Origin of the sequence: Streptosporangium sp. NPDC049078 (genome assembly GCF_040648855.1) — a bacterium.
Taxonomy (GTDB): domain Bacteria; phylum Actinomycetota; class Actinomycetes; order Streptosporangiales; family Streptosporangiaceae; genus Streptosporangium.
In genome coordinates this window covers 285871-342036 of the sequence record NZ_JBEZEL010000011.1, presented here as the reverse complement: position 1 = coordinate 342036, position 56166 = coordinate 285871, and the positions used below count along the sequence as shown (strand labels likewise).

At 68.8% G+C, this 56166-nt stretch carries 53 protein-coding genes and 1 pseudogene (1 of these 54 only partly in view); 19 read left to right on the top strand and 35 right to left on the bottom strand.

What is annotated here, in order from left to right; genetic code table 11:
- Window positions 1-161 precede the first annotated feature (161 nt).
- The 3 genes and pseudogenes from AB0B90_RS21190 to AB0B90_RS21180 form a co-directional block, all read left to right on the top strand.
- Window positions 162-311 (top strand): annotated as a pseudogene (locus AB0B90_RS21190) (transposase); the annotation flags it as partial.
- Window positions 312-391: 80 nt separating this feature from the next.
- The gene (locus AB0B90_RS21185) at window positions 392-961 is read left to right on the top strand and encodes a sigma factor-like helix-turn-helix DNA-binding protein (RefSeq protein WP_362924208.1); all 570 of its coding nucleotides are present in this window, start codon (window positions 392-394) and stop codon (window positions 959-961) included.
- Window positions 962-1708: 747 nt separating this feature from the next.
- Window positions 1709-4657, top strand: a complete 2949-nt coding sequence (locus AB0B90_RS21180) for an immunoglobulin-like domain-containing protein (protein ID WP_362924195.1) — start codon at window positions 1709-1711, stop codon at window positions 4655-4657.
- Window positions 4658-5266: 609 nt separating this feature from the next.
- On the opposite strand, the gene AB0B90_RS21175 is transcribed toward AB0B90_RS21180, so the two are convergent.
- Window positions 5267-5983 (bottom strand): GntR family transcriptional regulator, encoded by a 717-nt coding sequence (locus AB0B90_RS21175; RefSeq protein ID WP_362924193.1) that lies wholly within the window; start codon window positions 5981-5983, stop codon window positions 5267-5269.
- A gap of 326 nt (window positions 5984-6309) precedes the next feature.
- On the bottom strand, window positions 6310-7047 hold the full coding sequence (locus AB0B90_RS21170) for a hypothetical protein (RefSeq protein WP_362924191.1): 738 nt from the start codon (window positions 7045-7047) through the stop codon (window positions 6310-6312).
- A gap of 336 nt (window positions 7048-7383) precedes the next feature.
- Between AB0B90_RS21170 and AB0B90_RS21165 the strand changes: the two genes are divergently transcribed.
- On the top strand, window positions 7384-7950 hold the full coding sequence (locus tag AB0B90_RS21165; protein ID WP_362924189.1) for a DUF6461 domain-containing protein: 567 nt from the start codon (window positions 7384-7386) through the stop codon (window positions 7948-7950).
- A gap of 203 nt (window positions 7951-8153) precedes the next feature.
- On the opposite strand, the gene AB0B90_RS21160 is transcribed toward AB0B90_RS21165, so the two are convergent.
- The 7 genes from AB0B90_RS21160 to AB0B90_RS21130 form a co-directional block, all read right to left on the bottom strand.
- Entirely contained in the window at window positions 8154-8729 is a 576-nt protein-coding gene (locus AB0B90_RS21160; protein WP_362924187.1) for a DUF6461 domain-containing protein, read from the bottom strand.
- 188 nt (window positions 8730-8917) lie between these two features.
- The gene (locus AB0B90_RS21155; RefSeq protein ID WP_362924185.1) at window positions 8918-9754 is read right to left on the bottom strand and encodes a hypothetical protein; all 837 of its coding nucleotides are present in this window, start codon (window positions 9752-9754) and stop codon (window positions 8918-8920) included.
- A 179-nt stretch (window positions 9755-9933) separates the two neighbouring features.
- Window positions 9934-10359 (bottom strand): PIN domain-containing protein, encoded by a 426-nt coding sequence (locus AB0B90_RS21150; RefSeq protein WP_362924183.1) that lies wholly within the window; start codon window positions 10357-10359, stop codon window positions 9934-9936.
- Window positions 10356-10601, bottom strand: a complete 246-nt coding sequence (locus AB0B90_RS21145; protein ID WP_089211966.1) for a hypothetical protein — start codon at window positions 10599-10601, stop codon at window positions 10356-10358. Before AB0B90_RS21145 ends, AB0B90_RS21150 begins: the two co-directional genes overlap by 4 nt.
- Before the next feature lie 354 nt (window positions 10602-10955).
- Complete coding sequence (locus tag AB0B90_RS21140) at window positions 10956-11255, bottom strand: helix-turn-helix transcriptional regulator (protein WP_343976147.1); 300 nt, start codon at window positions 11253-11255, stop codon at window positions 10956-10958.
- Between the two features lie 5 nt (window positions 11256-11260).
- The gene (locus AB0B90_RS21135) at window positions 11261-11605 is read right to left on the bottom strand and encodes a type II toxin-antitoxin system RelE/ParE family toxin (protein WP_362924180.1); all 345 of its coding nucleotides are present in this window, start codon (window positions 11603-11605) and stop codon (window positions 11261-11263) included.
- Window positions 11606-11959: 354 nt separating this feature from the next.
- Window positions 11960-12841 carry a haloalkane dehalogenase gene (locus tag AB0B90_RS21130; protein ID WP_362924178.1) on the bottom strand — a complete coding sequence of 294 codons (882 nt, stop codon included), beginning with the start codon at window positions 12839-12841 and terminating at the stop codon, window positions 11960-11962.
- Between the two features lie 257 nt (window positions 12842-13098).
- On the opposite strand from AB0B90_RS21130, the gene AB0B90_RS21125 reads away from it, so the two are divergent.
- The gene (locus tag AB0B90_RS21125; RefSeq protein WP_350943010.1) at window positions 13099-13644 is read left to right on the top strand and encodes a hypothetical protein; all 546 of its coding nucleotides are present in this window, start codon (window positions 13099-13101) and stop codon (window positions 13642-13644) included.
- A gap of 146 nt (window positions 13645-13790) precedes the next feature.
- Here AB0B90_RS21125 and AB0B90_RS21120 read toward each other — a convergent pair whose 3' ends face one another.
- Together AB0B90_RS21120 and AB0B90_RS21115 are read right to left on the bottom strand one after the other, a co-directional pair.
- Window positions 13791-14369, bottom strand: coding sequence for a hypothetical protein (locus AB0B90_RS21120; protein ID WP_362924175.1), 579 nt, complete (start codon window positions 14367-14369; stop codon window positions 13791-13793).
- A gap of 372 nt (window positions 14370-14741) precedes the next feature.
- Window positions 14742-15059 carry a hypothetical protein gene (locus AB0B90_RS21115; protein WP_362924173.1) on the bottom strand — a complete coding sequence of 106 codons (318 nt, stop codon included), beginning with the start codon at window positions 15057-15059 and terminating at the stop codon, window positions 14742-14744.
- Between the two features lie 268 nt (window positions 15060-15327).
- Here AB0B90_RS21115 and AB0B90_RS21110 point away from each other — a divergent pair, with 268 nt between their 5' ends.
- Window positions 15328-15552, top strand: coding sequence for a hypothetical protein (locus tag AB0B90_RS21110; protein ID WP_362924171.1), 225 nt, complete (start codon window positions 15328-15330; stop codon window positions 15550-15552).
- Window positions 15553-15697: 145 nt separating this feature from the next.
- Here the strand turns inward: AB0B90_RS21110 and AB0B90_RS21105 are convergent, their stop codons facing one another.
- Window positions 15698-16339 (bottom strand): hypothetical protein, encoded by a 642-nt coding sequence (locus AB0B90_RS21105; protein WP_350943001.1) that lies wholly within the window; start codon window positions 16337-16339, stop codon window positions 15698-15700.
- A gap of 71 nt (window positions 16340-16410) precedes the next feature.
- Between AB0B90_RS21105 and AB0B90_RS21100 the strand changes: the two genes are divergently transcribed.
- Window positions 16411-16533, top strand: coding sequence for a hypothetical protein (locus AB0B90_RS21100; protein WP_350942999.1), 123 nt, complete (start codon window positions 16411-16413; stop codon window positions 16531-16533).
- 749 nt (window positions 16534-17282) lie between these two features.
- On the top strand, window positions 17283-17777 hold the full coding sequence (locus tag AB0B90_RS21095) for a GNAT family N-acetyltransferase (protein ID WP_350942997.1): 495 nt from the start codon (window positions 17283-17285) through the stop codon (window positions 17775-17777).
- Window positions 17778-18071: 294 nt separating this feature from the next.
- Here the strand turns inward: AB0B90_RS21095 and AB0B90_RS21090 are convergent, their stop codons facing one another.
- The 6 genes from AB0B90_RS21090 to AB0B90_RS21065 form a co-directional block, all read right to left on the bottom strand.
- The gene (locus tag AB0B90_RS21090) at window positions 18072-18875 is read right to left on the bottom strand and encodes an SDR family NAD(P)-dependent oxidoreductase (RefSeq protein ID WP_362924168.1); all 804 of its coding nucleotides are present in this window, start codon (window positions 18873-18875) and stop codon (window positions 18072-18074) included.
- Between the two features lie 273 nt (window positions 18876-19148).
- Entirely contained in the window at window positions 19149-19751 is a 603-nt protein-coding gene (locus tag AB0B90_RS21085; RefSeq protein WP_350942993.1) for a class I SAM-dependent methyltransferase, read from the bottom strand.
- Window positions 19752-19847: 96 nt separating this feature from the next.
- Window positions 19848-20150, bottom strand: a complete 303-nt coding sequence (locus AB0B90_RS21080) for a hypothetical protein (protein WP_362924165.1) — start codon at window positions 20148-20150, stop codon at window positions 19848-19850.
- Between the two features lie 141 nt (window positions 20151-20291).
- Entirely contained in the window at window positions 20292-20624 is a 333-nt protein-coding gene (locus tag AB0B90_RS21075) for a YnfA family protein (protein ID WP_350942990.1), read from the bottom strand.
- Complete coding sequence (locus AB0B90_RS21070; protein ID WP_362924163.1) at window positions 20621-21118, bottom strand: MerR family transcriptional regulator; 498 nt, start codon at window positions 21116-21118, stop codon at window positions 20621-20623. Before AB0B90_RS21070 ends, AB0B90_RS21075 begins: the two co-directional genes overlap by 4 nt.
- On the bottom strand, window positions 21115-21450 hold the full coding sequence (locus AB0B90_RS21065; RefSeq protein WP_350942987.1) for a hypothetical protein: 336 nt from the start codon (window positions 21448-21450) through the stop codon (window positions 21115-21117). The genes AB0B90_RS21070 and AB0B90_RS21065 overlap by 4 nt, the downstream gene beginning before the upstream one ends.
- 210 nt (window positions 21451-21660) lie before the next feature.
- Between AB0B90_RS21065 and AB0B90_RS21060 the strand changes: the two genes are divergently transcribed.
- Window positions 21661-22644 carry a BtrH N-terminal domain-containing protein gene (locus tag AB0B90_RS21060; RefSeq protein ID WP_350942985.1) on the top strand — a complete coding sequence of 328 codons (984 nt, stop codon included), beginning with the start codon at window positions 21661-21663 and terminating at the stop codon, window positions 22642-22644.
- 168 nt (window positions 22645-22812) lie between these two features.
- Here AB0B90_RS21060 and AB0B90_RS21055 read toward each other — a convergent pair whose 3' ends face one another.
- The gene (locus AB0B90_RS21055) at window positions 22813-24285 is read right to left on the bottom strand and encodes an ATP-binding protein (RefSeq protein WP_350942983.1); all 1473 of its coding nucleotides are present in this window, start codon (window positions 24283-24285) and stop codon (window positions 22813-22815) included.
- A 434-nt stretch (window positions 24286-24719) separates the two neighbouring features.
- On the opposite strand from AB0B90_RS21055, the gene AB0B90_RS21050 reads away from it, so the two are divergent.
- Entirely contained in the window at window positions 24720-25625 is a 906-nt protein-coding gene (locus tag AB0B90_RS21050) for an SDR family NAD(P)-dependent oxidoreductase (protein WP_362924160.1), read from the top strand.
- A gap of 151 nt (window positions 25626-25776) precedes the next feature.
- On the opposite strand, the gene AB0B90_RS21045 is transcribed toward AB0B90_RS21050, so the two are convergent.
- The 7 genes from AB0B90_RS21045 to AB0B90_RS21015 form a co-directional block, all read right to left on the bottom strand.
- Window positions 25777-26643, bottom strand: a complete 867-nt coding sequence (locus AB0B90_RS21045; protein WP_362924158.1) for an ABC transporter ATP-binding protein — start codon at window positions 26641-26643, stop codon at window positions 25777-25779.
- Between the two features lie 16 nt (window positions 26644-26659).
- Window positions 26660-27442, bottom strand: a complete 783-nt coding sequence (locus AB0B90_RS21040; RefSeq protein ID WP_362924156.1) for an enoyl-CoA hydratase/isomerase family protein — start codon at window positions 27440-27442, stop codon at window positions 26660-26662.
- Window positions 27439-28065 (bottom strand): hypothetical protein, encoded by a 627-nt coding sequence (locus AB0B90_RS21035; protein ID WP_350942976.1) that lies wholly within the window; start codon window positions 28063-28065, stop codon window positions 27439-27441. Before AB0B90_RS21035 ends, AB0B90_RS21040 begins: the two co-directional genes overlap by 4 nt.
- A gap of 38 nt (window positions 28066-28103) precedes the next feature.
- Window positions 28104-28979, bottom strand: a complete 876-nt coding sequence (locus tag AB0B90_RS21030; protein ID WP_350942975.1) for an ABC transporter permease — start codon at window positions 28977-28979, stop codon at window positions 28104-28106.
- A complete protein-coding gene (locus AB0B90_RS21025; protein ID WP_350942974.1) occupies window positions 28976-30106 on the bottom strand; it encodes an ABC transporter substrate-binding protein in 1131 nt (376 codons plus the stop codon). The genes AB0B90_RS21030 and AB0B90_RS21025 overlap by 4 nt, the downstream gene beginning before the upstream one ends.
- Before the next feature lie 70 nt (window positions 30107-30176).
- Entirely contained in the window at window positions 30177-31904 is a 1728-nt protein-coding gene (locus tag AB0B90_RS21020; protein WP_350942973.1) for a CocE/NonD family hydrolase, read from the bottom strand.
- Window positions 31904-32926 carry a fumarylacetoacetate hydrolase family protein gene (locus AB0B90_RS21015; RefSeq protein ID WP_350942972.1) on the bottom strand — a complete coding sequence of 341 codons (1023 nt, stop codon included), beginning with the start codon at window positions 32924-32926 and terminating at the stop codon, window positions 31904-31906. The genes AB0B90_RS21020 and AB0B90_RS21015 overlap by 1 nt, the downstream gene beginning before the upstream one ends.
- 166 nt (window positions 32927-33092) lie before the next feature.
- Between AB0B90_RS21015 and AB0B90_RS21010 the strand changes: the two genes are divergently transcribed.
- Together AB0B90_RS21010 and AB0B90_RS21005 are read left to right on the top strand one after the other, a co-directional pair.
- A complete protein-coding gene (locus AB0B90_RS21010; protein WP_350942971.1) occupies window positions 33093-34337 on the top strand; it encodes an LLM class flavin-dependent oxidoreductase in 1245 nt (414 codons plus the stop codon).
- 226 nt (window positions 34338-34563) lie between these two features.
- Window positions 34564-35787: an alpha/beta fold hydrolase gene (locus tag AB0B90_RS21005; RefSeq protein ID WP_362924152.1), complete on the top strand. Its 1224-nt coding sequence runs from the start codon at window positions 34564-34566 to the stop codon at window positions 35785-35787.
- Window positions 35788-35920: 133 nt separating this feature from the next.
- Here AB0B90_RS21005 and AB0B90_RS21000 read toward each other — a convergent pair whose 3' ends face one another.
- Genes AB0B90_RS21000 through AB0B90_RS20980 form a run of 5 tightly spaced genes read right to left on the bottom strand, consistent with a single transcriptional unit; the run spans window position 35921 to window position 41265 of the window.
- Window positions 35921-36358 (bottom strand): Zn-ribbon domain-containing OB-fold protein, encoded by a 438-nt coding sequence (locus AB0B90_RS21000; protein WP_350942968.1) that lies wholly within the window; start codon window positions 36356-36358, stop codon window positions 35921-35923.
- Complete coding sequence (locus tag AB0B90_RS20995) at window positions 36355-37524, bottom strand: acetyl-CoA acetyltransferase (RefSeq protein ID WP_350942967.1); 1170 nt, start codon at window positions 37522-37524, stop codon at window positions 36355-36357. Before AB0B90_RS20995 ends, AB0B90_RS21000 begins: the two co-directional genes overlap by 4 nt.
- 27 nt (window positions 37525-37551) lie before the next feature.
- Window positions 37552-38784 (bottom strand): acyl-CoA dehydrogenase family protein, encoded by a 1233-nt coding sequence (locus AB0B90_RS20990; protein ID WP_350942966.1) that lies wholly within the window; start codon window positions 38782-38784, stop codon window positions 37552-37554.
- Window positions 38781-40370, bottom strand: a complete 1590-nt coding sequence (locus AB0B90_RS20985) for an AMP-binding protein (protein ID WP_350942965.1) — start codon at window positions 40368-40370, stop codon at window positions 38781-38783. Before AB0B90_RS20985 ends, AB0B90_RS20990 begins: the two co-directional genes overlap by 4 nt.
- 1 nt (window position 40371) lies before the next feature.
- Window positions 40372-41265, bottom strand: a complete 894-nt coding sequence (locus AB0B90_RS20980) for an SDR family NAD(P)-dependent oxidoreductase (protein ID WP_362924149.1) — start codon at window positions 41263-41265, stop codon at window positions 40372-40374.
- A 141-nt stretch (window positions 41266-41406) separates the two neighbouring features.
- Between AB0B90_RS20980 and AB0B90_RS20975 the strand changes: the two genes are divergently transcribed.
- The 4 genes from AB0B90_RS20975 (at window position 41407) to AB0B90_RS20960 (ending at window position 45537) form a co-directional block, all read left to right on the top strand.
- Window positions 41407-42558 carry an acyl-CoA dehydrogenase family protein gene (locus AB0B90_RS20975; protein ID WP_350942963.1) on the top strand — a complete coding sequence of 384 codons (1152 nt, stop codon included), beginning with the start codon at window positions 41407-41409 and terminating at the stop codon, window positions 42556-42558.
- Window positions 42555-43034, top strand: coding sequence for a flavin reductase family protein (locus AB0B90_RS20970; RefSeq protein ID WP_350942961.1), 480 nt, complete (start codon window positions 42555-42557; stop codon window positions 43032-43034). The genes AB0B90_RS20975 and AB0B90_RS20970 overlap by 4 nt, the downstream gene beginning before the upstream one ends.
- A gap of 35 nt (window positions 43035-43069) precedes the next feature.
- Complete coding sequence (locus tag AB0B90_RS20965) at window positions 43070-44251, top strand: alpha/beta hydrolase (RefSeq protein WP_350942960.1); 1182 nt, start codon at window positions 43070-43072, stop codon at window positions 44249-44251.
- Window positions 44252-44388: 137 nt separating this feature from the next.
- Entirely contained in the window at window positions 44389-45537 is a 1149-nt protein-coding gene (locus AB0B90_RS20960; protein WP_362924146.1) for an amidohydrolase family protein, read from the top strand.
- A 253-nt stretch (window positions 45538-45790) separates the two neighbouring features.
- On the opposite strand, the gene AB0B90_RS20955 is transcribed toward AB0B90_RS20960, so the two are convergent.
- On the bottom strand, window positions 45791-48787 hold the full coding sequence (locus AB0B90_RS20955) for a BTAD domain-containing putative transcriptional regulator (RefSeq protein ID WP_362924144.1): 2997 nt from the start codon (window positions 48785-48787) through the stop codon (window positions 45791-45793).
- A gap of 391 nt (window positions 48788-49178) precedes the next feature.
- Here AB0B90_RS20955 and AB0B90_RS20950 point away from each other — a divergent pair, with 391 nt between their 5' ends.
- The 3 genes from AB0B90_RS20950 to AB0B90_RS20940 all read left to right on the top strand — a co-directional run bounded on the left by AB0B90_RS20950 (window position 49179) and on the right by AB0B90_RS20940 (window position 53310).
- Window positions 49179-50312 carry an alpha/beta fold hydrolase gene (locus tag AB0B90_RS20950; RefSeq protein ID WP_350942956.1) on the top strand — a complete coding sequence of 378 codons (1134 nt, stop codon included), beginning with the start codon at window positions 49179-49181 and terminating at the stop codon, window positions 50310-50312.
- 65 nt (window positions 50313-50377) lie between these two features.
- On the top strand, window positions 50378-51355 hold the full coding sequence (locus tag AB0B90_RS20945) for a cyclase family protein (RefSeq protein ID WP_350942954.1): 978 nt from the start codon (window positions 50378-50380) through the stop codon (window positions 51353-51355).
- Window positions 51352-53310 (top strand): AMP-binding protein, encoded by a 1959-nt coding sequence (locus tag AB0B90_RS20940; RefSeq protein WP_350942952.1) that lies wholly within the window; start codon window positions 51352-51354, stop codon window positions 53308-53310. The genes AB0B90_RS20945 and AB0B90_RS20940 overlap by 4 nt, the downstream gene beginning before the upstream one ends.
- Before the next feature lie 270 nt (window positions 53311-53580).
- On the opposite strand, the gene AB0B90_RS20935 is transcribed toward AB0B90_RS20940, so the two are convergent.
- The 3 genes in view from AB0B90_RS20935 to AB0B90_RS20925 are tightly spaced (at most 52 nt apart) and all read right to left on the bottom strand, a layout consistent with a single transcriptional unit that may run on beyond the window.
- Window positions 53581-54519 carry an NAD(P)-dependent oxidoreductase gene (locus tag AB0B90_RS20935; protein ID WP_350942950.1) on the bottom strand — a complete coding sequence of 313 codons (939 nt, stop codon included), beginning with the start codon at window positions 54517-54519 and terminating at the stop codon, window positions 53581-53583.
- A 52-nt stretch (window positions 54520-54571) separates the two neighbouring features.
- Window positions 54572-55444 carry an SDR family oxidoreductase gene (locus AB0B90_RS20930; protein WP_362924141.1) on the bottom strand — a complete coding sequence of 291 codons (873 nt, stop codon included), beginning with the start codon at window positions 55442-55444 and terminating at the stop codon, window positions 54572-54574.
- A gap of 20 nt (window positions 55445-55464) precedes the next feature.
- Window positions 55465-56166, bottom strand: the 3' portion of a protein-coding gene (locus tag AB0B90_RS20925; protein ID WP_350942947.1) for an alpha/beta fold hydrolase. Its footprint extends 342 nt past the window's final position; only the last 702 of its 1044 coding nucleotides appear in the window; the start codon falls outside the window, past its right edge; its stop codon occupies window positions 55465-55467.

The window sequence follows — 56166 nt, the reverse complement described above, 5'->3', positions numbered from 1 at the left end:
CCTTCTACCGGAGCTCCGCTCCTTCGTTCATGCCCCGTTCACTCTGTGAGACGCCCTTGCGCCGCAGCTCCAGGCTCTAACTACCCGGCCTTGGGCGCTCCCCCTTGAATGTGGACACCTTGGAGACTGGATCTTGAGGTCCAGGGGAAGAGATGTCCCTAATGGTGATGAAGAACTACCCGCCCGAGTTCAAGGCCGACGCGGTGGCGCTGGTGTTGTCGAGGCCGGATCGGACGATCACGTCGATCGCGCGGGACCTGGGCGTCAGCCTCGAGACGCTGCGGCTTTGGGTACGCGCCGCGCAGGCCCGGGGCAAGGGCGGGCAAGCGGCCGGGGCGACGGCGCCACCGCCGACCCCGCCGACAAGGTCACCCTCGACGAGTCGATCAATATGGCCTTCCTCGTCGTGCTTGAGTCGATGGCTCCGGCCGAGCGCGTCGCGTTCATCCTGCACGACGTCTTCCGCTACTCCTTCGCCGAAGTGGCCGACATCGTCGGCCGGACCCCGGCGGCCTACCGTCAGCTGGCCTACTCGGCCCGCCTCCGCATCCGCGCGGCGCAGCCCACCGCCACCTCGACGGCCCGCCACGCCGGCATCGTCAAGGACTTCAAGCATGCATGGCAGGCCATGGACATCGACGCCCTCATCGGCCTGCTCGCCCCCGACGCCACCCTCGTCGCCGACGGCGGCGGCGTCGCCGGTGCCGCGCTGCGCCCGATCGACGGCGCCGAGCGGATCGTGCGCGCACTGCTCAATCTCGCCGGCAGGCTGTCCAACCTGACGATTCTGGAGCGTACGGTCAACGGTCAGCCCGGTCTGGTGGTCCAGCAGGACGGCGTCATCGTGACGGTCGCGGCGTTCGACGTCGAGGGCGACCAGATCAAGCGCATCTGGGGGGTACGCAATCCCGACAAGCTCCGTCCGTGGACGGCGGCGCCCGAGCGAGCGGCCGGCAGGTGATGGCCTTCGCGGGGGTCGTCCGAATGGGTCGACTGGTTCAACAACCAGCGGCTTCATAGCGCGATCGAAACATTTCCTTCAGCGAGGACGAAGCCATCTACCACGCTCAGCACCCCGACCGGGCGCCGGCAGTCAAGTAACAAAGCCACTATCGAACCACGTGCGGGCGTACTTGACGTGAAACGGCACGTCGTCGCGGTGGAGGTCGCATTCCTCGATGTGCCGGCGGTCCCTGCCTGCCGTGGTCGTCCGACGCCGCTCCGCCCGTCTGGGTCGGCCTGGGCGGGTGATGCGGCGGGCAGCAGGCGGCCGGCACCGGCGGTAAGAACCCCACGTGACCTGGTAATTCCCGTCCCTATGGTCGCTTTGATGCTTGCGGAGTGCTGACAAGGACGAGACTTTCATCCAGGGCTGGCACAGCTTTCGTCGGCTCACGCAAAGGTTCGGGGGCAATTAAGGCTATCTTTCGCCGGGACTGGCAGTTAATGTCTGCATTCGAGACCCGGACATCTGTGATATATGGTCTCGTCCCCCCCAGTTCACACCATCCCCCCACATTTCACAACGAGGTGAACCTTTGTCTGTGCTGCCCTCGTCTCGTCGGAGCGCTCAACCAGGCCCGACGCTGGGCCTCGCCGGCGCGCTGACCATCCATTCGGGCTTCGCCTCTCCCGCGAGTGCGGTCACCCCCGCCCCGAACGGGGCCGTGCCCCACGCGTCCACAGCGACCGGAGTAAGGAGGATCAAGTGAGATTGCGACAGCAAAGGTCGCGCCACCGGCTGATCCGGAAGGGGAGAGGTGTCGCGGGCCTGGCCCTGGGCGCGCTTCTCTCCGTCTCGTTGGCAGCGACGCCCTCGCACGCTGCCGACGAGCAGCTCAACGAGGGGCTGGTGCACCACTTCGCCCTCGACGAGACCAGTGGGACGACGCTGGTCAACTCGGGTAGCGCGGGCTCGGCGGCGAACGCCACGCTCGTCAATCCGGAGAAGGCGACCTTGACCGGCAACGGAGTCAGGTTCAACCCCGACTCCTACGCGAGCGCCCTCGACGGTGCGTACGTGGCGCTGCCGAAGGACATCACCGCCGGCATGTCGAACCTCACGGTCGACTATGACGTGTGGATCGACCCGGCGAACGTCGGCGAGCACCAGATGTGGGGCTTCGGCAGGAAGTCCGGCTCGTGCGACGTCGACACCGGCGCCCAGGGCTCCATCTTCGCGTCGAACACCCAGCGGTTCCGCGTCGCGGTGGGCTCGGCGAACCTCCAGCAGAACCGGGTCCGCATGACCGAGGGAGCCTGGACGCACGTCACCTACACCCAGTCCCTGAACGCGAACGGCACGAGCTGGACCGGCACGCTTTACCTCGACGGCGTGCAGCACGCGACGTCAACGAGCCTGACCACGCCGCCGTCGGTGAACACCGCGGGGACCAACTGTAACTTCCTCGCTCGCTCGCAGACGTCGGGCCACTACTCATTCCGCGGAACGCTCCGGGACTTCCGGGTCTACGACAGGGCAGTGAGCCTCGAAGAGACACTCGCCCTGGCGAAAAAGACCGTCTCCAATGGCGTTAGCGCCGACGCCGCCGCCATCGACCTCGGCCTGACCAGTGCGATCGTACGCGACATCGTTCTGCCCAAGGTGGGCTCCGTGGCGGGCTCGGCCATCACGTGGACGAGTTCGGACCCGTCGGTCGTCGAGGTCTACACCCCGCCGGCCGTCCCCAGCGCACGCAAGGTCGCGGTGACCGGCAAGATCACCCGACCCGCGCAGGGGCAGCCCGACGCGACGGCCACGCTCACGGCGACCGTCCGCAAGGGCGCCCAAGAGGTCACCACACGGGATATCCCCATTGTGGTGAAGGCCAAGTTCGACGACGCGCAGGCGGTCGACCGTGACGCGTTCGACCTGGCCCTGTACGCCACCGACGACGTGCGCGGAAACATCAACCTTCCGGCCGGCGGCGAGTTCGGATCCACGATCACCTGGAAGTCGACCACCGACCTCGTCACCCCGACGGGTAAGGTGACCCGCCCGGCCTTCGGCCGTGCGGATGTCACCGCCACCCTGACGGCGACCATCACCAAGGGTTCGGCCTCGAAGACGAAGTCGTTCCCGGTGACCATCACCGCGAAGCCCCGTTCCGAGAAGCACGAGCGGTACTTCATGGGGTACTTCAAGGGCGAGGGGATCGCCGACGGCGAGCAGATCATGTTCGCGACGTCCAACGGAAACACCGCTCTGGACTGGACCGGTCTGACCGGGGGCTGGCCGTCGCTCGTCTCCCAGCTGGGCGACCAGGGGCTTCGTGACCCGCACATCGTCCGCTCGCCCGACGGCGACACGTTCTACATGATCGCCACCGACCTGAACTGGTACGACCAGGGCGGATACGCGATCAACGACACCCAGTACATCGAGGTGTTCGAGTCGCACGACCTGGTGAACTGGACTCCTCAGCGGCACGTGAAGGTCGCGCCCGACAACGCGGGCAACGCCTTCGCACCCGAGTCGCTGTGGGTCGAGGAGATCGGCGCCTACGCCGTGTTCTGGGCGCAGTCGCTGTGGAACGACCCCGTGAACCGCACCGGTCAGGGGAACGCGCAGATGTGGTACGCCACGACGCGCGACTTCCAGACGTTCTCCGCTCCCAAGGTCTGGCAGGACCCGGCCCCGCTGTCGCGGATCGACACGACCGCGATCCGGGTCGGTGACCACTACTACCGTGTGACCAAGAACGAGGCCGGCAACCAGGGTTCGGACATCTTCTCGGAGAAGCACACCGACTTCCTGGACAGCAACATCAACAACTGGACGTTGCTCGCTCCGGCTCTGGGGCGCACGACGTGGGTCGCCAACCAGGGGTACGAGGGGCCGGTCATCTTCAAGGCCAACCCCGGTGACACCTCCTGCCCCGGCCAGTTCTACCTCTGGGGTGACCGGTACACCAACGGTGGCGGGTACCAGGCCGCGTGCCACGAGAACATCGAGGCTCCGACCTGGAACGCCAAGCCGCTCACGATGACCAACGCGGGCGTCGTCCGTCCGCGTCACGGCACCGTGATCCCGCTCACCGTCCGTGAGTGGAACGACATCCGCGAGATCCCGAACAGCGACGTCACGACCACCACCAAGGTGGCCGTCGAGCCGTACGCGAGCGGGGCCCAGACGACCACGGCCACCGCCACCGTCGAGGCCGCTGACGGGTTCGAGACCGGCGGTCAGGTGCGGTTCAGCGTCGGCTCATGGTCGGAGCTCGCCCACCTGAAGGACGGCGCGGCCACGGTCACGCTGCCGGAGGGTCTGCCTGCGGGTACCCGGACGGTCAAGGCCGAGTACCTCGGCTTCGACTATCTGAAGGCGTCGGAAGCTGCGGCGTCGTTCACGGTGCCGGACGCTCCGGAGCTCGCGCTGACCGTGACCGCCACCGCCCGCTGCGTGGGCACCACGGCGTACGTGGCCGTGACCGCGGTCAACGACGCCGCCGTGCCGGCGAACGTGACGCTGACCACCCCCTACGGTTCGAAGGCCGTGGCCGACGTCGCCCCAGGCAAGCAGGCCTACCAGTCCTTCAGCACCAGGGCCGGGCAGATCGCCACGGGCAGTGCGACCGTGACGGCGACCGCGACGATCGATGGCCGGCAGGTCACCTCGACCTACAACCCCTCCCACACCGCCATCAACTGCGCCTAACCCGACCGGCCACGGCGCATTCCCGCTACTGAACCGGGGCCGGTCGCGTACCGGTCGGCCCCGCCCCCATAGATCGATGTCGCATGAAGACCCGGTGACCGGAACAATCCACACCGATCACCGGGTCGCGACGATCCTGCGCTGACCTTTATGACTCACGGGGTGATCGGTTTCGGCCGACGAAGGTTTCGGGCTGATCGTCGTTTACCGGGCGTGAGTTCTTGGAGCAAGGTCGTCCTCCTTGCTCTTACGTTGATATGGCTGCTGGGGACTCCGTACTTGTTCCTGATGGACTGTCAGCCTCCTTTGGCAGCCCCTCCGACAGCAAGCGCGCTGCGTGGTTCTTGACGGCCACGGGCATCGTCATGGTCGGCGCACCCGCGATCGCGGCATTCATCGCATGGGCCACCCGACGAAGGACCGCGACCTGGTTCTTCACCATCGCCGCGTTGCTCTGCGGGGTACTCGTCTCGGCTGTCATGACCATCGGGAACCACGCGAATCCCCCCGCCCAGCCCCGCGACCCTTTGCCCTCCTACCACTGCATCGAGCGCAGCGGCGGAGACAACGACTGCCCCGGCGGATAACCGCGACCGAATCACACGCGGGTCAGGTAAACGGATAGACGTCCTGCAGCTCATGCCGATCCGCCGGCAACAGCACCTCCACCGCCGCCAACGCCTTCCCCGCAGCGTCCCGTACCGCCCCGTACACCACGAGCAGCGGCGCACTCTTAGGCATGCCGAGCTGTTTGGCTTCCTCGGCCGCCGGCATGCGCGCGGTGATCTGCTCCACCACGTGATCGAACCGCACCCCCTTACGGGACTGCAGATGCTCGCGAAGACCCTGCTCTAGTGGTTGTTCTTGGGTCAGCGCGGTGCCTTCGGCAATGTCCAGCGGCACCCAGGTCGACACGACCTCGGTCGGCTCACCGCCTTTGCCGATCACCCGGCGCCGCAGGAACGCTTTACTCCCGGGCGACAGGTCGAGCAGGGCGGCGATCCGGTTGGGTACCGCCACGGCTCCGGCGTGCACCACTTCATCGGGAGAGGCGGTTTCCGGGGCGGTCAGGTAGGCCTGTCCGGGGCGGGGTTGTTCGGCCCCGGCGACGGCGGGACGGCCCCGCACGAAGCGGCCCTTGCCCTGCTGTGATTCCACCCAGCCTTGTTCCCGCAGCACCCGAAGCGCCGCCACCACGGTGGGCCGGGAGACACCGAACTCGTTGATCAGCTGGTTCTCGCTGGGCAGCATCGAACCCGGCGGGTAGTCCCCGACCTCGATCCGTCGTTGCTCGGTCAACTTGCGCCGCCGCTCGTCATGATCCACTTGTCGAGGCATGCCCGTTTCCTACCTGTTCGTGCTGCGCTTCGGCGTTGCGGTCTCGGCAATCATCTGATCCTGCCCGTTCTCGGTGTGCAGATAGATCAGCGCGGCCCGCATGGTCAAGGGCGGCGCTCCGCGCCGCCGTACCCCACGCACTCGCCGACCTCTGCAGCACGACGATCGCCATGCTGTGGCTGGTCTCGCACGGGGTTGGGGCCGATCGCCGAGCCAGTGCTTCGTTCCTAATGACGGTGCGGGCGCGTTCCCCGGTCCACCAATCATCGTGACAGCAGACGCGCTCAACCCAAGGCATACATATGGAAGAGGGATCACAACCTTCCCGGAGCGCGACCAGGTAAGCCGCCATTGTCCCGGCAGCGTCCATTGACGATGTACGTGCAGCTGCTGGTCGCATCGTCGCACTTGCCATTGACCGTGCGTGTACAGCGCGGCGATCGCTGGGTGGGAGTGTTGTTCGGCCGGTCAGGCTCAATAACGGCCTCGTCACCCATTCCGCCTTTTACCTGTGCCCTGTAGCGGTCCGAGCCAGCGCGATAGAAGGATCCGCCGACAGCCTTCTTACCCACCGCAGGGACATGATCATCATAAGGGATGTGGTACCAGGTGAAGCCGTCGTCCTCGTCATCACATCTGCTGTCAGAGGCACGGATCCGCGTCTCTGCTTTCACGCACACCTCGAACCGGGCCTCGTCGGAGAGGGCGACCTCTGGGCCAACGCCTCCGCGATTACGCGCGAGAGAGGTCACGCTGTAGCCCGGATCTTCAAACGTCCCCCCTTTGGCTTTCCTACCGGTGGCGGGAATTTTCGTTTCCCATGACAAGAAATACCAGGCAAAACCGAGTTCAGCATCATCGCATGGGCGGTAGGCGACGCGGATCCGCGTGCGCTTCTTGACGCAGATCAGAATGGCAGAAAAATCCTCTTCGAGGTCCCCGAGATCCTCCGCATCCGTGACGTCCTCCGGCTCCGCAACCGTCTCCTCCGGAAACGAGGACGTTGAGCGATCGGACATGCAGCCAGCGAGCAGAGCAACGGTGAGGATCACTAGCAGCGGCCGAAGAAGAGTAGGGAACAAATGCCCTCGAATCTCAGGGGGAAATTTTTATGTGATCAACGAGGGGGACCGGCTTCAAGTTCCGGAGCAATGAAACTAGACGTTCTCCGTGCCCGTTGCGTGCCCGCCAGAAGGGTGACTAAGAGGGACTCACAGGGAATCATGGGTACTCGGAGCGCTCCCCCGCAGGTCAGCGTCCTCCCAGTTCAGCGGCCAGGCGTGATAGAGACTTCCCAAGCCGATAGCGCATGAACTGTAGGAACGAAGTTGTCGGACCTCCCTGTCATGATCACCGTGATATGGCCCTCGCGGAAGGCACATGGACAGATGAGCGGTGCGACGGCGGCGACCTACGAATGGCTCTACCGGGAGTTCACCGACGATGAAGACAGCACTTGGCTCTATGCGGGCTTCGTGCAGAGCATGTCTCCCGAAGAAGCCCTGCAACGGATCAACGTCACCCCAGGTACTCCGTGCGAATCCGGATTCGGCGTCGCGGCCTATGCCGCCCGCGGTGGAACCGTCCTGATCGAACACGGCTGGGCGGGGATCATCTTCCACAAGGTTGGACTGCTATCTGCAGGAACAGCAGCAGCTGCGGTATGCGCGACCCTCAATAGCGATGGTTTCGCCTACTGCGTCGACGGCCAGCTGATCACTGCTTTTGGCCTGTACGGCTATTGTTTCCGGGATGGTGGTGACCCTGACCGGCTCCAGGTCGACGTCGGCGACCTCGGCCTGCCTGTCGACGACGAGAAGCCGCAATTCGCCGGCAACCCCGTCTCCAGCGCTCTCGCCCTTGCCGAACGAGCCACCGGTGTCCACCTATCCCGTGCCCGGTACGCCGGTCTCGCTCTAGTCGGATCAACTGATCACCTCGATCCTTATCGGTGAGGAAACCGCACCTTACGAAGATCCGGAACATGCACGGAATGGTCTCGGCCAGCCTTGACCGGCGGGCCGAAAGAGCCCAGGTCACTACACCATACGACTCATAGGACGCCTTCCACTTTTAATCCGCAGGTTTTGAGTTCGAGCCGTGCTGCAGCGCGGGCAGATTCCGGGCAGCGGAATTCGGATATGACATCGTGGACGGATCAGCCAACGACGCCACTCATGAGCGGCCCTTTGACGATCTCCGGAGTCAGCACCACGCCGGTCAATCGTGCTGCGAGGAGAAGTGCTCCAGACGCGGACGACGGTGCCTCAGCACCTGTTCCGGGTACGTCGTCGGGATCAAGGCCCGCCTGCCTCATCAAGTCGTTGAGTCGATCGGGATCACTTCCGTGCCGCCATTGGGGAATCTTGGGATTGAAGTACGTGACCAACTCCCCGTCCACCGCGTAGACGAAGTCGTCGGATGCGTAGTCGTGCCGCAGCACCGCCACGGTCCCGGCCGAGAGGGCCTGTGCCTTGTCGGCTTCCGTGCACGTCCACCCGCTCTCCTCGATGAGCACAGTCCAGTCGCCCACTCTTCCCGCAAGCACCGTCTCAGGAAAGAGGGCATCGTCTATCAACTCGTCATAGGTGAGTGGCCGGATGCTCTCCTGGTCGGCACCCAGTCGGCGAAGTGCCTGTACCTCGCTGACTCCACGCACGAAGGTCAGGCACCACAGATCGCCCAGCTCGTCGTCTTCGGCCAGCCAGGCAACATCGGCGTAGGTAAACGCCATCCGCAACACCTCATCTGTTGATCGTCGTGCCATTAGCGTGCCGTTAAGAGGGGCAACGAGGGATCAACCGCGGTCACTCACGACCGGCCCGAAGCCTAGGTCAGCCGCACAACAAGGCGTGCTCCATACGATTCCCAAGCTGACAGCGCGGGTTCGATTCCCGTCACCCGATCCATCACTAAGGCCGGTCACAGCACGTCAGGGGTGACTGGAAAGACGTAGTCCACGCCCGGCATGTCATCAAGAGCACTTTTCAGCGTCTCGGCTGCGCTGGGAGCATCAGTCTTGACATAGAGGGCCTCCTGATCGACCGGACCTGAAATGAAACCGCACAGACGGTCAGGGCAGTAGGAGGCGCTGATCTTCGTCGCGAAGGCACTATCCTCGTAATAGATCTTGTCGACATCCACTGCCTGCCGAATTTTCTCGGCAATAATCTCTATATCCTTCTTCCCCGCCGCACGAGCTCCTTCCCTTCCAAGCTGGAGAACGGGGGAACTCAGGCCAGTCAACATGACCCGCACGTCCGCCTTGCCCGCCCAGAAATTAACGGGCAACCGCACCAGACCCACGGAAACCGGCGACTTCGCCACCTCCTTCGCGATCTTCGGAATGTCACTCACATCACGAGCGGTTCCCACAAAATGCGCCTGGACGCCGCAGACATTGCGCGTCATCAGCGGCTCTCCCTCCATCTGCACCTTGCTGTAGGCCTTGAGGTTCTCGATCTCCGGCAAGGCGCGAAGGAACTTCTCGACAACTGGCTGGGTCTCCGGCGTTAGCCCTTCCGCCGAGCACTGCAGAACCATGAACCCACGCTGCTCAGGCCAGGGGCCGTCCGGTGGGGGAAGGACACTTTGCGAGCGCATCCCGGAGAACCAGACAGCACCTGCTCCACCGATGGTGAGAAGCACGGCCATGGCCACTACGACTGTCCGCATCCGTAAACGCGGCTCGGATACACCTACACGAGGGATCACTTCAACTGCTGGTTCGTCGTTCGACAGGGACACGTCGATGACCATCCCGTACAGCCGGTTCGTGCGTCAAGATCAGGGCTTGTGACATACCTGCCCCTGGCGGAGCAACACAAAAGACGCCTCCCCCGTACCAAGCAGCCATGATCAACGTTCCAGATGTGAGCTTCCCAAGCTGACAGCGCGAGTTCGATTCCCGTCACCCGCTCCACACTTGTTAGGCCAGGTCAGCCAAGCACTTTTGGTAGAAGCGTGAACGCCGGCACATGCTGAGGTCGGATCAAAGTGAAGTCACGTCGGTCCAGCGTCGCGATCTGAGTAACGTTCAGGCGCTCTGCGATGGCGACCACGGACACGTCAGCCGGGTCGAGTCGGGCATCTCGGTAAGTACGGACGAGCTCTGCCATTCGTCGCACATCGGCTGGCACCAGATCGACCAGTTCAAACTCTTCAACCGCCAGATCAAGAAACCGCGCATGCACGCGAGACCCCATATGCCTGTTAATGGTCCACCCCGCCTCGATCAGGATGGTCGAAGGCAGCAGGAGCGGCCCCTCCAACTCTTCGAGAAGACGCACGCATGAGGCATGGTGCTTGTCATCTCGATCGACAACAGCGATCAAGGGGCCAGTGTCCAGGAGCGTGAAAGTCACGTTGACCGATTGAACCGCTCCGCCAGCAGATCTTCGACCCGTTCCGACAGATCCCCCTCACCGGAGGCACCGATCCCCGCGATCGACAACCGCCGACGCCGAACCGGCTCGTCGGTCTCTTCGTCCACGGTCTCAGCCAACTCCGGATCCGTCTTCACCAGACGCAGCAGACGACGCGCCTGGTCCGGAGAAAGGCGATCGACCAGATGGTGGAGCTCCTCGTGCGCGTGCCCGGCAGTCATACCTCTGAGTCTACGTAAGCGTCTGTGCTCACCCCAGCCCAACCGCCGCATCAACGGTGTCTTGACATCAAGACTTCGTGCCAGATCCGTACCAGAATAGGCGGGGAACCGAGGTCACTCACGAGGACTCACGGTCACTCGACCGCCTTGACCTGCACCCCTGTTTTCCCAGCTCAGAGCGACAAGATCAGTAGATGATTCCCAAGCTGACAGCGCGGGTTCGATTCCCGTCACCCGCTCCACACTCAAAGGCCCAGCTCAGAGATGATTCCCGATCTGGGCCCTGTTTTCAGCGTCGTTCGGCTCGACTGCTCCCACTTCGGTGATCTACGGCTCCGGAAATACCCCAGAAGATCAGCTCGCCTCACGCAGGGGTTGGAACTGAACGCTCAGCCGCATCTCCAGAGCCTCCGCGAGCCGCTCCAGCATCGGAATCGTCGGCATCGTCCCGCCTGCCTCGAACCGCGCCACCGCAGGCTGCTTCAACCCAGCGCGCTCGGCCAGCTCACTCTGGGTCAGACCGAGCTGCTCACGGCGCAGCCGTACCGCTTCACCCAGCTCGAACCGGATCCTGGCGGCCTCGTACGCCGCTCCGGCCCCCGGACGGCTCATGATCTCGGCCCGCTTGGCACCCCAGCTCTTGCGCTCACCCATACCGCTCACTCCTCATCCGCCGTGTGAGCCTCGGCGATACACCGCTGCATGGCCCGCCACGCCCGCTCGATCTCAGCGGACTCGCGCATCCGCTGCTTGCGGAACACCGTCAGCATGATGATCCGCCGGCCCGGTGCGATCCAGTAGGTGATCCGTACCGCCTCCCGGTCGAGATGGAAACGCAGCTCACGTAACTTGCCGCGGAGCTGACGAGTGTAAGGCTCATCCAGCAGGACACCACGCTCGGCCAGCAGGTCGACATAGAACGCCGCCGTCTCCTGCCCCTCCTGATCAAGCGTGTCGAACCACTCATCGACCTCTGACTCCAGCTCCACCTCTCCCCAATTCATAACACGGACGTTATAGCGACGGCAAGTATCACGCCCTGGAAACACTCCTGTTCTTCCTGTCGAGAAAGGTCCGCACCGGGACGATCCCCAGCACACTCCGCCCCAAGGGCAGTCGTCCGGCTTCCCACGCAACGTTGATCACGTGCCAGACCCGTGCCAGAACAGGCGGGGAACACCAGTTGAGGTTCCCCCTTAGCTCGGACACCGGCGGTGTGTCATCAGGTTCAGTAGGCGCGGCTCTGGCGGACTCCGCCCCGCCATATCTCCACGATTACCTGGGAGCGGCGATGTCCGTGAGCGGGTCGCCCTCCACCAGCACCAGGTCGCCCCGGAGCCCGGGCTCCGCCGCCCCTTTCAGGAGAGATCTCGCAGCCAGGAGGCGATGGCCGCCCCGATTTGATCGGGGGCGTCTTCTTGAACCATGTGGCCACCCGTGATCGTGATGTGTGCCTGATTCGGCCACGACCGGGCGATGGCCCGGTGTGCTTCAAACATCGTTCCTGGAACCGCCTCGATGAACAGCTTGGGAACCGAAGACTCAGCGAGCCATTCCGCATAACGCGTGACGACATCGTGAACATCGCGTGGTTCGCCCGCAACGGGAACCTCGCGCGGCCAGGTCAGCGTCGGTCTGCGTGACTCGCCGGGTTCCGTGTAGGGACGACGGTAGACGGCCATCTCCGCCTCCGACAGCCCTCGCAGCACCTCTGCAGGCAAGACATCATCGACGAAGAAGTTTTGATCGAGGACCATCTCTTCACCCGCAGTGGAGCGGATCGCCTGGAAGAGCGCAACCGCAGGCTCCGGCCAGTCGCTCCACGAGGGGATCGGAGCCACGAACGCCTCCATATAGGCGATACCCCGGAGTGCGGAAGGCTGACGGTACGCCCAATCGAAACCCAGGGCCGAACCCCAGTCCTGCAGCACCATGACCACCCGCTCACGTACGCCTAGGGCCTGAAGGAACGCATCGAGATAGCGGCGATGCTCGACGAAGCGGTATGAGCCCGGCCCGCTGACCGGAAGTTTCGCGGAATCGCCCATCCCGATCAGGTCCGGGGCGATGCAGCGCCCTTTGTCCGCCAGATACGGGATTACATTCCGCCACACGTACGACGAAGTCGGGTTGCCATGAAGAAAGACGATCGGGTCACCTTCCCCCTCCTCGACGTATGCCATTTCAAGCCCGTCGATCTCAATACGACGCTTCCGATATCGTTCCTCAGTCGAGATCATGACTCTCCTCATTTCCGCGGGTTCTTGCTTCGGTCGGAGATTCTGCAGCACGACCCGGGTCTTGCCACAAGCCCCCCGGTGCGTCATAGTGTGCGACCGCTGTCAGCCTTGGCCTCACAAGGACCCGGCGACCTTCGAGGCACTGTTCCAGGCCGCGGTCGGCACGGCCCGCCGCTTCGTGTGGGTCGGTCGGCCCTCGGAGTAGGCTCACGGGCGCACCGTCGAGCGATGGCGACCCCGAGAGGAAGACACCGTCCGTGCATGACTACGACGGCCCGACCTGGGGGCCGCTTCCCGTCCGCCCGGCGGCACTGCGCTGGCTGTTGCTTCTCCCCCTGACCCTGGTGTTCCTGCCGCTGTGGTGGGTGGTGTGGGTCGTCCTCGCGATCTGCTTCCACTGCGTGGCGCCGGTGGCCCAGCTGATCGTCGACATGGTGCCGCGTGCCGAGAACGGCGCGATACGAATGCTGGACGCCACATTGGGCCAGATACCGTTCGTCCCGCTCTGGTGCGTGACCCCGGTGGCGCTGGTGCGGGAGGGCGACACGGCGTACTACCAAGCGCGCGTGGACCGGCGCATCGAGAAGCAGACCCGACGCGTGGAGACCTCCCAGTACCGTCGCGAGTATCACCGCGACCTGGAACTCGGCGCACACTACTTCCGGGGTGCCGGCGCCGGTTACGCCCTGCGCGTCGCCTCGGAGCAGGGCTGGAACCTCCACACGGTGTTGCGCTCGCACCCCCGGCGTCGGCTCCGGCTGCGTCACAACGGCCGGCCACGACCGGACCTCAGGGCAGGATGACCTGCCCGCCTTCACCGATCGGCTCTTCGAGCCGGTGAAGTATCGGTTCGGTGTTTCCGCCGAGACGGTGACCGCCGGCGTGGCCACGACATGCTCCTGGCGGCCGGCCTGGAGCATGTCGAGGCGGGCCGCGTCCCGCCGCGACCTCAGCTGCGCGCGCGGATCAGCATGACCAGCCCGGCGATGAACGACCCGAGCAGGACCGGCGACAGGACCGCGAGGCCGCCCCACACGACGATGCCGAAATAGCCGAGCGCGGACGAACTGTGTGTCGGGTCGGCATCAGCGGCTGCGAACAGCCCCAGACCGAGGATGACACCGACCACCGTGATCGCGATCGGCGTCCACAGGAGCACGTGAGCCCACACACGGTACCTCCGGCTGTAGGCCCGCCGGGTCGGCCGCACGTTCGGCTGTGGGGGATAGTCGGCGAGTTCGCTCATGCCGTATTTGTACCAGCCCGCGTACCCTGTTCCGCAGGGTCGGCCGTGGCGTGTAGAGGTTCGGCGTGTGGTGATCCAGGCAACGAGGAGGAGAAGGTGTTCACGCGGGAGGGCATCCGCGACCTTCTCGACAGCCGCCACCCCGGCGAGGAGATCGCCGACATCCTTCGGTTCACCGGCCCGGCTGACCAGGCGACGTCGCAGGAACGTCTTGCTCTTCGGGGTGATGCCCAGCAGGACGGCGACCCGGTTGGGCACGGCCGGCACCGCCGCTTCCAGCACCTCGCCATCGGAGGCACTCTCGGGACCGGCCAGGTACGCCTGTCCTGGGCGAGGCTGTTCCGTCGAGGTTCATCCCGGACGGCTACGTACGAAGCGCCCCCTGCCCTGCTGGGAGTCATCCAGCCCTGTTCGCGTAGCACGCGCAGTGCCGCGGCCACGGTTGACCGGGTGATGCTCTCCAGCATCCTCCGTACTGGAGGGCACCGCCCCGTCGCGCCCGCCTATCGACCGGCATAGTCGGCCAGAACCTTGGCCGCACCCGTCACATCGTTGAGACGAAGAGTCTTTTGGCCTTGCTTTCATTCAGTCGCCTGGCTGGTTCTTCGAGCTGTTCCCGCATGCCCTGTCGCGACCGAATGAGCTTGTGGTCGCTCAGATTGTTTGATATCCGACCGATATCGGCCACGAGGTGCTGCTGCATTTGGCATTTGATTTAACCGAATTGGCGACCCAAGGGCCGTAAACCGTGGTGTAGCTACCGCCACTGTTCTGGCAGAAGAGCACGACCTGCGTCTGAGTCACTCCGGTACCGCTGCACAGCGCCCAGCCAGTGCCGCCGACAATGCCGATCTGCGCGCTGGTGCTGCAGGTCGCGGCCTGGGCTGAGGCGGTCGGTGACATTAGAGTTGTCGCGGCGGTGATCGCGGCGATCGCGGCCACCGAAACACCGAACTTCTTGATACGGCTCATTAGTCATCTCTTTCGGGTCGATGTTTGCCTCTCGATGGTAGTCACAGCCTTGGCGGATATCCATAGGGAATGGTATGCAATTTGAGTGAGCGGTTTACGGCTGGCCATAGGGCCGCAGTTTGAAGTCCAAAACAGGATGGTCGCTGATGGCGGCTAATCCCTGAAAAGGACTGCGGGCGATCGACGATCCGGTACCTCGTTCCCATGAGGGGGCGTGCATACACATGCTCTATCTCTTTGCCCGCCGCATCGATGGGATGCTCATCCCATGAGTGAACAAAAAGATCCTGCAGCACGTCAGGGGAAGACGACTGACGGCACCCAACCGGTGGACGGGTGGGGCAACGCGGTGCTTGCCCTGAGTGCAGCGGTTCCCGTCCTTGGCTTCATCATCGAAGAAGAGCTCACCACCAACGCTCTCCTTGGAACGCTCATCTTCGCGACCGTCGGAGTCGGGCTACGTATCGAGGCGGCGATCAAGAGTCGTAGATGACATGCCACTCCTGTGCCGGTACAACCAGGGAACAGGGGAGAATCACGGGGACTCACGGACACGGGAAGACCGTTCTCTCACCCGCATCGCAGCAGTTCAGGGAGCCGTATACCTAAATCTTTCAAAGCTGAGAGAAATCGGCGGATCAAGCAGACCTCCAACGCCGTTCGGGCGGTAGTTCACCCACCGGCGCGACGGTGTGCGTCCCGCTGCCTGTGCAGCTCCACACGGCGATCCTGTCTTCCGGTTCGGCGTGCAAGCCCCGGTTGTGCACCGGACAGACGGGCCACGCCCTCCAGAGCACCTCCATGACCACTTCCTGGGTGGCGTCGGCCACGGCCCCGAGCGGCTCAGCCCTGGGACTGATGCCGTTGCCCTGGCAGATGCCCTCGAACTCCACCCATGCCATGCCCATGCTGTCCCGGTCAGGGACGATCATCCGAAGAGTTCCGGTGATCCCCGAAGCGCGGACGTCCCGCTCCACGTCCTTCAGTGCCTCCTCCAACGACACCAACAGACTCGGCTCCAGAGCGAAGCTCGGTATGAAGCCGATCCCGCCGAGAAGGGCCTCCCCCAGCCGGGCAAGGTCGGCGGCCGTCAACTCGGTAGCGAGACGTTCGAGGAGTTCCCGCGTGACAGGAGTGGACACACCCCAGTCCTCCATCAGGCAGGCCAGCTCGATGAGGGGGTCGGCGTCGAGACCACCGTCGCGCAACGCCGTGTAGATGCGGACGCCCAACTCGTCGACGGCCCGGCGGAGCTCGTCGGCCTGCTCGTAGGGATGCATGCCGCAGTGTCTCCTACCTCGAAGACCCCGGTAAACGAGATTTCACCCGTCATCGATGGACGTTCGAGGGCATGGCCGCGTTCGACATCGACCGCCGCTCCCTCACCGACCTTGTCGATCGAACCGCGGACCTCGACCGTGTCATCCGACGGCACTATCGCCGCGAAGCTCTGGCCGAGGAATTCCACACGTGATGCATCACAGCCCGCAGATCCTTTACGACACATCGCTCCGGGCTATCCGACTAACAGCTCCCTGAGGTCTTACCAGTCTCCGGAGAAGGGTTCTTCGGAATCAGCAGCCACCATGCTGCGATAAGGCACCCCATCATGGGAATCACAAACATCGCGCCTAGATCAGGCGACCAGCCCATCACCTTCTGGCCCAACACCAGGAGAAATACGAAGGCCGCCCTCAGCAACACCCCCCACCCGTAGCGACGAGGCTCGTAACGATCACGCCGGTAAACAGGAAGCAAAGGAGGAAGCCGATTGGCCGTCAGCGCGTAGACACCTATCGCGAGGTTGAAAAATCCCAGTGTCAGTACTAATCCCTGAAGTACCGCAAGACTCATTCAGGTCAACTCCTCCGTCATCTGGAAGGGATCATCCCATGAGCACAGCCTGCCGAACCGTTCTCCTGGGTTACCAAGGCGATGCCGCGGCGCTCCCGCTATCCGGGCATGCAGCTTGGGACGGTCCCGAACGGCGGATTCGGAGCCGAGCACCGCACCCAACCACCCCGCCGCGCTGGGACCGCAGCACCGCCCAAGTATCGTCTCCGCGATCTTTTCACTTCGGTTGGTCTCATTCGTAATCGCGCAATCGAGGCGATCGACGAGCCGCTACTTCGTTCCTGATGAGCGTGCCTCGGCTCGGCCGGGAGGGCGCCGGCCCTGTTCGGCAGGGAAGCTTTCCCCTTGATCCACTATACGGTGACTCCCATGACCATCCCGTGCGCTTTCCGAGCCGCCGAAGCCGATGACCTGGACTTTCTCGAAAAAATGTTGGTGGAGGCGGTCAACTGGCTCCCGGAAAGAAACCTCTCTCGGGAACGGATCCTCTCCGATCCTGGACTCGCACATTATGTGGTCGGCTGGCCCCGACCCGATGACCTTGGTGTGATCGCGGTAGGTGCGGACAAACAACCGCTTGGCGCGGCATGGTTGCGACGATTCACCGCCGAGGACCCGGGCTACGGCTATGTGGCGGACGACGTTCCCGAGCTGACAGTCGGTGTGCTCGCGGGGTGGCGCGGTCGCGGGATCGGACGGGCTCTACTGCGCGAGCTCATCCAGGTGGCAGGCAAGCGTGGAATCAGCCGGATATCTCTCAGCGTCGAGCGGGCTAACCGTGCGGCCATGCTGTACACCGACGAAGGATTCACCATCGTCAAGCAGTTCGAGGACTCGGACACGATGCTTTTCGAGGTGAGGTAGCGGTGGTGAAGGCCGGATTTCACCTGCCATCGATACCGTTACACGCCGCCGTTCTCCCCACCCTGTCAGCTCGACGCTCCATCCGTCGGCGGGCAGGCAGTGGTGATCCACGATCCGGTGGAACTCGCCGCCGCCCTCATGCGCTCGGGTTTCGTGAGGCGATCCTTTCCAGGAGAGAGCCCTTCCCCCGCACCCCGGGCGGCTCAGAGCTTGACGACGGTGACGCGTCCGCCACACAGTCCTCCGGGGCGGAGGTGAGAACCGTGACGGGGCCGGGGGCATCAAGGTCGATGGTCAGGTCTGCTTCAGGAACCCGCCGTCCACGGCGAAGTCCGCGCCGGTCGTGCTGGCCGAGCGAGGTGAGGCGAGCAGGGCGATCACGTCGGCGATCTCCTGGGGTTCGACCAGACGGCCGGTCGACAGCTTCATCATTTCCGGTGCCACCTGGTCGATGACGCTGTCGCGGTCCGTTCCGACCTGGGCGGCGAGGATGTCGGCCGCTCCGCCGCTCTCCGTCCACCATGCCGTGCGCACCGGCCCCGGGGAGATGGTGTTCACCCGGATGCCCTGGGGCGCGAACTCCTCGGAGAGAGCCTTGGTCAGGTTGTTGAGACCCGCCTTGGCCGCGCTGTAGTCGACGTTCATGGGAGCGGGCAGGCGGGCGCTGCCCGAGGAGACGTTGACGATCGAGCCTCCGCCTCGGGCGAGCATCGGCGGGATGGCCGCCCGAATGGTACGCACGACCGAGAACAGGTTGAACTCGAACATCACCCGCCAGTCTTCGTCGGTGGGGGCCAGGAACGAGAAGCGCGGCAGGGCCACGCCGGGCGGCGGTCCGCCGGCGTTGTTCACCAGGATGTCGAGCCCGCCGAACTCCGACACGGCCTGTTCCACGATCCTCGCGGGAGCCTCAGGGTCCATCAGGTCCACCTGAACATGGATCAGGTCACCGCCGAGCGCCTCCAACTCGGGGGTGCTCTTCCGCGAAGCCGCCACGACGCGTACGCCTTCGGCGAGGAGGGTGCGAGTGACGGCCAGGCCGATGCCCTTGGAAGCACCGGTGACGACCGCGACCCGACCGGAAAGCTGGAGATCCATATCGTCTTCCCTCGTTTTGGTTTCCATCCGACAAAGCGGATGGTTCTCGTCGCCGAACACGTTACGAGTGGTCATGTGACGAGGGACGGCGTAATTCGGACGAGCAATTCCGGCGGAAATCAGACGCGGCATTCACATGTATTCGCGCGTGCTTTACGAGCAGACGCATGCCCCATCGTCCGGAGACCACCCCGAGTGCGGCCCCCGGGAGTCGTTGGCGACGAACCGCGAGAGCCGCTCCCGCTCATTTCCAAGGCCATCGGCCGAACTTGCTCAGTCCCGCGGTTTGCGCCAGACGATGCTGTAGCGAAACAGAAGGTGACGGCGATACCGGGAACCGGGCAGGATATCGGCGGCCAAGGCTCGCATCTGCGGGTATGTCACCGGCGGTGGCCACACTATGGGGGACGGATGTTCCCAGTGCCCCTTCACGGCGCGGTGGAAGGCGCCGACGGCGACACCGGCCAGGTCGCGCGGCAGGTCGTTGGGCATGACGCTACGGGCGAGGCCGACGACGGCCAGGACACCGCCGGGGCGCAGCAGCTCGCGCATGCGGGCCAACCCGGCGGCGGCGTCCATGTGGTGCAGGGTGGCCACGGACGCGATGACATCGAAAGAGGCGGGCTCGAAGGGGTGGGTGAGGAAGTCACCGAGGATGTAGTCGACGTCGTCGGGGTGCTCGCGGGCCTGGTCGAGGCCGGCCGCGTGGAGGTCGATCGCGGTGACGCGCGGCACGGTCCGCCGCAGTTCGCGGGCGAGCATGCCCTCACCGCAACCGACGTCGAGGGCACGCCGGGCACCGTCAGGGATCGCGCGCAGGATGCGGGGGTGGTGATGGATGTTGTGGTTCCATCGCCTGCGGCTCTTCACGGTCATGTGTTCATCCTGTCGAACAGCCGTCGACGGATCCGCTGAGACGAGACGATTCCAGAGCGGCGCCGTTGATCGTGCCTTCGTGGAAGCGGTCGTGATTCAGGGCGAGGTGGGCTCGTTCGGAGGGCTCGTCCGGTCGCGGGCCGCGATGGCCAGGGCGATGAAATCGCGGAAGCGCGCGAACTCCGCCTGATCCATCTTCAGCCTCACCCCGCCCACCACCTGGCCGTCGTCCCGCCTGGCGCCGAGCCGGACCTTGAACCCGTCGCCGTGCGGCTGGACGTCCACCCCGAGAAACGCCACGTGGTAGCGGCTGCTCTCGGACAGGCCCCGGTGAAAGATTTCGAGGGTCCTGCCGTCCTGCACCAGGATGTGATCGCCGACCTGAAACTCCGCCGCCATAGCTCCCACTTCGAAACCGGGTAGACCACCGGATGGACAACAGTGCCCCGACTGTCCCACACGGTCGATGGCTCATGCCGGGTTCGTGGCGTACGTATCGGCTCGTCCTCGACGGGCTCGGGGGCCCAGGGGCGACTTCGGCTAACCGCGCGGGGCGTACATGATGACCAGCACGCCGAGTATGCATATGGCGGCCCCGATGACGTCCCAGCGATCGGGCTGGAACCTGTCCACCACCATGCCCCATCCCAGCGAGCCCGCGACGAACACGCCGCCGTAGGCGGCGAGGATGCGGCCGAAGTTGGCATCCGGCTGGAAGGTGGCCACGAGCCCGTACAGGCCCAGGGCGATGAATCCGGCGCCGATCCACAACAACCCACGCTGTTCTCGCACGCCCTGCCAGACCAACCAGGCCCCGCCGATCTCGGCGAGCGCGGCCACCACGAACAGGAGAAGAGAACGTGCGACAGTCACGACTGCGAATGTAGAGGATCGCCTTCGGCTCCTCGGCGCCCCCCTTCGCCCTGGCGGGAGGCGGCATGTCGCCCCCCGTCCGGGTCGGAGAACGGCAGCGGGCAGCGCGAACTTTCCGCGCACGCCACCAGGTCGTCGCATCCGGCGTCCATCGCCTGGATGAGCGTCTCGCGGATCGTCCCGAGGTCTGCGATCTTCTGTTCCACCTCGGCGAGCTTGGCCGTCGCCCGTGCCCGCAGACCGCCGTCCGGTCTGCCGTGACGGTGGGCGGTCGCCTCGACCAGGTCGGCCACCTCCTCCAGGGTGAAGCCCAGCCGTTGCGCCACCTTGATCACGCGCAGGACGGTCACGGTCTCCGGTGGATAGAGCCGGTGCCCTCCGTTGCTGCGCCGCGGCTCGCGCAGCAGGCCCCGCCGGTGGTAGTAGCGCAGCGTCTGGGTGTTGACCCCGGCCGCTTCCGCGACCTCTCCGGTGCGGAGCCATTCCCCGTTCACGACGTGACCGTCCGGGGAGACATCTCGGTCGCCCGGACCACCAGGCCGTCGAGCACCTTCGTGTGGACCTCGGGGACCTCGACGTCCACGGCCAGTCCCTCACGGCCGGGAGTGAGGGTGAAGGCGAAGAAGGCGCAGCAACCCGTCTCCCGGGCCGTCAGGTCACGCGCGGTCTCCTCCACCCGTGCTCCGGCATCGAGCGTGAGCCGTAGGTGAGTCGGCCCCACCCGTTCCAGTCCTCGCAGGGCGGAGGCGAACAGTTCGTCGAACTCCGCCACCCTCAGCGGTCGTTCCTCGGTCGGAAGCGTGCATTCGGCCGGTGCCCATTCCATGAGCCCTCCACGTATCGGGAGCGATCCCTACCGATCCGACGGTAAGCCTGTACCCCGGTACAGGATGCAACCCCGAACGGGCGCCCCTTCCCCACCGCCCACCCCGGGAGGCCGCGTGCTACTCTCGGCGCCCCCGATCGACCGATCATGAAGATGTCGAGAACGGGGGCGGTGTCACCGTTCGCCGCACCGACACGAGGAGGGCGGAACATGACCGTCGTGAGGGACGTCGAGGCCCGCGGCACGCAGCACTGTGAGACGACGGCGCTGGGAGTGCTGCTGCGGCACGAAGGGCTCGATCTCTCCGAGCCGATGCTGTTCGGGCTGGGCTCAGGCCTGTCCTTCATCTACTGGGACAGCAAGGCCATGGCGTTCCCCTTCCTCGGAGGCCGCGTCAAGCCTTTCGAACTCACCAGGAACCTGGCCGCCAGGCTGGGACTGACGTTGACGGTCGAGGAGACCACCTCGGCGCGCAAGGCGTGGGAGAACGTGGCCGCCCCCATCGACGCCGGTCGTCCGGTCGGCCTCCAGCTCGACTGCTACCACCTGGACTATTTCCGGTCCAAGGTGCACTTCGGCGGTCATGTCGTCGCGATGTACGGCTACGACGAGCACGACGCCTATCTCGTGGACACCGACCAGCAGGGAGGAGCGGTGCGCAACAGCCGGGCCGGCCTCGCCAGGGCGCGTGCCGAACGCGGCCCGATGACCGCCAGGAACCGATCCTTCACCGTCACCGCCCCGGCTCATCCGCTCTCCTGGCAGGAGCAGATCATCCCCGCCGTCAGGGACTGCGCCGACGCCTTTCTCTCCGCCCCCATCTCGAACGTGGGGCATCGCGGTATCGAGAAGGCCGGCAAAAAGGTGCCCGGATGGCTGCTACGGGCCGGGGAGCCGAAGCAGGATCTGCCGCAGGCCGCCCTTCTCATGGAGAAGGGCGGCACCGGCGGCGCCCTGTTTCGCGCCCTTTATCGCGACTTCCTCGACGAATGCACCCGGCTGATCGACAACGACGACCTCCGCACCGGTCACCGGCTGTACGCCGAGGCCGCCGTCCTGTGGACGGACGTGGCAACCTTGATCACGAAGGCCGGAGAGAGCGGCGACGTGGAACACCTCAGGCAGGCCGGCGCCATCCTCCACGATCTTTCGCGCATCGAGAAGGACGCCATGCGGGTGCTGCGTCGGCTGTAGCCGGAAACGGCTCATGGCGCACCTGCGGGAAACGGTCCTCGGCATACCCGGCAGGGCCCCGGCACGTCGAGGATCCACGGTGCTCATCGGCCTGCTCATCGGCCTGCTCGTAGGATGCATGCCGCAGTGTCCGGACTACTGAAAAAGCTCGGACCGGTCCGATCGCGATCACGAACCTGTGTACAACCGCTCCAGCCCCACCAACTGCACCCGTCCACCGCTGCGCGCCGCCGCGTCCTGCAACGCCGGCATGAACCCCATCCCGCTGAACAGCAGCAGCCGCCCCGGCGCCTCGCCCTTGGCCGCGAGGAGCGCCGCCACCCGCTCAAGCCTCTCCAGGTGCCCAAGCCCTACAACGTCCCCCCACTTGGCCTCCCCAATGGCCAGTAGTGCGCCGTCAGGACTGTGGACAGCGACATCCACCTCATGGCCTGTACGGCTGGTGACATCGTGAACAACCCCCGACTGGACACTTCCCGCCATATCACCCAGCGTCTCCTCGGACGCGAAGTCTTCACACCACACCCGACACATTCGCTCGTACACCGGCCCCGCGACGTTACTGCGAAAGCGAGGCTGAGCGGCACGCCAGATCCGCTCGGTACGCCCCTCCCGCGCCCTTTCCAGCTGCGCCCAGTAGGGGCGCATGATCGCGTGATAGAAGCGGACGAGCGGCTCGGTGATCCGGTACTCGGAGCGGTTCCGGCGGAAGGCGTCCGGGTCGGCCACGAGGAGGCCGGCGTCCTCCAGAACGGTCAGGTGATGAGAAATGTCGACGGCTTTGCGCTCGATTCTGCTCGCGATACCACTGCGGGTCGCATTGCCCTCGGCGACCGCGGCCAGAACCGTGTGATAAAGGCCGGTGTCGCGCAGCGCCGGGTCCTCGGCGAGCAGGAAACGCACCTCGCGGAAAAGAGGGCTGGCCGGGTTGAGAACGTACTCCACGACCCAGCGGTCGAAGTCGGCCAGACCCGCCGGGGCGATCCCGGCCAGATATTCGGTGCGGTAGGCGGGGGTGCCGCCGACGACGAAGTAGACCAGGGCCGCCAGTCGAGGCTCGGCCGTCAGCCCCCAGAACTCGGCGGCCAGCCGGAAGTTGAAGGTGGGCACCACCAGTTCCAACCCGGCCCGCCCGCGCAGCGGCGCCTGCCCGGAGAGCAGGCCGCCCATGAAGGAGATCGACGACCCGCACAGCAGCAGACGCGACCGTGACGCCCCCCGCTGCTTGCGGCGCGGCGACAGAGCCTTCTGGATGACCGAAGGCAGGTCCTTGGCATCACGCACCAGGTAGGGGAACTCGTCGAGAACGACGGGAACGGTCCGTTCATCCCCCAAGGAGAGCAGGCCGTCGATTCCCTCCTCCCAGTTTTCGAACCTGACCCGTCCCGGTGTCCCGGTGAACGCGGAGACGGCCTCCCCGAGTTGGCGCAGCGCCTCCGCCCTGGGCACGGCCTCGGTGGCGGCGTAGTAGAAACCACCGGTCGCCTCACAGACGGCTTCCAGCAGGAACGTCTTGCCCTGCCGGCGTCGTCCGGAGACCACCCCGAGTGTGGCCCCCCGGGAGTCGTTGGCGACGAACCGCGAGAGCTGCTCCCACTCCCACTCGCGGTCGAACATGTCCGACGGCCGCGGCAGTGACATCTTGACCTTCTCTTTTTAGGAGTACAGTACTTAAAAGTGTACTCCTAAAAACGCGTGCGCACGAGCATCATGCGGTTGACACACTTCCCAAGCCGACAGGCGCGGGTTCGATTCGGCACACCCGGCGGCAGGCCCTTCGCGACTCCGTCCCCGACATCGCTCGTCCTCCCGTGGGAGGACGAGCGATGTCGCCGCACAGCGCGACAGGGGAAAAGCCTTCGCGGCGAATCGCACCCACTTCCCACACACCTGAATTCAAAAAAGAATACAACAATGGCCCGGCGGGCATATCTCGCCAACCGACAGATAATGTCCGATATGCATTGATGTGGGAACTCGACTTTATTTACAATAAGGAAGGTTCTTCCGTTCGTCCTGGCGGAGTTTTCCGCGGGGTCCCGGCGGAGTTCGATTTCCAAGGCATGGAGAGTGGCATGACGGCTTCATCCGGCACCCGCGGCGGGCTCGACCTGAGCGGGCGGGCCTGCATCGTCACCGGAGCCGCGCGGGGCATCGGGGCGGCCGAGGCCCGGCTGCTGGCGCGGCGCGGAGCGGCGGTGCTGTGCGCGGACCTCGCGGACAGCGGGCCGCTGGCCGAGGAGATCCGGGACGCGGGCGGCACCGCCGTGGCCTGGCGGGGGGACCTCGCGGAGAAGGGCGCGGCCGAGGACGTGCTGGAGGCGGCGGAGGGGTTCGGGGTGCCGGTGTCGGTACTGGTGAACAACGCCGGGATCGTCAGGGACCGGATGGTCTTCAATCTGGACGACGACGACTGGGAGGCGGTGCTCGCGGTCAACCTGACCGCGCCCTTCCGGCTGTGCCGGGCGCTCGCCCGACACTGGCGGGCGAACCCCGGGGGCGGGCGCCGGATCGTGAACACGAGCAGCGAGTCGGGCCTGTACGGCAACGCGGGGCAGGGCAACTACGCGGCGGCCAAGGCCGGGCTGGCCTCGCTCACCCTGACCATGGCGGCCGAGCTGGGCCGGTACGGGGTGTGCGTCAACGCGATCGCGCCTCGGGCGCGGACCCCGATGAGCGAGGCGGCGTTCGGCGGCCTGCCCGACGGCGCGCTGCCCGCCGAACGAATCGCGACCGTGGTGGCCTGGCTCGCCGGTCCCGAGAGCGAGGACGTGACGGGACAGGTCTTCGTCGTCGCCGGGAACACGGTGCGTCGGATGCGAACCTGGTCGCCGGTGCGCACGGCCCCGCAACCGGCCGACTGGTCGGCGGAGTCCGCCGCACGGTTCCGCGACGAGCTGTTCGCGGGGGACGAGACCCGGTACGTGCCCGCTCCGATCGGCGCCCTGTTCACCGAGGGGACCGGCGAAGGGCTCGGCTGAGCAGGCACGGACCGAGAGGACCAGGCCCCCGGCTGAGCAGGCACGGACCAAGGGATCTCCGCCGCCGGTCGTACGGACACGGACCGGGAGATCTCCCCCCGACGCGCCCGCCCTGTCCCGGCAGGCCGGCGCGGGCGGACGGCGGGAGAGGTCAGGTCCCATCTCGGCCGGGGTCGGCCGTGCCGGGGATGAGGGAACTGCGGACCTCGTCCTCGATCAGCTTCCAGATGTGGTCCACGTACCGGGTGAACTTCTCACCGCGTTTGGTATGCAGGTCACGCGGGCGGGGGATGTCGATCGTGATCTCCTCCCTCACCCGCCCGGGGTGTGCGGCCATCACGATCACCCGGTCGGCGAGCAGCACGGCCTCGTCGAGCTGATGAGTGATGAACACCACGGTCTTGCGGTGCCGGGTCCAGATGTCCAGCAGCTCGGTCTGCATCACCTCCCGGGTCTGCGCGTCCAGCGCGGCGAACGGCTCGTCCATCAGCAGCACGGTCGGGTCGACCGCCAGGGCACGCGCCAGGTTGACCCGCTGGCGCATCCCCCCGGACAGCTCGTGCGGGTAGTGGTCCTCGAAGCCGCGCAGGCCGACCAGCTCGACGCACTCGCGGCTGCGCGCGTCCGTGGCGGCCGAGCGGGAACCTCGCAAGTCGAGGCCGAACCTGACATTGGCCAGTACGGTCCGCCAGGGGTAGAGCGAGTCCTGTTGGAACACCACGGCCATGTCCCCCCGGCGGGGGTCGGGTGGGCGGCCGGAGACCCGGACCTCCCCGGCCGCCGGCGCGATCAGGCCGTCGATGGTCTTGAGCAGCGTGGTCTTGCCGCAGCCGCTGGCGCCGACCACGCAGACGAACTCGCCGTCCCGTACGGTGAGGCCGACGTTCTCGAGGACCGGTGTGTACGCGCCGGCCCGCTCGTAGCCGACCGACAGCCCGTCGATCTCCAGTAGCGGGGCCCCGGACCGCGAGGGGGGCGGGGGGTCGTCGGCGGGGCGACGGCGCGGATACCGGAACATCAGGTCCTCCTCTCGGTCATGGCTGTCCTGAGGCCGGCGGGGGTGAGGGCGGGAAGGAGCGGGCGTCGACCGCGGCGAGCGATTCCAGGGCGAGCCCGTGCGCCAGGCCGAACTGCAGCTCGCGCCGGATCAGCATCGTCAGGCAGGCGCGGGTGTAGCGCAGGGTGAGGGTGGTGTTGCCCGCGAGCTGCCGGGCGAGCTCCCAGGCGCGCTCCAGCAGCCGCTCCCGCGGCAGCACCTCGGCGACCAGGCCGAGTTCCAGCGCCTCGTGGGCACCGATGGTCCGGCCGGTGAGCAGAAAGTGCCTCGCCCTGTTCATCCCGAGCAGCCAGGGCCAGACGATGTGCACGCCGTCGCCCGGCACCACCCCGGCGACCACGTGCTGGTGGTCGGCGAAGGCGGCCGTCTCGGAGGCGAGCACGATGTCGGAGAGCAGCGCGAGCTCGGCGTGCTCGGTGGCGGGGCCGTTCACCGCGGCGATCACCGGGACCTCGATGTCGAGCAGGTCGAAGAGCATGTGCCGCCCCTCGTGCGCGATCCGGTCCCAGCCCAGCGGGGTGGTGTTGCGCCGCTCGAAGGCCATCTCGGTCAGGAAGTCGGGGCCGGTGCCGGTCAGGATGACCACCCGGTTGTCGGGGTCCGTGGCGATCTGCCGGAACGCCTCCGGCAGTTCGCGGTGTGCCCGCTCGCTCCACTTCAGCGATCCGCCGTCGGTGTGCAGCGAGACCTGCAGGATGCCGTCGTGCCGTTCCATCGCGACGTCGGCGAACCGGTCGCGGTACTCATCGAACCCGCTCACCGGCCCGGCACCCCCGCCTCGCGGCTCTCCGGGCGGCGGCCGTCGGGTGCCCAGGGCCGGTAGCCCGGCTCCAGCGGCACCTGGAAGGTGGCCATCAGGGTGGTGAGGGCGCGCCAGATCGCGATCACGTAGCAGATCTCGACGACCTCGCCGTCGTTCGCCAGCCCCGAGCTCAGGTCGCCCAGGGTCTCCGGGGAGATCCGGTCGTCGCGCACCATCTCGTCCACCGCGCGCATCACGGCGCGCTCGACGGACCCGAACTCCGGGTGGTCCGCGCCCTCGCGGACGCCGAGCACGTCGGAGGGGCGCTTGCCCGGCAGGTCGACGTCGACCGTCGGGGAGTAGTGGTGTGCCCACAGGTACTCGGAGCCGGTGGCCCAGGCCACCCGCATGATCGCGAGTTCGCGCAGCCGAGTGGCCTCCGGGCGGACGGTGAGCCGCCCCTCCCACAGGATCCGGTCGTTGATCTCGTTCTCCACCCGGGCGGACTGCGGGGAGTTCATCAGCAGGCGGTAGAAGTGGATCCGCGACATCTCCTCGCGCATCCCCACCTCGACCGCGATCCGCGCGGCCTCCTCCACCGGGAGCATCGGAATGAGGCCCTGGGGTTCTTCGGTCGGCATGGCCGCCCCTTTCTGGTAGGCGTTCGGCCCGGACGGGATCACGGGCGGTCCTTCTTCCACGGCGCGGCACGATGTTCGAGCCATTCGAAGAGCTTCACGAGCAGCACACCCGTGACGGCGAAGATGAGCACCCCGGCGAGCAGGGCGTCGGTCTGGAAGTACTGCGAGGAGACGAGGATCCGGTAGCCGAGACCGCTCTGCGAGCCGAAGAGCTCGCCGACCACGACACCGATCAGCCCTCGTCCGATGCCCATCCGGATGCCCGCGATCAGGAACGAGATCGCGGTCGGGAACCGGACCTTGGTGAACAGCTGGAACCGGCTCGCGCCGAAGGACCGGGCCGCCTCCAGGAGCTGCGGGTCGGTCACCCGGATACCCGCGTCGGTGTTGATCGCGATCGGCAGCACCACCAGCATGAACACCAGCAGCACGGTCTTGGTTTCGCCGATGCCGAACCACAGGATGAACAGCGGCGCGAGCGCGACGATCGGGGTGGCGTAGAGCCCGTTGATCAGCGGGTCGATGTAGTCCTTGGCCCGGCGGCTCGTCCCCAGCAGCAGGCCGAGCAGGACGCCGCCCAGCAGGCCGGCCGCGAATCCCTTGGTGAACTCACCCGTGCTGACCAGCATGTCCTGCTGGAGCGTCCCGTTCTGCCACATCGTCACGATCGCGGCGGCGGTGCTGATCGGGCCGGCCAGGAAGAGCGGGTTGTCCACCACGTACTCGGCGGCGACGTGCCACACCAGGAGGAAGCCGAGGAAGCTGAGCGCGGCGCGGCGCCCGCGCGGTCCCGCGCCCTTCCCCGCCTGCCGGGCGCGCCACCTGGCCGGCCACCACCCCCCGCCCGGCCGCCGCCCCGCTTCCAGGGCGGCGGCCGGGCCGGTGCCGGACTCGCCGGAAACCAGGCGGCTCATGCGGGCTGCTGGCCTTCCGGGAGCAGGCCCTTGGGTCCCGGTCCGCTCTTCACCGAGTCGGGCAGTTCCTCGTACGCGGCCTTGACGTGGGAGTTGTCGACCAGACCGGCCACGTCGTCCGGCGCGGACGCCTCCAGTGAGCCGCCGGACTTCATCAGCGCGACCGTACGCGGGACCACGGTGGCGGCGATCGCGCCGTCGCGCGGGTAGGCGCCGGCGGTCACCCAGGTGTAGGAGGCCTCGGCGACGCTCCGCTCGACCTGCGCGTTCTTCGCCAGCAGGTCGATCGCCTTCTCCTTGTTGGCCGGGTCGTACAGGTAGGCGATCGAGGCCAGGTAACCCTTGAGGAAGGCGCGGGCGGCGTTGGGGTTCTCGCTCACCCAGGTCCGCATCGCGTTGATCCCGAAGAAGGACAGGTCCTGGTACTCGGGCACCTGCTGCAGGTCGTAGAGAATCTTGTAGCCCTGCTTCTCCAGCAGGGTGGAGGTGGGCGGGAGCACCGCGATGCACTTGATCTGCCCGGACTTCAGCGCGGCGAGCGCCGGCCCGGCGTTGAGGTTGACGTTGGTGAGCCTGTAGTCCTGGCCGAGCCTCAACTGCCCGCCGTGCTCCATCATCTTGGACAGGTAGAGCGCGTCGCCGATGCCCTCGGGGTTCTGCGCGCCACAGGTGGCGCCCTTGAGGTCGGCGAAGGAGGTCACCTCCGGCGGCACGACCAGATACTCGGGGTAGGACCGGTAGCCCTCGGCGACCGCGATGACCCGGGGGTCCTTCTGGTGGGCGAGGATCGCGGCGTCGTACACGGTGGAGGTGAACTGCACCGAACCACCGATCATGGCGGCGAGCGCGTTCGGGCTGGACTGCGAGTAGATCATCGAGACGTCGAGACCGTACTCGCGGAAGACACCGAACTCGACGCCGACCTGGATGGCCCAGTTGCCCGCGTTGGGGGTGACCCCGCTGAAGGTCACTTTTTGTGTCTCAAGGCTCGCCTCGGGTGCGGCCGAGCCGTCCTGGGGTGCGGGGGCGGCGGGTTCTTCTCCGGAGCCGCACGCCGCGACCGTCAGGAGCAGGCACAGGGCGGCCGCGGAGCGGAGGAGGGTGAGGGGGGCGCGCATGGGGGGCATCGAATCTCCTTGCCGGAATTCGGGATGCTGCGGTGCCCCGACCTCACCCCGGGTGCCGTTATCCCCGCCGTTACCAGGTGGGGGTGACGGGCAGGACGAGCGCCGAAGGGTGCTCGGCGTCGTGCAGGATCGTCTGCATCGCGACCCGCAGGTCCCGCTGCGAGGCGGCCGTGCCGTCGGCGGTGTTGGGATGCCTGTCGTACTTGGGGAACGAACCGCTGGAGACCTCCAGCCGGATCCGGTGTCCCGGCAGGAAGACGTTCCCGGTGGCGATCAGGTCCACCTCGACCCGGATCGGGCCGTCCCCCGCCGCCGTGACCTCCGCCGCGGTGATCCGCCGGATGCCGTCGCAGAGCAGGTACGCCCGGCCGTCGGGATGGACGTCCACCAGCTTGGCGGTCACGTCGGTGGCCGGGGCGGTGGTGCGCAGGTACAGCACGGCGTGCACCGGGCCGATCACCTCGACCGGCTCGCTCAGCGGGTCTCCGCTGTAGACCAGGACGTCGTCGCGGTCCTCGACCGCGCTCTGGTCCATCGGGCCGGAGTTGGCGGCCGGGTTGGGCAGGTAGACGGCGCCGCCTCGGGTGGGTACCGGGTGGCGCGGGTCGTACAGGAAGGCGTCGTGCGGCTCGTCGCCGCGCGGCGGCTCGGTGCTCAGCCGGCCGTCCCCGTGCCGGGAGTTGGCCGTCCCGCCGCCGCGCAGGTACCACTGGGTGGGGCGGGCGCGGGCGAGCGGCCATTCCTGCTCGTCGCGCCACTCGTCGGCGCCCATCACGAACACGCGCACCGGCGGCAGGTCGGGGCCCGGGCCGTCGGCGAGGTGCCGCCCGAACCAGGCGAGCTGGATCCCCTCCAGGTCCATCCCGACGGGGAAGCGCCGCTCAGGGCCGCAGGAGTCGCCGAACAGCGCGGGCGCCCACTGGGTCCACGGGCCGATGACGAGGCGCTGCGCCTCGGCAGCCGGGCCGCCCGCTTCCTTGATCGCCTGGTAGGCGGCGAGGTTGCCGTCCAGGTGCACGTTGTACCAGCCGGCCACGTGCAGCACGGGGAGGTCGGTCTCCGCCAGCGCCTCGCGGGCGCTGAGCCGGTCCCAGTACGGGTCGCCCGGCGGGTGGGCGAGCCACTCCCCGTAGTGCGGGGCGACACCGTCCAGGGCGGGCACGTCGGAGAGCGGAAGGGCACGGAAGGCGGCGTCCGGGTCGCGCAGGGCGCGCGCCAGGGCGCCGGAGGCCGTCCGGTGGGCGTCCGCGCCGTCACGGACGACGGCGCGGCGGAGCTGGTCGGGGGCGAGGTTGGCGAGGCTCCACCAGAGGTTGAAACCGAGCTGGAACGCGCCGCCGCGCCAGACCCAGCCGCCGTCGAACTCGGACGCGGTGAAGTGCGGCACGATCGTCCGCAGCCCGGGCGGGCGGTGCCTGAGCGCCTGCCACTGCGGGACGCCGTTGTTCGACGCCCCGTACATGCCGACCCTGCCGTTGGACCACGGCTGCGCGGCGGCCCACTCCACGCAGGCGGCGGCGTCCGCGCCCGAGCCCTCGAACGGGCGGAACGGCTCGTCGCCGCCGGAGCGGAACCGGCCGCGCGCGTCCACCACCACGACGGCGAACCCCTCGTCCACCGCGCGCTCGGGGTTGATCACACCGTAGACCGAGGCCCAGTTCGACTTGTCGTAGGCGGTGTACTGGAGCAGCACCGGCCGCGGGCCGAAAGCCGGGTCGCGGTAGACGTCGGCGCGCAGCATCACCCCGTCGGGCAGCGGGATCCGTACGTCCCGCTCGCGCAGGATCGGGGGCCGCATCAGTCCTCGCCCACGACGGCCCGCACCACGCGGGTCTCCAGCGCGCCGAGCCCGTCGATCTCCAGCCGGACCACGTCGTCCGGCCTGATCCAGCGGTCGATCTCGATTCCCGCGCCGGTGCCGACCGTGCCGGAGCCGAGCAGGTCACCCGGCAGCAGGGTCTCCCCCGCCGACGCGTGCGCGACGATCTGCTCGATCGACCAGTGGATCGTCGCAGCGGAGCCCTCCGACCACAGCTCGCCGTTGACGAAGGCCCGCATCCCCGCGCCGAAAGGGCGGGGGATCTCGTCGGCGGTGACGAGGTACGGGCCGGTGGCGCAGCCCCGATCGAAGCCCTTGGTCTTGGCCGGTCCGACCCGGGTACCCATCTCGCGGCCCTGCACGTCGCGGCAGGACAGGTCGTTGAAGATGGTGAGCCCGGCGATGTGCTCCCAGGCCCGCTCCGGCGGGATGTCCCGGCCGCGGCGGCCGATCACGATCGCGAACTCCAGCTCGTAGTCGAGCTTCTCGGTGTAGGCGGGCCACTGGCCGGGCTCGTCGGGGCCGAACACCGAGGCGCTGCGCGTCACGTAGTGCGACGGGGCCTCGTACCACTCCTGCGGGACCTCGCGGCCGAGGTTGCGCAGGGCGTTGACCATGTGGTCCTCGAAGGCGAAGAAGTCGCGCACGGTCGGCGGCCGGTCGACGGGGGCGAGCAGGCGGACCGCGTCGCGCCGGTAGGCGTGCGCGCCGAGCGGGCCCGACCGTCCCAGCGCGGCCTCGGCGTCGCCCAGCGCGTCGAGCAGCCGCCGCGCCTCGTCCTCGGCGCGCCCGCCCGACCCCAGCAGGGCGACGGTGCTTCCGGGAAAGGTCGCGCGGGCGAGCTCGGAGGCGCGGCCGGCCTCTCCGCCGTCGGCGAGGATCTCCGAGGCGAGGAGCGCGGCGAGGTCGACGACGATCGGGGCGTCGAGTGCTCCGACCGCGGCTCCCGCGCGTACCTCGGCGTCCGGCCAGCCATGCGGTGTGAAGCGGCAAATCCTCATGGGAACCCTCCGTCGATCGCGACCGAATGGCCGTTCCGTTGTGAAGTGCGGTTTATTGCGGGAGCCGTTAATCCGTCGTTACGGATCACGGAGAACAGCCAGGTAACTGGCCGTCCCGTTCGATATCGGCAGTGGATTCGGTCTGTGACTGCTGAGGAGTGGGACTGTGGGCGTCAAGGCGATCGTTCAGCTGTATCCGGTCATCCCGGTCGAGGGCGGGGCCTCCGGTCGCGCGGCCCGTCGACCGCTGGGGCGCGACCGCGACGAGTTCCAGAAGGTCATGCGGGACTGGGCGAGAATCGCCAAGGCCGCGGAGGACCTGGGGTACTGGGGCATCGCCGGCATCGAGCACCATTTCCACTCCGAGGGGTACGAGATCTCCCCGTCCCCCGGAGTGGTCAACGCCTGGCTGGGCGCGCACACCAGCCGGATCAACATCGGCACCAACGGCTACGTGCTGGGCACCCAGGACGCCATCCGGGTGGCCGAGGAGTGCGCCATGCTCGACCACATGCTCGAAGGCCGCTTCTGGACCGGGGTGAGCCGCGGCTACCAGTCGCGCTGGACCGACGTGCTCGGCCAGCACCTGGGCACCCAGGCCACGCTGTCGGACGGCGGCGCGGCCGACAAGGCGAACCGGGGGATCTTCGAGGAGCAGGTCGACCTGATGCTCAAGGCCTGGACCCAGGACTCCTTCGACTTCAACGGCTCCCGGGTCCAGGTGCCGTTCCCCTACGACACCGGTATCGCCGGCTACCCGGCCGCCGACACCGCGTCGCTGATGGGCGCGGTGGACGAGATCGACGGGGACGGGGTGATCCGGAAGATCTCCGTCACCCCGGCCCCGTACCAGCGTCCGCACCCGCCGGTGTTCGTGGCGTCCTCCAGCTCGGAGGAGTCGATCCGGTACTGCGCGCGCAACGGCTTCGTGGTGTGCAGTTTCTCCCCCTCCTCCCGCACCGAGGAGTTCGCCCGCGTGTACGCGGAGGAGGCGGCCGCGGTCGGCCACCCGCTGCCGCTGGGCGCCAACCAGGCCCCGGTGCGGTGGCCGCACATCACCGACTCCCCCGCGGCGTTCGACAAGGCCCTGCTGGACTACGACGCCGACATCTTCGAGCACTTCTACGCGAAGTTCTTCAAGAAGAAGATGGCGATGGGCGACGACGTGGTGCAGGCCGTCAAGGACTCCGGCCTGTTCCTGGGCGGCACCGTCGACCAGGCGCGGGCCCAGTTCGCCGCGGAGTGGGAGCGGGTCCCCTACGAGTACTCGGTGCTGATCTGGCACTGGGCGCAGCAGCCCGCCGACGACGTGATCCGCGAGATGGAACTGATGGCCACCAAGGTCTACCCGGAGATCGGCGGCATGGCCGGTCCGGAGGAGCGTCCGCTGGCGCAGTGGGCCACGACCTGACCCGGCGCCCGCGTACGACCGCCGCCGCCCTCGACCCGGGGCGGCGGCACGGTGCGCCCGGTGCGCCCGCCGTCCGGTGACGGCGGGCGCACCGGGTAACGCCACCCGTAATGCGGTGGCGCTATCAATATGAACCTCAACCACCAATCTCAGATGCCAGCGGATGAGGGCACACCCGCACGCGTGCGCGTCCGCCGCCCGTCTCGCCGTTTCGCGAGGAGTCGTCGTGTTCGAGTTCTTCCCAGGCGACCACGCCTGGTCGTCAACGGTGAACCTGGCCCTGATGGCCGGCGGTTCACTCGGCGACATGGAGTGCTGGCTGGGCCCGCTCCGCGACCTGCCGGCGGCGGACCCCTCGGCGGCGGACCCGCCCCTGACGAGGTTGGATGCCTGGGCCGCCGCCTGGGCGGGGATGGCGCACCGGCAGGAGGAACTCGCCGCCCGGGACCTGAAGGCCGGGTACCCGGCGACGGCGGGGGCGCGCTACCTGCGCGCCTCGGTGTACCACGCGAGCGGGCAGCGGGAGATCCCGCTGGGGCCCGCGAAGTCGGAGAGCTACGCCGCGGCCCTGCAGGCGTTCGGGAACGCGATGGAGTGCGCGGCCCTGCCGCTCGAGCGTGTCCACATCGACTCCCCCGACGGCATGATGCCCGGCTACCTGATCGCGCCGGACGCCGGCGACCCGCGGCCGGTGGTGATCGTCTACGGCGGCCTGGACCTGACCAAGGAACTGATGTACGCCGTGATGGGCACCGCGTTCGCCCGCCGGGGCGTCACCTGCCTGGTCGTCGACACCCCCGGCACCGGGGAGATGGTCCGGCTGCGCGGCGTGCCCTCGCGCCCGGACTACGAGGTGCCCACCGCGGCGATCATCGACTACCTGGAGACCCGGCGTGACGTGGACGCCCGGCGCGTGGCCGTGCTCGGCATCAGCTTCGGCGGGTACTACGCGGCCCGCGCGGCGGCGTTCGAGCCGCGGGTCTCGGCCTGCGTCTCGTGGGCCGGCAACTGGGACTGCGGCGCGGTGTGGAGACGACGCTGGGACGACCGCTCCGGGTACGAGCCGGCGTCGTGGTTCCTGCCCTGGGTACTCGGCACACCGAGCGTGGAGCGGGCCCTGGAACGGTTGGAGGAGTGGACGCTCGCGACCGTGTGGCCGCGGGTGACCCAGCCCCTGCTCATCGTGCACGGGGAGGACGACCGGGAGATCCCGGTCGCCGACGCGCGCCGCGCCTTCGAGGCGGCCGGGTCGGAGGACAAGACGCTGCGCGTGTTCGCCTCCGGGGAGAGCGGCGCCGAACACATGCAGACCGACGACCCGGACCCGACCCTGCGGCTGATCGCCGAGTGGCTGTCGCTGCGGATACCGGCGGAGGCGAGCCTGCCGCCGGAGGCGGGCGACCTGCCCGGGGGGACGAACCTGCGGGCGCCCTCGCCGCAGACGGTCTGACCCCCGGCTCCGTGCCCCGGCCTCTGATCCCAGGTACAGGAAACACCGACGGAGAAGCGCCCCGCCGCCTCGGGGCGCTTCTCCGTCTGTCCGGCCGGGTCTGCGTCGGCCGGGTCTGTCGCGCGAGCCCGCGTCAGTCCGCGGGGCGCCAGAACGGCAGGGACGCCTCATCGTTCAGCGGGACGAAGTCGACCTCGACCCGCATCCCGATCCGGACCTCGTCCACCTCGCAGCCGATCACGTTGCCCATGATCCGCGGCCCCTCGTCGAGTTCGACCACGGCGACCGCGTACGGGGTCCACTGGTTGAAGGGGAACGCCCCGTTCTGCCGCACCACGGAGAAGGTGTGCACGACGCCCCTGCCCGCGGTGGTCAGCCAGCCGGGCACGGCGCCGCACTCGACGCAGATCTGCCGGGGGTAGAACTGCCGGTGGGAGCATTCGGGGCACTCCTGCACCAGCAGCTCGCCGCGCAGCGTGGCCTCCCAGTACGGCCGGGTGGAGGCGTCGAGCAGCGGTACCGGGCGGCCCTCCATCGGGGGCGCGTCAGCGGGGGTGGTGGCGTTCGTCATGCCTTGTCCTTTCCGAGGATCACGGTGCCCATCGCCGACAGCCAGCCGCCCGAGCCGCACGCCAGGGCGACCTCGGCGCCCTCGACCTGCGCCTCGCCCCCCTCGCCGCGCAGCTGCCTGGTGGCCTCGATGAGCAGGAAGATGCCGCGCATGCCGGGGTGGCAGGAGCTGAGCGCGCCGCCGTCGGTGTTCAGCGGCAGGGCGCCGCCGAGCTGTAGCGCGCCGGAGGCCGCGAACGGGCCTCCCTCGCCCTTCTTGCAGAACCCGAGGTCCTCCAGCATGAGCAGTGCGGTGATGGTGAAGCTGTCGTAGAGCTGCACCGTGTCGACGTCGTCGGGGGTGAGGCCCGCCTGGGCGAAGGCCTCCTTCCCGCTGCGCTCCGCGGCGGTGCGGGTGTAGTCGGGCATCTGGCTGATGTTCCAGTGCGTCTGCGCGGACGCGGCGCCCAGCACGTACACCGGCGGCCGGCGCAGGTCGCGGGCCCGCTCGGCGGTGGTCACGATCACCGCGCCGCCGCCGTCGGAGACCACGCAGCAGTCCAGCAGGTGCAGCGGGTCGGCGATCATGCGGGAGTTGACCACGTCCTCGACCGTCATCGGCTTGCGGTACTGCGCGTTCGGGTTGAGCGCGGCGTGCGTGCGGCAGGCCACCGCGATCGCGGCCAGCTGCTCGGAGGTGGTGCCGTACTCGTGCATGTGCCGCTGCGCGGCCATCGCGTAGGCGCCGATCAGCGAGTTGCCCCAGGGCGACTCGAACTGCAGGACGCCGGGGACCGCCTCGCCGGGCTTCTTGGCGCCGAAGCCGGGGTTGGTGCCCGACCTGGTGTACAGGTCGGAGCCGTAGACGATGAGCACGTTGTCGCACAGGCCGGCACGGATCGCGGCGGCCGCGTGCTGGACGTGCAGCTCGAAGCTGGAGCCGCCGACGGCGGTGCCGTCGAAGTAGCGCGGGTTGATGCCCAGGATCTCGGCCATGGTGCCGGCGTTGTCGGGCTGCGCGAAGTCCCCCTGGGCGCACATGAACCCGTCGATCTCGCTCTTGGCGAGGCCGCAGTCGGCGAGTGCCCGCTGCGTGGCGAGCACGTGGTGTCCGACCGCGTCGAGATGCGGGGCCTTGGGGTAGTCGCTCAGGCCGATCCCGGCGATGACTGGCGTGCGGTCAACCATGGGTGTGGTCTCTCCTCGTGAGGGTGGTCAGCGGTTGGGAGCCGGCTCGCGCGGGAGGCCGAGGATGCGCTCGGCCATGATGTTGCGCATGATCTCGTCGGTGCCTCCGGCGAGGCGCAGGGACGGCGCGCTCAGCATGAGCTCGGCCCAGACGTAGGTGCCCCACTCGCCGGTGTCGGCGGTCATGCGGGCTCCGAGGACGCGGCCGGCGAGCGCGCCGATGGCGCGTACGTTCTCCGAGTCCATCAGCTTGATGATCGAGGCTTCGGCGCCGGGTTCGCCCCCCGCGGCGCGGGCGGCGGCGCGCGCGGCGGTCCACCGGATGATGTCGCGCCGGATCGCGATCCGCGCGAACTCCGACCGGATGCCGGTGTCGCCTTCGAGGCCGAAGTGCCGGATCAGGCCGAGCAGGCGCTCGACCGGGTCGGAGGCGGGCGGGGAGGTCCGGTAGCCCATGGACGCCCGCTCGTTGCCGAGCGTGGTCATCGCCACCTTCCAGCCGTCGCCGGGCTTGCCGAGGACGTGGCTGTCGGGGACGAACACGTCGTCCACGAACACCTCGTTGAACGCCTCACCGCCGGTCATCTGGCGCAGCGGGCGGATCTCCACGCCGGGGTCGTGCATGTCGATCATCAGCATGGTGAGGCCGCCGTGCTTGGAAGCCTCGGGGTCGGTGCGGACCAGCATCTCGCCGATGTCGCTGTAGTGGGCGCCGGACGTCCACACCTTCTGCCCGCTCACCCGCCAGCCGTCGCCGTCGCGGACCCCTCGGCTGCGGACCCCGGCCAGGTCGGAGCCGGCCTCGGGCTCGGAGAAGAGCTGGCAGGCGAGCAGGTCGGCCCGGTACAGCGCGCGGAGGTATCGCTCCTTCACCTCCGGGGTGCCCCAGGCGAGCAGGGTCGGCGCGACGATGTGGTGGCCGACGACGAAGCACGCCTCGGAGGGCAGCTCGTAGTCGGCGGCCACCTCGTCGAACAGCTCCTGGAAGCGCGCCTCCCGGCCGCCGCCGCCGTACTCGGCAGGGCCGGTGAGCCAGCCGAAGCCGGCGTCGAAGAGCTCGCGGCGGAAGGCCGTGGCGGCCTCCACCATCCGCAGTTCCTCCTCGCGGGTCGGTTCTGCGCCGGAGCTCAGCTCGTCGGAGCCGACGCCCCAGCCTTCCTGCGCCTCGGGGAGCGGCTTGGCGTGCGCGTCGAGGAACGCCCGGACGGCGTCCTGGAACGCGGCCTCGCCGGTGGGTGGGTTTTCTGTCTGGTCGCTCACGCTTGCTCCCGCAGCAGACGGTGGAGCACCTTGCCGCTCGCGTTCTTGGGCAGGGTGCCGGTGTGGATTCTGATCTCGTCGGGCACCTTGTACTTCGCGAGGCGGTCCCTGCAGAAGCCCTGGATGCCCTCGGGCGTGGCCTCGGCCGCGGCCGTCTCGGTGAGGACGACGTGGGCTCGCACGGTCTGGCCCCAGTGCGGGTCGGGGACGCCGACGACGGCGCACTCGACCACGCCGGGGTAGGCGGACAGGACCGTCTCGATCTCGATCGGGTAGACGTTCTCACCACCACGGATGATCATGTCGTCCTTGCGGCCCGCGAGGTACAGGTAGCCCTCCTCGTCGAGGTAGCCGAGGTCGCCGCCCTTGAACCAGCCGTTCACCACCACCTCGGCGGTCTTCTCCGGGCGGCCGTGGTAGCCGCTCATCACCATGTCGCTGCGGGTGACGATCTGGCCGACCTCGCCGGTCGGCACCTCCCGGTCCTCGGCGTCCCAGATCCGCAGGTCGATGTTGTAGCCGGGGCGCCCCACCGAATTCAGCAGGTGCGGGTGCCCGTTCAGCGCGCGCAGGTGGTCCTCGGGGGTGAGCACGCTCTGCATGCCCGCCTCGGTTCCGGCGCCGAAGCCGTTGTAGAAGTCACAGTCCATCACCGCCATCGCCCGCACCAGCAGGTCGGGCGACATCGGCGCGGCACCGTAGAAGACCGACCGCAGCGCGGCGAAGTCGGCCGGGGCGACGTCCGGCTCCCGCAGCAGCGCGCTGATCATGGTCGGTACCAGGAACACGTCGGTGAGGCCCTTGCGGCACCACCTCAGCAGCTCCGCCGGGTCCCACTGCGGAACGATCAGTGACGTCGAGCTTCGCTGGATCGCGTTGAGCACCAGGCTGAGCCCGGCGACGTGGTACAGCGGGGAGGCCGAGTAGCGGAACTCGTCCCGCAGGAAGCGGTACTCCAGGACCGCGTTGGAGACCATCGTCTTCCACATGCGGTGCGACTGCATCACGCCCTTGGGCAGGCCGGTCGTGCCGCTGGTGAAGGCGAGCGCGACCACGTCCTCGTCCTCGACCGCGGCCGGTGTCGGGTCTCCGGCCGCGCCGAGCTCCAGGATCTCCTCCAGCGGGACGGTCCCCTCGATCGCCGTGCCGCGGCCGATCACGTGCGCCAGCTGCGGCAGCTCCGGCCGGGACCGCAGCACGTCGGGCGCGTACCGTTCGCCGACGAAGATCCAGGACGCCTCGGCGGTGCGCAGCAGGGTGGTGATCTCGGCGGGCGACAGCCGGTAGTTCAGCGGCACCGCCACCGCGCCGAGCTTGAACAGGGCGAGGAGGATCTCCACGTACTCCGGCGAGTCGGTGTCCAGGATCGCGACCCGCTCACCCTGCCGCAGGCCCGTCTCCTGCATGCCGCGGGCGAGCCGGTGCACCCGGTCGCGGACCTCGGCGAAGGTGCGTGAGCCTTCCGCGGTGACGAAGCACTCCCGGTTCGGGGAGCGCCGCGCGGCCATGTCGATCCACTCCCCGATCCGGATCCCCGACAGGCGCTGCCCGGTCAGCGGGACCGGGCGGGTGCGCTGCTCGGTCATCTCACTTCCCCAGCATCTCGGCGAGGAGCTCCATCTCGGCCATGCTGTTGCCCGGCACCTGGTAGCCGGTGTCGTCGAAGATCTCGGTCAGGTGGTCGCGGACGTCCTCGGCGCTGAGGGAGTCGTTGACATAGCCGCGGGTCATGCCGACGAACACCCTGGCCACCCGTCCGGCGCCCGCGCTGAGCACCTCGCCGGACAGTTCGCACGAGTCGTGGCACAGGTAGGCGACCACGGACGAGACCAGTGCGGGGTCCATCCTGTCGGCGATCGGGTTCTCGAAGCCCTCGGTCATCCGGGTGAGCGCCACCGGGCCGATCGCGTTCGCCTTGATGTCGTACTTGCGGCCCTCGATCGCGAGGACCTTGATCAGCCCGATCAGGCCCATCTTGGCCGAGGCGTACGACGCCTGGCCGAAATTGCCGTAGAAGCCGGCCGAGGACGAGGTCACCACGACGCGTCCGAAGCCCTGCTCGCGGAAGACCCGCCAGGCCGGGCGGGTGACGTTGAAGGCGCCCTTCAGGTGCACGTCCAGCACCGGGTCCACGTCGTCGGGGCCGGTGTTGTGGAAGGTCTTGTCGCGCAGGATGCCGGCGTTGTTCACCACGACGTCCACCTGCCCGAACGCGGAGAGCGCGGTCTGGATCAGGGCCTCGCCGCCCTCGGGGGTGGCGACGGAGTTGACGTCGGCCACCGCGGTGCCGCCGAGCGCCTCGATCTCCTTCACCACGATCGCCGCCCGGCCGCTCTCGACGCCGTCCCCCGACAGGGACGTGCCCATGTCGTTGACGACGACCCTCGCGCCGCGGCGCCCCAGTTCGAGAGCGTGGGCCCGGCCGAGCCCTCCGCCCGCTCCCGTGACCACGGCGACCCGGCCGTCGAAGCTAAGATCCACGGTGACTTCCTCCTCTGGCTGTGGCCCCATACCGGTGTCGGCTCGGCATCGGTAGGAACGATCGCCCATGGGGAGTTACTGTGGGCGTTACGGCTCTCGCCGCTCATGCCGAGTGCACATCCCCCTTCTAACGTCCTGGCCATGAGCGGACTTCAACAACTGGCCGACGCGACCGCGGCGTTCACCGGCCTCGCCGAGGAGCACGAGGAGTTCCGGGACAGCGTGCGGTCGTTCGTGGAGCAGGTCTCCCCGGAATCACAGGTACGCCGCCTGATGGACACCGAGCCGGGTTACGACCCGCGGGTGTGGCGGCAGATGGCCGAGCAGCTCGGCCTGCAGGGAATCGCGATCCCCGAGCGCTTCGGCGGCTCGGGGGCCTCCTTCCTCGAACTGGGCGTGGTGCTCGAGGAGACGGGCCGTGCCCTGCTGGGCGGGCCGTTCTTCGCCACCGTGGTGCTCGCCGCCAACGCCCTGCTCCTGTCCGGCGACGAGCGGGCGCAGCAGGACTTCCTGCCGGGGATCGCCGCCGGTGACACGATCGCCTCGGTGGCGATCACCGAGTCGTCCGGGTCCTGGTCGCCCGGCGACATCGCGCTGCGGGCGTCGCACGAGGACGACGTCTGGCGGCTGTCGGGAACCAAGTCGTTCGTACTGGACGGGCACACGGCCGATCTGCTGCTGGTCTTCGCCAGAAGCGACGCCGGGCTCTCGCTGTTCGCCGTCTTCGGGGAGGCGTCCCGGCTGACCAGGACGCAGCTGCCGACGATGGACGGGACGCGCCGGCAGGCGGTGCTGGAGTTCGACCGGACCCCGGCCCGGCTGATCGGCGAGGAGGGCGCCGCGGGTCCCGTGCTGGAGCGCCTGCTGGACCTGGCCGCGGTCGGCCTCGCCGCCGAGCAGGTCGGCGGCGCCCAGCGGTGCCTGGAGATGTCGGTCGAGTACGCCAAGGTGCGCACCCAGTTCGGCCGGCTGATCGGCTCCTTCCAGGCGATCAAGCACCGGTGCGCGGACATGCTGACGGCGGTCGAGTCGGCCCGGTCTGCGGCGCACTACGCGATGTACGCGGCCGGGGAGGACCTGCCGGAGCTCCCGGTGGTCGCCGCCCTGGCCAAGTCCTACTGCTCGGAGGCCTACACCATGGTGGCGGGCGAGAACATCCACGTGCACGGGGGCATCGGGTTCACCTGGGAGCACCCGGCACACCTGTACTTCAAGCGGGCGGCGTCCTCGGCGCTGCTGTTCGGCGACCCCGACCATCACCGGGCCAGGTACGCCGACGGGGTGGGACTGTGAGCGCGCAGCCGGTCATCGCGGGCGACGACCTGCGCGGCGTGATGGCCTGCTTCGCCACCGGGGTGGTCGTGGTGACCGCCTCGGGGACGGACGGCCCGGTGGGGATGGCGGTGAACTCGTTCGTCTCGGTGTCGCTGGACCCGCCGCTGGTGCTGTTCTGCGCGGCGCGCACCTCGACCACCTGGCCGGCGATCCAGGCCGCCGGGCACTTCTGCGCCAACGTGCTCACGGCCGACCAGGAAGGGCTGGCCAGGCAGTTCGCCCGCCGCGGCGACCGGTTCGCGGGCGTGCCGCACAGCCCGGGCAGGACCGGCGCCCCCGTGCTGAGGGACGTGCACGCGCACGTGGAGTGCACGATCGTCGAAACCTACGAGGCCGGCGACCACACCCTGGTGCTCGGCCGGGTGCTGGAGCTCGCCGCCGACGACGAGGCCGCGCCGCTGCTCTTCTACCGCAGCGCCTACCGGCTGTTCTGACCACGATCCCGATGGACTCGACGAAGGAGTGACAAGTGGTTGCCGCGATCCGCAATGCCGAGTGGTGCGCCTGGTTCCCCGAGGACTACCGGTGGTCGTACAACGTGATGCTGGTGTTCGCCGTGGTGCCGACCGGCGGTGCCGAGGTCGGTGAGATCGACCGGGTCTGCCGGCGGCTCGCCGGTCACGTGGGCGACGACGAGCGCTGGTTCCGCGAGTGGGGCGCGATGGGCGACCACGTCCGGGGCCTCGCGGAGAAGGCCGAGGCGCGGGGCGACCGCCGCGCGGCCCTCGCGCACTACCGCCGGGCCACCAGCTACTACTTCGCCGCCGAACGGTTCCGTTTCCCCAAGGACTCCGAGGCACTGACCTCCTACCGGGCGATGACGGACTGCTTCCGGCGCGCCGCCGAACTGGACGACCGGTACACGATCGAGCACGTGGAGATCCCGTACGAGGACACCGCGCTGCCCGCGATCTTCATCTCCGCAGCCTCCTCACCCGACGACCGGCGGCCCGCGGTGCTGTTCATGAGCGGGTTCGACGGCAACAAGGAGCACAACTGGTTCCTCGGCGCCGAGGACCTGATCGCCCGCGGCGTCTCGGTGCTGTCGCTGGACAGTCCCGGCGTCGGCGAGGCCGTCCGCTTCCGCGGCATTCCGCTGCGGCACGACTACGAGGTGGCCGGCGGCGCGGCGATCGACTGGCTGGAGGGCCGCTCGGACGTGGACGCCGACCGGATCGGCGTGATGGCGCTCAGCCTGGGCGGCTACTACGCCTCGCGCTGCGCCAGCATGGAGCCCCGGTTCAAGGCCTGCGTCGCCTGGGGCGCGATCTGGGACTACCACCGGATCTGGCGCGAGCGGATCGAGGCGGCGTACGCCAAGCAGCTGCCGGTCCCCGGCGAGCACCTGGTCTGGTCCACCGGGACCTCCTCCAACACCGAGGCGTTGCGGCTGCTGGAGGACTTCCGGCTGGCCGACGTGGTGCCCCGGATGACGTGCCCGTTCCTGCTCGCGCACGGCGAGGACGACCAGCAGGTGCCGGTGTCGGACGCCCACCTGCTGTACGACGCCTGCGGCTCCGCGGACAAGACACTGCGGATCTTCACCAACGAGGAGGGGGCCGCGCAGCACTGCCACATGGACAACCTGTCGATCGCGGTGCCCGAGATCAACGGCTGGCTCGCCGACCGGCTCGGCGCCTCCGCCGGATAACGGCCCTGCGAAGGCGCAGGTTCGGATAACGACCGGCTTAACGGCGGGCGGCCTAGCGTGCTCCTGTCGGAGAGCGGTCGCTCCACCCACGATTCACCACGACCGCCGTGCCCGGCACGACCCATCTGGAGATTTCGATGACCACTGGTAAGCCCCGCCCGCTCATCTCGGTCGACTCCCACGTCGTGGAGCCGAAGGACCTCTGGCTCAAGCGGCTGCCGCAGCGCTTCCAGCACCAGGCACCCCAGGTCCAGTCCACCGACAAGGGCGACTTCTTCATCGTGCCCAACACCGGGATGTCGCCCAAGCCGGTCGGCACCGAGGGCGCCATGATCAACACAAAGATCAACAGTGTGATCACCAAGCCCACCGGCTACCGCTTCGAGGACCAGCGGCCCGGCGCGTACGACCCGGTCGCCCGGCTGGAGGACCAGGACAGTCAGGGCATCCTCGCCGAGATCGTCTACCCGGGCTGGCTGATCGTGCACAGCATCCCCGACTTCGAGCTCAAGGTCGCGTGCGTGCGCGCGTACAACGACTGGCTGTTCGAGGAGTTCTGCTCGCACGACCCCGACCGGCTGATCGGCGCGGTCGCGCTCCCCGTCGGCCCCGGCTCCGTCGAGCCCGCGATCGAGGAGGCCAGGCGCTGGGCCGAGCGCGGCGCCAAGACCTTCCTGCTCCCGCAGGCGGTCCCCGGCATGGCCTGGGGCGACGACCACTGGGAGCCGCTGTGGTCGGTCCTGGAGGAGATCGGGCTGCCCGTCGGGTTCCACCAGGCCGCCGGTCAGGTGGCCATGTTCAACGACAAGACCACCCCCGGCGTGTTCTGGACCACCGCCGTCGGCAACAAGATCAGCCTGGGCTGGGTGTTCATGCAGCTGGTCTACGGCGCGGTCCCCGAACGCCACCCGAACCTGCGGTTCATCCTGGTCGAGGGCGGCATCGGCTGGATCGCCTTCCAGCTCAACACCATGGACCACCTGTTCAACGACCACCACCGCTGGACGATCCCCGAGCTGGCGATGAAGCCCAGCGACTACTTCAACCGCAACTTCTGGGCCACCTTCGAGGACGACCGTCCGGGCATCCTCACCCTGCCCATGCTGGACGAGAAGCGGCTGATGTGGGCCGGGGACTATCCGCACACCGAGGGCAACTTCCCCTACTCGCAGGAGCAGGTCGCGCACGACTTCCAGGGCATCGACGAGTCGGTGGTCTCCGCGATCACCCACGACAACGCGATCGACCTGTTCGGCCTCTCGCTGCCGAGGCTCGTCAAGGCCTGACGGTGGTGCCCCGGGCCGTCAGGCCCTGACGGTGCCCCTGTTCGTCAGGCCCTGACGGCGCTCCTCGCTCCGTCAATGCCTGACGGTCTCCGGCCCTCGACGGCTCTCGACGGCTCTCCATGCCCGACGGGCTCCCGGCCCGTCGAGGTCCGACGGGCGCGTCCGGATCCGGCGGCGGTCGTGACGACCGCCGCCGGACCGCTTCCCCGGCCCGCGTCCACGGCCCGGGCGACGGGCTCGGAAGGCCGCGGGGTCAGCTCCCGCGCAGCTCGCTGACGAGCTGCCGGGTCGTCGGCGTCGGCCCCACTCCGAGCTCGGCCAGGGCCTTGGTGAGCCGCTGGAACTCGGCCAGCACCGCGTGCGGCGCGCCCAGCGCCCCCTCCACCTGCATCCGTACGCAGTAGGCGGACTCGCAGAACGGGTCCCGGTTGATCGCGAACGAGGCCGCCCGCCTGGCACGCTCCAGGTAGCCGAGCGACAGCGCCACCTCGGCGGCGTCGACCGCCGCGTTGACGATCATCACCTCCAGCTCGTGCCGGCGTTCCTCGGCCCACTCCAGCTCGCTCTCCGGCAGGTAGGGCCCCTCGACCAGTTCCAGCGTCGACTCGATCCGCTCCAGCCGCTCCGCGCCGCGCAGCCCGTACGCGTCCTTGATCATCCGTTCGAAGCGCAGGTCGGTGCTGTCCACGTACAGGCCGTCGGCCCAGCGGACGTGGCTCTGCGAGGTCCTGGCGAGGTTCACCCCGGTCGCCTGGCGCAGCTTGTGCACCACCTGGCGGAAGTAGTTGCCGCCTCGGCGCGGGTCGGCGTCGGGGAAGAGCCGTTCCTGCAACCGGTGCCGCTCCACGCCCTCGGGGTGCAGCGTGAGGTAGGCGGCCAGCTCCAGCACCTTGGTCCGGCGCGAGCAGCGGGGCACGCCGTCCACGATCAGGTCGAGCACCGGGCCGTGCGTGTGCACGTCGACGACGATCACCCGCTCGGAGGCCGCGACCGGCTGGCGCTTGCGCGCCTCCGGCGGCTGGTGGCCGACCAGCTGACGCCAGCGGGTGCCGCCGGCGTCGTTCTCGATCTGGCGGCGCAGCACCCCCGGCACGTCGTTCAGCGCGTTCTTCAGGACGAACAGGCAGCCGATCGCGTTCGCGGTCTCGTAGGCGAGCTCGACCGAGGCCGACGCCGCCTCGGCGTTGCCCAGTCTGGCCTCGGCCTCGGCCAGGTAGGTGGCGGCGAAGGGCAGCATCAGGGTGCGGCCCGCCGCCCGCATCGCCTCGGTCGCGCTGCGCAGCACCCGCGCGGCGTCCTCCGGCCGGTCGATCCGCAGGTAGGCCAGGCCCTGGAAGGTCTGGCCCCACTCGGCGTAGCAGCGGTTGCCGCTCGCGGCCGAGCGGCTGATCGCGTCGGCCAGGGTCATCCGGGCGTCGTCCACCCTGCCCAGGGTGAGCTGCAGGACGCCGACCACGACCTCGAAGCAGGGCTCCCAGCCGAACCGGGTCCTGCGGCTGTGCTCGACCGCCGACTCGGCGGCCCACAGCGCCTTCTCCGTCTGCCCCTCGGCCCACAGCAGCCACGCCTCGTGGAAGAACCACAGGTCGGTGTGCGCGCCGAACTTGATCGTCTCGGGAACCTCGTCCAGCAGCTCGCGGGCGAGCGCCAGTTCGCCGCGCCAGACCAGGGCGAGCAGCGGGTGCGGGGTGCGGAAGAACGAGCGCGGCGGCCAGTCGCCCTCCTCGGGCAGCATCCGCAGCAGCTGGTCCAGCCGCCCCTGCACCAGCAGCCCCCAGGAGTACACGCGCTCGCTGTCCACCCAGTCCCTGCCGGGCGGGGAGGCGACCGGCTCGCGGCCCGCCACCGCCTCCAGTTCGTAACGGACCGCCTCGGCCCTGAAGTCGCCCTCGTAGTTGCGGATCAGCTCAAGCGCCTGGGCCGGGCGCCACTGCATGGCGTATCCGACGAACGCGACCGCGCCGGGGTCGGACTTGGCCACGTCGCCGAGCATGCCCTCCTGGTGCAGTCTGCCGATCAGCGCCTGCGCCTCGGGGATGCGCCGCACCCCGTACAGCGCGCGCAGCAGGGCGCCGAGCAGGACCGGCCGGGACTCGACCACCTGGATGCCGAACGTCTCCAGCCAGCGCAGCAGGACCCGCCAGTCGGCGCGGGCGGACAGCGCGGCGACGGCGTTCTCGGCCACGTCCGCGGCCTTCTCCACCTCCCCGGCCTCCAGGTAGGTCTCGACCGCGTCCTCGTGCATCCCGGTCTCCTCCAGGAGCCGGGCGTAGCGGCTCTGCAGGCCGGGCAGCTCGCCGGGCAGCCGCGCCTGCAGCTGCTCGCGCAGGTACTGGCGGAACCGGGGGTGGTAGACGAGCGCGCGGTCGGCCTTGGTCGCCGGCAGGTGCCGCGAGCCGAGTGACTGCCACAGCCGGTAGCCGTCCTCGCCGCAGAGGGCGACCGCGGCCCGCGCGGTGACGATGGCCGGGATCGAGGTGCGGAGCAGGAAGTCCTGCTCCTCCTGCGGGAGGCGGGCCAGGATCTCCCTGGAGACGAAGCCGGCCAGCGCGTCGGGCCCGTTCTCGGACTTGAGGCCGGGGACGATGTCGAAGGCGACGGCGGCGATCCAGCCCTTGGTGGCCTCCATCAGCGGCGCCGGGTCCCGCCCGTCCTGACCGTGCGCGGCGAGCAGCGTGCGGGCCTCCTCCATGTCGAGGGCGAGGTCCTCGCCGCTCATCCTGGCGATCCTGCCCTGCATCATCATCCGGCCGATCGGGCCGCTCAGGTCCTCGCGGCTCAGGATGACCGTACGGACACCCGGCGGCAGGTAGTCGAGGAAGATGCCGAGCACGGCGAGCGCCTCGTCCGCGTCCACCAGCCACTCGCAGTCGTCCAGGACGAGCAGCAGGGAGGTGTCGGCGACGCTCTCGGCGAGCATCGCGGCCACCTCGGTCGTCGGGAAGCCCTCCGCCAGGGCGGACTCCACCGTCCTGGGTGCCTCGGGATTCAGGCCGGACAGCGCCTCGGCCAGGTAGACCATCAGCCGGGACGGGCTGCGGTCGCCGGCGTCGAGGGTGAGCCAGGCCAGCGGCCAGCCGAGTCGCGTGGCGAACATCCGGGTCTGCACGGTCTTGCCCGAGCCGGCCGCAGCGAAGATCACAATCGTCTCGTGAGACACCAGGAAGGCGGCGAACTGTTCGTCCAGCCGGTCCCTGGTGATCGTCCCACGCGGCAGTCCAGGGGGTTGGACCTTGTGACTCAAGATCATGCCAGCCTCAGTTCACCAGAACGTAGCTTCGCGGCAACTTCACCGAAACCCCCGTCGAGTGAAGCCGCACTTCAATCAAGTGCTATGGCAATACTTATGTCAAGAGTGTTGCCGTTTTTAATACCCTTTTCGACACATTGTGGGCTTTATTGATCACTGCGATCTAAGTAACAGATAGTGAGGATCGCCGCCGGCTTCCAGCGGTCTCCGCCTGTCGATGCCGCGGTCCCCGCCTGTCGATGCTGCGCCGCAGGGCGTCACCTCGGCCATCACCCGGGCCACCCCCGTGACGACCCCCGATCCGGCCCCGGGCCCATAACGGCGGTGGTAACGCCGGGTGGGGTGAGGTGACCGTAGCGCCACCCTTCCCGTACGCGAACGGAGCCCTTCGGTGTTCTACTACTTCCCGGACAACTACATGTGGTCCTCGGCCTTCAACCTCGCCCTGATGGCGGGCGGCTCGCTCGGCGAGATGAACCGGTGGCTGTCGCCGCTGCGCGAGGGCGAGCCCGACAACGAGGCCTGGGGCAAGGCGTGGGCGGGGATGGCCGAGCAGCAGGAGACGCAGGCCGCGGAGGACCTCTCCGCCGGGCTGCGCCGCAGCGCCGGCCTCCGCTACCTGCGCGCCTCGGTCTACCACGCCAGCGGCGAGCGGCAGATCCCCCCGGGCCCCGAGAAGAGCGCGAGCTACCAGGCATCGCTGGACGCCTTCGAGAAGGCGATCGAGCTGGTGCCGCTGAACGTGGAGCGGATCGAGGTGGACTCGCCCGACGGCGTACTGCCCGGCTACCTCATCCCGGCCAGGACCGCCGAACCCGCCCCGGTCGTGATCTTCTACGGCGGCTTCGACGTCACCAAGGAGTTCCTCTACGGCTTCATCGAGGAGGAGTTCGTCCCCCGGGGCATCAGCTGCCTGGTGATGGACAGCCCCGGCGTGGGCGAGCCGCTGCGGCTGCGCGACGTACCCTCGCGCCCCGACTACGAGGTGCCGACCGCTGCCGTGATCGACTACCTGGAGACCCGCTCCGACGTGGACGCGAGCCGGATCGGCGTGATGGGGATCAGCCTCGGCGGCTACTACGCGCCGCGGTCGACCGCGTTCGAGCCCAGGATCAAGGCGTGCGCCGCCTGGGGCGGCATCTGGGACTGGGGCGCCACCTGGGAGAAGCGCTGGGCGACCCGGTCCAAGACCGTGTCCGTGCCGTGGTTCCAGCTGCCCTGGGTGATGGGTACCGACACCATGGAGGCCGGCCTGGAACGCGTCAGGCAGTGGACGCTGGTGGACGTACTCCCCAAGATCACCCAACCGCTGCTCATCGTGCACGGCGAGAACGACCGCCAGGTCGCGGTCGAGGACGCGCACAAGGCCTACGCGGCGGCCGGTTCCACGGACAAGACGCTGCGGATCTTCACCGTCGCCGAGGGCGGCGCCGAGCACTGCCAGACCGACGAGCCCGACCCGGCCCGCCAGCTGATCGCCGACTGGTTCGGCCGGCGCTTCGGCACCCTGCCCGCGCAGGACTGACCCGCCGCCGTCCACGGGTTCACGAGGGTTTCGTGAGGGTTTCGTGAGAATGAGGAGACATCGGGATGAGCACTGACACCGGCGGCGGGTCCGCACGCAAGGTGACGCTCGACGACGTGCACGCGCTGTGCGACCGGTACCGGAACTGGGGCAGGTGGGGCCCGGACGACCAGCTCGGCACACTCAACCACATCGAGCCGGAGATGGTCGTCGCCGCGGCGGGACTGGTCCGGCAAGGCAAGATCATCTCCTGTGCGCTGCCCTACGACGGCAACGGCCCCCAGAACGGCTGGGGCGGACGGGTCAACCCGCTGCACTTCATGCTGCAGGACGGCGGCGACGCGGCCATCGGCGCACAGGACCACATGGCCCGGCTGAGGTACGCCGACGACGCGATCTACATGCCCCTGCAGTCGGGCACCCAGTGGGACGCGCTGTCGCACGTGTTCTACGACGGCAAGATGTACAACGGCTACGGGCAGGAGCACGTCTCCAGCACCGGGGCGGAGAAGAACGCGATCCACCTGATGACCGAGAAGGTCGTCGGGCGCGGCGTGCTGCTGGACATCCCCCGCCACCGCGGCGTGCCCTGGCTGGAGCCGGGGCAGGGGATCGACAGCGCCGAACTGGCCGCGTGCGCCGAGTCCCAGGGGGTCGCCGTCGGTCGCGGTGACTTCGTGCTGGTCAGGACCGGCCACATGGCGATGTGCCGCGAACAGGGCGCCTGGGGCGGATACGCCGCGGGCGACGCCCCCGGCCTCACCCTGGACTCGGCGCACTGGATCTGCGGGAACGAGATCGCCGGGGTCGCGACCGACACCTGGGGCATGGAGGTGCGGCCGAACGAACTGGAGGAGATCTTCCAGCCGGTGCACATCGTGCTGCTGGTCAACGCGGGACTGCTGATCGGCGAGATCTTCGACCTGGAGAAGCTCGCCGAGGACTGCGCGGACGACGGCGTGTACGAGTTCATGTTCGCCGCGGGGCCGCTCCCGTTCACCAAGGCGGTCGGCTCGCCGCTCAACCCGATGGCGATCAAATGAACATCGACGAACTCGACCGGCTCCCGGTCGCCTGGGAGCCCGACCCCGCCGACTTCCCCGCCACCCCGCTGGGACGGATGGCGGCCAGGCACGGAATCGCCACCTTCGAGGAGGTGGCGGCCCGCGCCGCCGCCGACCCCGAGTGGTTCTGGGGCGCCGCCGCCGACGACGTGCTGCGCTGGCGGCGACCGTACGACACGGTGCTCGACCTGTCGGACGGCCCGCAGTTCCCGCACTTCTTCAAGGGCGGCGGGCTCAACTGGGCCGACTACGCGGTGGACCGGTGGGTCGAGGAGAACCGCGGCGACGACGAGGCGATCGTCTGGGAGGGCGACGACGGCTCGGTCCGCACCGTCACCTACCGCGAACTGAAGGAGCGCATCGACCGGGCCGCGGGCGCGTTCACCGCGCGCGGCGTCGGCGTGGGCGACGTGGTCGCGCTGTACCTGCCGATGGTGCCCGAGGCCGTGGTGGTCGTGCTCGCCGCCGCCAAGATCGGCGCCGTCGTGGCACCGTTCTTCAGCGGCTTCGGCCCCACCCCGGTGCGCGAACGACTGCTGGACTCCGGCGCCAAGCTGATGGTCACCGCGGACGGCTTCGAGCGCCGAGGCAGGCTCGTCCCGATGAAGGAGACCTTCGACGAGGCCGCCGAGGGCCTGTCGGAGCTGCGTACCGTGCTGGTGGTGCGCCGGCTGGGCCGGGACGCCCCGATGACCGCGGGCCGCGACGAATGGTGGGACGAGGCGCTCGCCGCGGCCGAGCCCGTCGCGGAGACCCCGGTCCTGGACGCCGAGACCCCCTGCATCCTGCTGTACTCCTCGGGCAGCACCGGCCGGCCCAAGGGCTGCCTGCACACCCACTCCGGCCTGCCGTTCAAGTTCGCGCAGGAGGCGAGACACGGGTACGGCATGGACAGGGGCGACCGGCTGCTGTGGCTCACCGACATGGGCTGGGTGATGGGCGTCTACACGATCACCGCCGCCCTCACCAACGGCGCCACCGCCGTGCTGTACGAGGGCACCGCCGACCACCCCACGCCCGACCGGCTCTGGTCGCTGGTCGAGCGGCACCGGGTGACGGTGCTGGGCGTCTCCCCCACCCTGGTCAGGATCCTGGCCGGCCTGGGCGACCGGTGGCCGGACGCGCACGACCTGCCCGACCTGCGGGCGATCTGCAGCACCGGCGAGCCGTGGAACCTGGAGCCGTGGTGGTGGTGCTTCCGCCACGTGGGCAAGGGGCGGACACCGATCGTCAACATGAGCGGCGGCACCGAGTGCGGCGCGTCCATCGTGAGCGGCTCGGTGCACCGGCCGATCAAACCCGCCGGGTTCTCCGGCCCCACCCTGGGCATGGCGGCCGACGTGTTCGACCCCGACGGGCGCTCGGTCCGGGGCGAGGTGGGCGAACTGGTCGTGCGTGGCCCGTGGCCGGGCATCACCAAGGGCTTGTGGGACGGCCCCGAGCGGTATCTGCGGACGTACTGGAGCCGCTACCCGGGCACCTGGCAGCAGGGCGACTTCGCCTATGTCGACGCCGACGGGCACTGGTTCCTGCTGGGCCGCTCCGACGACACCATCATGCTGGCGGGCAAGCGGGTCGGCCCCGCCGAGATCGAGTCGCTGCTCGTCGACGACCCCGAGGTGGTCGAGGCGGCGGCGGTCGGCGTCCCCGACGAGCTGAAGGGCGAGGCGCTGGTCTGCTTCGTCGTACTCGCGGAAGGCGCCGACCCGGCCCTGGTCCTGCCCAGGCTGGAGGCGTCGGTGGTGGCGAGGGAGGGCAAGGCGACCCGGCCCAAGGCGGTGCACGCGGTGCACGCGCTGCCGAAGACGCGCAACGGGAAGGTGATGCGGCGGGTGGCGCGGGCGGTCTACATCGGGGCCGACCCGGGCGACGTGACCGCGCTGGAGAGCCCGGAGCCGCTCGCCTCGCTGCCACGGCAGGCGAGCACCGCCTGACCCACGCACGCCGACGGCGCCCCCGCGAGTCGCGGGGGCGCCGTCGGCGTTGCGGTGATCCATCCGGCTCATCCGGCTCATCCGGCTCATCCGGCTCATCGCGCCGAGGCGCCCGGCCGGTCACGAGTACTCCGTCGACGACGCTGCTGTCGACGTCACGCGTGCGGAAACGCCCCGACCGGTCACGGGTGCGCCGTTCGCGACCCGCGGTCGCCCGTCATGCCGGAAGGCGCCCCGGCCGGTCAGCCGGGGCGCCGTGGTCACGGCCGGTCAGCCGGCCGGGGCGAGGAGGGCGCGCTTCTCCGCCACGATCTCGGCGAGGGCCTCCTCCAGCGGCCAGCGCGTCTCGTAGCCGTAGTCCCGCCGGAAGTACGTGTCGTCGAAGTTCATCGGCCAGCGGTGGTCGGCGTCGGCGGGCTCGATCCTGGCGCCGGGGATCAACCCGCGCGCGATCTCCGCCATCTCCCCGACGCTGCGGTAGTCGCCGCGCACGTGGTAGGCGTTGTGCAGAGGCTCGGGCCCCTGGCTCGCCCGGACGAACGCGTCGGCCGTGTCGTGGATGTACACCATGTTCATCATCGACCCGGAGTGGAACGCGGGCCGACCCGTCTCACCGGCCAGCGGCTTGGTGACCAGCTCGTCGATCAGTCGGCGGGCGGTGCCGATCAGGCAGGCGGCGCCGTAGGCCAGGCCGATCCTGATCGAGGTGTTCATCACGCCCAGCGAGCTCCGGTAGTACTCGCCCATCGTCTCGCCGAAGACCTTGCTGCCCTCGTACACGTCGCCGGCGTGGATCCTGGCGTCCTCGGTGATCGGCTCCCCCGCGCCGTACTCGGCCGGGTCGAACAGGGCGGCGCTGCTCGCCAGCACCGTGCGCTCCACGCCGAGCAGCCTGGCCGCCTCCAGCACGTTGTAGGTGCCGACGATGTTCGACTGGATGCACTGCCCGCGCTGCGCCGCCGACCGGTCGTGCAACTCGGCGGCGAGGTGGATGATCCGGTCCGCCCGGTGCGTGCTGACCAGGTCGGCGACGAGCGCGAAGTCGGTGACGTCCCCCTCGACGAAGGTGAGCGCGTCCGGGGCGCCGGACGGCTCGGCCGCCCACTCGGGCCGCCGGTCGAGCGCGACGACCCGGTGGCCGTCGCGCAGCAGCCGGTCGACGACGTACGAGCCGATGAACCCGGTCGCGCCGGTGACCAGATAGGTCATCGTGATTACTCCTGACTTTCAAGGGATTGAGGAAGTGCGGGGAGAGGGTGCCTCACGTGGCGCTCGGGCGGTATCCGGCGTCGACCTGGAGCGCGGTGCCGGTGACCGAGCGGGCGTCGTCCGAGGCCAGGTAGGCGAAGGCCGCCGCGACCTCCTGCGGATCGATCATCCGGCCGAGCGCCGTCCTGGCCGCGTACCTCGCCTCCAGGCCGTCGTCCGCCGCGCCCGCCGCCGCGAAGATCGCGGTCTTCGCCGGACCCGGCACGACCGCGTTGACCCGCACCCCGTCGGGGCCGTACGCGAGGGCGAGCGAACGGGTCAGGTGCACCACGGCCGCCTTGGCCAGCCCGTACGCCGGGGCACCGGGGGTGGGCCACAGCGCCGCCGCCGAGGCCGTGTTCAGGATGACGCCACCGCCGCGCGGCCGCATGGTCGCGAGAGCCGCGCGGCAGCCGTACCAGACCCCGGCCACGCAGATCCGCCACAGGCGCTCGAAGTCCTCGTCCGCGCCGTCGGCGTCGATCGGACCGCCGGCGATGACGCCGGCGTTGTTCACCGCGATGTCGCACCGGCCGAAACGGTCCACGGCCGCCGTGAAGGCGGCCTCCACCTGCTCGGCGCTGCCGACGTCGGTGCGCTGGAACACCACCCGCTCTCCCGAGGGGTCGATCTCGGCGGCGACGGCGGCGGCCGACTCGGCGAGGTCGGCGAGCACCACCGAGGCGCCCTCGGCGAAGAAGCGCTCGACCGTGGCGCGTCCGATGCCCGAGCCGCCGCCGGTGACCACGGCCGTACGACCGTCCAGCCGCCCGCTCACGGCGCCGGTCACAGGGCCGGTCGCTGGGCCGGTCGCGGTGCCGGTCACAGGGCCGGTCGCGGAGCCTGCCATGGGACCGGTCACGAAGCCTGCCATGGGGCCGGTCACGGAGCCTGCCATGGGGCCGGTCACGACGCACCGCCCGACGGGCGCAGGTGCTTGTCCAGGAAGGCCCCGGCGATCTCGGCTGTGGTGTCCGTCAGCGGTCCCATCGGCCCGCCGTGGCCGCCCTCCGGCGGCAGGTGCAGCTCCTTCGGCTCCCCGGCCCGTGCGTACACGGCCCGGGAGTGGTCGGCGGAGATCACCGTGTCGTCGACCGGAGTGATCAGGCACAGCGCGCGCGGCGCGATGGCGGGCGCGAGGCTCTCCGGCGAGAAGTCCAGCGCCAGCCGGACGTTCTCCAGCGGGTATCCCTCGGGGTAGACCGACTGGATGAACGCGGCCTCGGCGTCGAGGGCCGGGCTCGGCGGCAGCGGCATCAACACCGACAGCGGCACCCGCTCCCCCACCCCGGTACGCGCACCCTCCGCGCCGCCCTCCCCGGGCCCGGTACGCGCACCCTCCGCGCCGTCCCCTCCGGACCCGGTACGCGCACCTTTCGCGCCGTCCCCTCCGGACCCGTTGCGCGCCCGCTCCGCGTCGTCGCGATCCAGCCGCGCCAGCAGCGCGGGCAGGTCCGCCCCGTGCAGTTCCTCCAGCCAGCGCCGCCCGTCGGCGAGCGGGACCAGCGAGAGGCACGCCTTCAGCCGCTCGTCGGCGGCCGCGGCGGCGACCGCGATCGCCCCGCCGAAGCTGGCGCCCATCACGCCCAGCGCCGAGCCGTCGATCTC

What these genes read in the sequence shown, in the direction of transcription:
- AB0B90_RS21185 (WP_362924208.1), top strand. Translation starts at nt 392, where the DNA reads ATGGCCTTCCTCGTCGTGCTTGAGTCGATGGCTCCGGCCGAGCGCGTC.
- AB0B90_RS21165 (WP_362924189.1), top strand. Translation starts at nt 7,384, where the DNA reads ATGAGCGGTGCGACGGCGGCGACCTACGAATGGCTCTACCGGGAGTTC.
- AB0B90_RS21160 (WP_362924187.1), bottom strand. Translation starts at nt 8,729, where the DNA reads ATGGCGTTTACCTACGCCGATGTTGCCTGGCTGGCCGAAGACGACGAG.
- AB0B90_RS21155 (WP_362924185.1), bottom strand. Translation starts at nt 9,754, where the DNA reads ATGGTCATCGACGTGTCCCTGTCGAACGACGAACCAGCAGTTGAAGTG.
- AB0B90_RS21145 (WP_089211966.1), bottom strand. Translation starts at nt 10,601, where the DNA reads ATGACTGCCGGGCACGCGCACGAGGAGCTCCACCATCTGGTCGATCGC.
- AB0B90_RS21140 (WP_343976147.1), bottom strand. Translation starts at nt 11,255, where the DNA reads ATGGGTGAGCGCAAGAGCTGGGGTGCCAAGCGGGCCGAGATCATGAGC.
- AB0B90_RS21135 (WP_362924180.1), bottom strand. Translation starts at nt 11,605, where the DNA reads ATGAATTGGGGAGAGGTGGAGCTGGAGTCAGAGGTCGATGAGTGGTTC.
- AB0B90_RS21130 (WP_362924178.1), bottom strand. Translation starts at nt 12,841, where the DNA reads ATGATCTCGACTGAGGAACGATATCGGAAGCGTCGTATTGAGATCGAC.
- AB0B90_RS21115 (WP_362924173.1), bottom strand. Translation starts at nt 15,059, where the DNA reads ATGAGCCGTATCAAGAAGTTCGGTGTTTCGGTGGCCGCGATCGCCGCG.
- AB0B90_RS21110 (WP_362924171.1), top strand. Translation starts at nt 15,328, where the DNA reads ATGAGTGAACAAAAAGATCCTGCAGCACGTCAGGGGAAGACGACTGAC.
- AB0B90_RS21105 (WP_350943001.1), bottom strand. Translation starts at nt 16,339, where the DNA reads ATGCATCCCTACGAGCAGGCCGACGAGCTCCGCCGGGCCGTCGACGAG.
- AB0B90_RS21100 (WP_350942999.1), top strand. Translation starts at nt 16,411, where the DNA reads ATGGCCGCGTTCGACATCGACCGCCGCTCCCTCACCGACCTTGTCGAT.
- AB0B90_RS21095 (WP_350942997.1), top strand. Translation starts at nt 17,283, where the DNA reads ATGACCATCCCGTGCGCTTTCCGAGCCGCCGAAGCCGATGACCTGGAC.
- AB0B90_RS21090 (WP_362924168.1), bottom strand. Translation starts at nt 18,875, where the DNA reads ATGGATCTCCAGCTTTCCGGTCGGGTCGCGGTCGTCACCGGTGCTTCC.
- AB0B90_RS21085 (WP_350942993.1), bottom strand. Translation starts at nt 19,751, where the DNA reads ATGACCGTGAAGAGCCGCAGGCGATGGAACCACAACATCCATCACCAC.
- AB0B90_RS21080 (WP_362924165.1), bottom strand. Translation starts at nt 20,150, where the DNA reads ATGGCGGCGGAGTTTCAGGTCGGCGATCACATCCTGGTGCAGGACGGC.
- AB0B90_RS21065 (WP_350942987.1), bottom strand. Translation starts at nt 21,450, where the DNA reads ATGGAATGGGCACCGGCCGAATGCACGCTTCCGACCGAGGAACGACCG.
- AB0B90_RS21060 (WP_350942985.1), top strand. Translation starts at nt 21,661, where the DNA reads ATGACCGTCGTGAGGGACGTCGAGGCCCGCGGCACGCAGCACTGTGAG.
- AB0B90_RS21055 (WP_350942983.1), bottom strand. Translation starts at nt 24,285, where the DNA reads ATGTCACTGCCGCGGCCGTCGGACATGTTCGACCGCGAGTGGGAGTGG.
- AB0B90_RS21050 (WP_362924160.1), top strand. Translation starts at nt 24,720, where the DNA reads ATGACGGCTTCATCCGGCACCCGCGGCGGGCTCGACCTGAGCGGGCGG.
- AB0B90_RS21045 (WP_362924158.1), bottom strand. Translation starts at nt 26,643, where the DNA reads ATGTTCCGGTATCCGCGCCGTCGCCCCGCCGACGACCCCCCGCCCCCC.
- AB0B90_RS21035 (WP_350942976.1), bottom strand. Translation starts at nt 28,065, where the DNA reads ATGCCGACCGAAGAACCCCAGGGCCTCATTCCGATGCTCCCGGTGGAG.
- AB0B90_RS21030 (WP_350942975.1), bottom strand. Translation starts at nt 28,979, where the DNA reads ATGAGCCGCCTGGTTTCCGGCGAGTCCGGCACCGGCCCGGCCGCCGCC.
- AB0B90_RS21025 (WP_350942974.1), bottom strand. Translation starts at nt 30,106, where the DNA reads ATGCCCCCCATGCGCGCCCCCCTCACCCTCCTCCGCTCCGCGGCCGCC.
- AB0B90_RS21020 (WP_350942973.1), bottom strand. Translation starts at nt 31,904, where the DNA reads ATGCGGCCCCCGATCCTGCGCGAGCGGGACGTACGGATCCCGCTGCCC.
- AB0B90_RS21015 (WP_350942972.1), bottom strand. Translation starts at nt 32,926, where the DNA reads ATGAGGATTTGCCGCTTCACACCGCATGGCTGGCCGGACGCCGAGGTA.
- AB0B90_RS21000 (WP_350942968.1), bottom strand. Translation starts at nt 36,358, where the DNA reads ATGACGAACGCCACCACCCCCGCTGACGCGCCCCCGATGGAGGGCCGC.
- AB0B90_RS20995 (WP_350942967.1), bottom strand. Translation starts at nt 37,524, where the DNA reads ATGGTTGACCGCACGCCAGTCATCGCCGGGATCGGCCTGAGCGACTAC.
- AB0B90_RS20985 (WP_350942965.1), bottom strand. Translation starts at nt 40,370, where the DNA reads ATGACCGAGCAGCGCACCCGCCCGGTCCCGCTGACCGGGCAGCGCCTG.
- AB0B90_RS20975 (WP_350942963.1), top strand. Translation starts at nt 41,407, where the DNA reads ATGAGCGGACTTCAACAACTGGCCGACGCGACCGCGGCGTTCACCGGC.
- AB0B90_RS20960 (WP_362924146.1), top strand. Translation starts at nt 44,389, where the DNA reads ATGACCACTGGTAAGCCCCGCCCGCTCATCTCGGTCGACTCCCACGTC.
- AB0B90_RS20955 (WP_362924144.1), bottom strand. Translation starts at nt 48,787, where the DNA reads ATGATCTTGAGTCACAAGGTCCAACCCCCTGGACTGCCGCGTGGGACG.
- AB0B90_RS20945 (WP_350942954.1), top strand. Translation starts at nt 50,378, where the DNA reads ATGAGCACTGACACCGGCGGCGGGTCCGCACGCAAGGTGACGCTCGAC.
- AB0B90_RS20940 (WP_350942952.1), top strand. Translation starts at nt 51,352, where the DNA reads ATGAACATCGACGAACTCGACCGGCTCCCGGTCGCCTGGGAGCCCGAC.
- AB0B90_RS20935 (WP_350942950.1), bottom strand. Translation starts at nt 54,519, where the DNA reads ATGACCTATCTGGTCACCGGCGCGACCGGGTTCATCGGCTCGTACGTC.